The sequence below is a fragment of the Rhizobium aethiopicum genome (assembly GCF_900094625.1).
Classification (GTDB): domain Bacteria; phylum Pseudomonadota; class Alphaproteobacteria; order Rhizobiales; family Rhizobiaceae; genus Rhizobium; species Rhizobium aethiopicum.
Genome location: NZ_FMAJ01000002.1, coordinates 168,640 through 223,330 on the forward strand (window position 1 = coordinate 168,640; position 54,691 = coordinate 223,330).

Here is a 54,691-nt window from a genome sequence, read left to right on the forward strand (position 1 = left end):
CGGGGGCAGTCAACGGCGATGCCGCCGATGTTATCGTATATTACCAAAATATAAGGTTGCGTCCGCTTTTCATTCCCTTTGCCGCTCCCCTCAATCCGCCTATATCGCTTCCATGTTCCTGCGCCCCATCCTCCGCCTGTTCGAGACGTGGATCGATCCCTTCCGCCCGCGCGCCAATCTCCAGCCGCCGCGCGCGTCACTCGGTTTCATCTGGTTCTATATCCGCCAGGCGAAGATGCCGTTCATCGCCATGCTTATTCTCGGCGGCATATCGGCGGCAATCGAGGCCGCGCTCTTCTGGTTCGTCGGACGACTGGTCGACATCCTCGCCAGCACCACACCCGGTGCCGGCTGGAGCGGCCTTCTGGCGGCCCATGGCGGCGAGCTGTTCGGCATGCTCGCTCTCATCGGGCTCGTGCGCTTCGTCGTCGCCTTCCTGATTGCCCTCGTCGATCAGCAGGTAATCACGCCGGGCTTCTACAATCTAGCACGTTGGCAATCCTATCTCCATGTCTCAAGGCAATCATTGTCGTTCTTCCAGAGCGATTTCTCCGGGCGCATCGTCACCAAGGTGTGGTCAGCCGGCCAGGCAACCGGCGATCTCGTCACGTCGCTGATGGAAAGCGTCTGGTTCGTCGGAATTTATGCTGTAACGACTCTGGTGCTCGTCGCCCGGCTGGACCTTTCACTCGCAGCCGTCGTGCTGTTCTGGCTTGGCGCCTTCAGCCTGCTTGCCCGCCACTTCGTCCCGCGGATCCGCTATCATTCCCGCGAAACGGCGGAGGCCGGATCGATGCTGAATGGTCGGATGGTGGATTCCTACAGCAATATGCAGACGCTGAAGCTCTTCGCACGCGACGAAGAGAGCGACCGCTACATGCGCCAGGGTTTCGATATCTATCAGGACACGGTGCTGCGCTTCACGCGGTTCATCACCGGTGTGAGGGCCTCGATGGCGCTGCTCTCCGGCCTGATGATCGTGACGATGGCGGGCTTGAGCGTCGATCTCTGGCTGCGCGGGTTAGTCAGCTCCGGCGCGGTAGCATTTTCGCTGGCGCTGGTGCTGCGGCTCAATTTCCTGCTCGGACGACTGATGACGCAGTTCAACGGCATCATGCGCAATCTCGGCACCATCCAGAATGCCGCCGAGCTGATCTCGCAGCCGCTCGGTCTCGTCGATCGGGCCGATGCGAAAAGCCTGGTGATCCGCCATCCCGGCATCCGCTTCGACAATGTTTCCTTCCATTACGGCAGGGGCCACCAGCCGGTCGTCGAGAATTTCTCGCTGACCATCCGCCCGGGGGAGAAGGTCGGCATCGTCGGCCGTTCGGGCGCCGGCAAATCGACGCTCATGAACCTATTGCTGCGCCTCTACGATATTCAGGACGGCCGCATCCTCGTCGATGGCCAGGATATATCAGCCGTCACACAGGAATCGCTCCGGATGCAGATCGGCGTCGTCAGCCAGGATACTTCGCTGCTGCACCGTTCGGTCCGCGACAATATCCTGTTCGGCCGGCCGGATGCCGGCGAGGAGCGGCTGATCGAGGCGGCCCGCCGCGCCGAGGCGATCGATTTCATCTCCCGCCTCCAGGATCAGCAGGGGCGCCGAGGTTTCGATGCGCATGTCGGTGAACGCGGTGTCAAGTTGTCGGGCGGGCAGCGCCAGCGGATCGCCATTGCCCGCGTCATGCTGAAGGACGCGCCGATCCTGGTTCTTGACGAAGCGACGTCGGCGCTCGATTCGGAAGTGGAAGAAGCGATCCAGTCCAATCTTCATCGGATCATGGAAGGCAAGACGGTGCTTGCGATCGCCCACCGGCTGTCCACCATCGCCGCACTCGACCGGCTGATCGTCGTCGATCTCGGCCGGATCATCGAGGAGGGCAGCCACGACGAGCTGCTTCGCCGCGGCGGGCTCTATGCCGAACTCTGGGCACGCCAGTCCGGCGGCTTCCTCGCGTCCGACGAAGGCCAGATCTCAAGGATCGATGGCGAATTCCGCCATGAGGCCAAAATGGTTTGATCCGAAGCTGTTCGCGATGCGGCGGACCGATTTCAGCCGCAGGGGCGCTTTGCTGAAGACGTGATCGATCGGTATGCCCAAGGGGCCGGCGACGATCGGCCACGTCGCCGGTTCCGGCGACACCGTGCCCAAGCCTTGGCTGCGCATGAGATACTGCATGTCGGGTGCGAGAATCGAGGTGTTGAAATCACCGGCAAGCACCAGCGGCCCCGGCAGCGAAGGGATAAGCTCCGCGAGATCTTCGATTTCCAGGCCGTGAAATTCGTCGTAGTAGGGCTTGGTAAGGTGCGCCGCGAGGAAATTGACTTTCCGGCCATCGAAATCGACCGTCGAGATCGTCAGCCGGTTGCGCCAGAGGAGCCCGAGGTTGCGGATCCGGGGCTCGATGAGGGGACGCTTCGACAGGACGAGCGTATCGCATTGTTCCATGCCGATACCGCAGCCGACGTAATAGGGATAGGTCTTCAGGAGGCGCGGCAGTTCGGACATTATCGGTTCGGCCTCAAGAATGTTGACGACGTCGGCGCCCGAGGCGACGACCATGTCGGCGATAGCAGGGCCGTTTGCGAAATTGTCGTTCTCGATGTTGAAGGACATGAGCCGGAAGAGAGCAGGGCGGTTCTCGTCGATCGCGGGCTCGGCGAATTCGCGCGCCATCACGACGCCATGCGCGGCAAGGATGACTGATAAGCCGAGCGTCAGCATCGCGTACCAATGCCGCTTGACGAAAAGAGCCGCGACGGAAGCGCCCGCTCCGGCCGCGGCCAGATGAAGCTGAAAGCTGTAAAAGAACGAAAGCAGATAGAAGTCTTTGACGTAGCGCAGCGAGATAATGGCGAGGACCAGCGTCGTGAGGACGCTGAATACGCAAAAAATCGTGTCTCTCATCCGCTTCGGTCCGGCTCGCTGGCTTGGTCGTGACTGCGCCTACCATGCCGGCTTTTTTGTTGCAATGCAGCATAACGGCAAGCGGGTGTTTGCCGGAAATAATTCATCGGAAATTTCCCGCGACATTGTGCCCTCATCCCCTTGTCAAGGCTGGACATAATTTGCGATCAAGCTTAGAACGCGCCGGATTGCCGGGGAATCTATGGCCGAACTGTGTCCAGAGAGATTCGTTGGTAGAGGGGGCGGGGCGGAATTCCGCGATAATTGCGCAGAGGATGGTTAAGCCGTGAGCGAACACGAAACGACAAGCGAGGCTTCGACAGAGCCCACTCGCCGTGATTTCCTTTATCTCACCACTGGTATGGCCGGTGCCGTTGGCGCCGCCGCGGTTGCGTGGCCGTTTATCGACCAGATGCGCCCGGACGCTTCGACGCTGGCGCTTGCTTCGATCGAAGTCGATGTCGCAAGCCTCGAGCCCGGCATGTCTTTGACGGTAAAGTGGCGCGGCAAGCCGATCTTCATCCGCAATCGCACGCCTGAGGAAGTGAAGGCGGCAGCCGATGTTCCGCTGGGGGATCTCAAGGACCCAGTCGCCCGCAATGCAAACCTTCCTGCCGACGCTCAGGCAACGGGCGTCGACCGCTCGGGCGGCGAAGGCAAGGAAAACTGGATTGTCATGATCGGTACCTGCACCCATCTCGGCTGCGTTCCGCTCGGCCAGGCCGGCGAATACAATGGTTGGTTCTGTCCCTGCCATGGCTCGGTCTACGACACGGCCGGCCGCATCCGGAAGGGTCCCGCGCCCGAGAACCTGGCGATTCCGACCTTTTCATTTGTGTCCGATACCAAAATCAAGATCGGTTGAGGGGAGACTGATTCATGAGTGGCCATTCCAGCTACGAACCATCAACCGGCTTCGAGAAATGGGTCGATGCGCGCCTGCCGCTGCCGCGCATGGTCTATGACAGCTTCGTGGCATATCCGGTTCCGAGAAACCTGAACTATGCCTATACTTTTGGCGCCATGCTCTCCGTCATGCTGATCGTGCAGATCCTGACGGGCATCGTGCTCGCCATGCATTACGCCGCAGACACGACGATCGCCTTCAACTCCGTTGAAAAGATCATGCGCGACGTTAATCACGGCTGGCTGCTGCGCTACATGCATGCCAACGGCGCATCCTTCTTCTTCGTCGCCGTCTACCTGCACATCGCTCGCGGCCTCTATTACGGTTCCTACAAGGCGCCGCGCGAAATCCTCTGGATCCTCGGCGTCGTCATCTACCTGCTGATGATGGCGACCGGCTTCATGGGCTACGTGCTGCCCTGGGGCCAGATGTCCTTCTGGGGCGCGACCGTCATCACTGGCTTCTTCTCGGCCTTCCCGATGATCGGCGAATCGCTCCAGCAGTTCCTGCTCGGCGGCTTTGCCGTCGAACAGCCGACGCTGAACCGCTTCTTCTCGCTGCACTACCTGCTGCCCTTCATGATCGCCGGCGTCGTCGTCCTGCATATCTGGGCGCTGCACGTCACCGGGCAGACGAACCCGACGGGCGTCGAGGTCAAGACGAAGACGGACACCGTGAGGTTCACGCCCTATGCGACGATGAAGGATGCGCTCGGCGTTTCGGTCTTCCTGCTCGTCTATGCCTATTTCGTCTTCTACATGCCGAACTTCCTCGGCCATGCCGACAACTATATCCCGGCCGACCCGTTGAAGACGCCGGCCCACATCGTTCCGGAATGGTACTTCCTGCCCTTCTACGCAATGCTGCGTTCGATCACCTTCAATATCGGGCCGATCGACTCCAAGCTCGGCGGCGTGCTCGTGATGTTCGGCGCGATCATCGTGCTGTTCTTCCTGCCCTGGCTCGATACCTCGAAGGTTCGCTCCGCGGTCTACCGTCCCTGGTACAAGCTGTTCTTCTGGCTGTTCGTGATCAATGCGATCATCCTCGGCTGGCTCGGCTCGCAGCCGGCGGAAGGGAGCTTCGTCATCATCTCGCAGATCTGCACGCTCCTCTACTTCGCTTTCTTCCTGGTTGCCATGCCGGTGCTCGGCCTCGTCGAGACGCCGCGCCGCATCCCGAACTCGATCACCGAAGCGGTGCTCGAGAAGCGCAACAAGACAGCTGCCACCAGTGCAGCGGCCAATGCGTAAGCGCGCGACGGAAGGGAACAGAAACATGAAAACGCTTGTTGCAAGCATACTCTCGCTCGCTGTGATTGCCGGTCTGAGCGGCGCGGCTCTGGCCGAAGAGCCGGGTCCTGCCGGTGCGGCTCCGGCCCATCACGCGGAAGGCGAGACGCCGCATTATCCGCTGAAGCATCCGAAGCAGCAGGATTGGAGTTTTGCCGGTCCCTTCGGCCATTACGACAAAGGCCAGCTCCAGCGCGGCCTCAAGGTTTACACCGAAGTCTGTGCAGCCTGCCATTCGATGAAGCTCGTGCCTTTCCGCACGCTCGGCGAACTCGGCTATTCCGAGGCGCAGGTGAAGGCCTTTGCGGCGAATTACGAGGTTCAGGACGGTCCCGACGCGAGTGGCGAGATGTTTACCCGCAAGGCGGTTCCTTCGGATTACTTCCCGTCGCCTTTCCCCAATGCCGAAGCCGCTGCTGCTTCCAACAATGGCGCCGCTCCGCCCGATTTTTCGCTAATCGCCAAGGCCCGTGCAGTCGAGCGCGGCTTTCCGCAATTCGTTTTCGACATGTTCACGCAGTATCAGGAAAGCGGCCCCGACTACATCTATTCGCTGCTGACCGGCTATGAAGAGCCACCGGCCGGCGCCAAGATAGCGCAGGGCGCGCATTACAACCCGTATTTCAACGCCGCTGACGTGCTCGCTATGCCGAAGCCGCTCTCCGACGGCCAGGTGACCTATGACGACGGCGCGCCGGCGACCGTCGACCAGTATTCCAAGGACGTCACAGCTTTCCTGATGTGGGCCGCCGAGCCGCATCTGGAGGAGCGCAAGCGCACCGGCTTCATGGTCATGGTCTTCCTGGCGATCTTCACCGTGCTGATCTATCTGACGAAGCGCTCGGTCTACGCCAGCAAGGAGCATTAAGCGTTCCTTGCCTGAATTGGAAAGGCGGCTTGCGAGCCGCCTTTTTTGTTGCCTGCCGCTTTGCACTATCCTGGCCGCCAATCCCTTCGGAAAACCGCTTACACTTTAAGGCTTCATGATCTAGGGTGCGGGCCGTTTCATGCCCTCGCAGAAAATGGACTTTCCATGAACAACACGCTTTCGGAGCTCGCAGCCAGCATCCGTTCCATTCCCGACTATCCCAAGCCCGGCATCATTTTCCGCGACATCACCACGCTGCTCGGCAATCCCCGCGCTTTCCGTCGGGCGGTCGACGAACTCGTGCAGCCCTATGCGGGCCTGAAGATCGACAAGATCGCCGGCATGGAGGCACGCGGCTTCATTCTCGGCGGTGCGGTGGCGCACCAGCTTTCCTCCGGCTTCGTGCCGATCCGCAAGAAGGGCAAGCTACCGCATGACACCGTGCGCATCGCCTACAGCCTCGAATATGGGGTCGATGAGATGGAGATGCATCGTGATGCGGTCGAGCCCGGCGAGAAGGTGATCCTGGTAGATGATCTCATCGCCACCGGCGGCACAGCCGTCGGGGCTACGAAGCTTTTGCGCCAGATGGGCGCAGAAGTGGTCGGCGCCTGCTTCGTCATCGACCTGCCCGACCTTGGCGGCCGCAGAAAGCTGGAAGAGCTCGGCGTCGCAGTGCACACGCTGGTCGAGTTCTCCGGGCACTGAGCCACTGCGGCCGGCGTCAGTCGAACTCGAGGACGCTGCTTTCGAAGCGCATGACGGGATGGCCGTTCTGATTGACGCCTTCGCAGAGGATGGTGTTGAGGTGCCAGCCCGGCCGCGATGCGAGCGGCCGGCTGGAGAGGAAGGCGACGGAATAGGCGACGACGTCGCCAGCAAAGACCGGCCGCAGCCATTGCAGCTTCTGGAAACCGGGCGAGGGGCCGAGATTCGGCGCCGTTAGTCCTTTTTCGGCGAGAACGATGCTTTGCCTTTGCCAAAAGGCGAGGAAGGTCCGCATCCAGGCGGCCGTGGTGTGCCATCCCGAGGCGCAGAGGCCGCCGAAGAGGGTTTCTTTCGCCGCTTGCTTGTCGACATGAAAAGGCTGGGGATCGTAGCGTCTGGCAAAGCGGATGATGTTTTCCTCGGTGAAGGTGTAGCTGCCGATCTCGGCTTTCTCGCCGACTGCGTAAAGTTCGGACATTCTCATGCTGACAGCTCCGAGCTGATATTGGCTTTCTCCGGAGGGAGGCGCATTCGGATCATCACGGAATTCTCCGACAGGCAAACGAGTTCGCCGCGCTGGTTTTCCACTGCGTGACGGAATTTGACAATGCCCATGCCGGGGCGCGAGCGCATCGGTCGGGCTTCGAGCACGGTCGAGTGGCCGCCCAATGTGTCGCCCGCCAATACCGGCTTTCGCCATTCCATGAGATCGATTCCCGGCGCGCCCTCGCATAGCGCGTTCAGGATGTAGCTGTCGGCCATCATGCGCATGAGCATCGAAGAGGTGTGCCAGCCGGAAGCGGCGAGCCCGCCGAGGATGCTGTCGCGGCCGGCAGCCTCGTCGAGATGCATCGGCTGGGGGTCGAATTCGGTGGCAAATTCGATGATTTCCTGGGTGCGCACCAGCTTCGGACCGAGGGTAAAGCGGCGACCGGGCTGGAAATCCTCGAAAGACAGCTTCTCTGCCGGCATTCTCTCCTCCGCCATATGCAGCGCACTATGGTTACAATAGCATCCGCCCGTGCTCAATGAGTGCGGGGATACAAAAGGGTTGCCCGGTATGTGTCGATAGCTGGGGCAGCGGCCGGCGGTGAAGGCAAGTAAATCAGCTCTATGCGCTTTGTTCAGACATCTCACTAAACAGCAGCGGGAGATAAACCGATATGACGGAACTGAGGTCCATACTTGACGAGGCGGCGCGCCAGGGGCTGATTTCGTCGGAAGCGGGCGGGCGGCTTTTGCCGTTTCTGATCGAGCGCGGCGTGTCAGTTGTTGAGACGCAAAAGGCAGCCGCTGTCGAGGAGCAAGCATGGTCGGATAGGGAGACGCCGCGCTTCGTGCGCGGGTTCCACGATGTGCTGATCACCATCGGCGTCATCGTAGCGCTCGGCGGGCTCTGGGGGCTGTCGGCGCTCTATGCCGTGCCCGTTGCCATCATCGTACTTTCGGAGGTACTGGTGCGCCGCCAGCGGCTCGCTTTGCCGGCGGTCAGCCTGACGATCGCGCTGTTCTGCTGGACATTTTTGCTGATGTCCCATTTCTTTCCGCCGTGGGCGCCGACCTCTCGATCCTTCGGAGCGGAGGTGACGCAATTCGTCGCCGGCTTCCCGATCATTCTTGGGACCTACTATGCCCGCTACCGCGTGCCGCTGTCGCTGGCGCTCTGCATCATGTCGGCCCTCGCTTTCGTCCTCACCCTGTTTTTGCGCCTGGTGCAGTGGGCAAGCGGCAATCCGACATTTTTCCTCGATCACCCAGTTGTGCTCGCGCTGGTCTCCCTCATCTGCGCGCTAGGGGTATTTGCAATGGCGCTCTATTTCGATCTCGGCGACCGGCTGCGGCGGACAACGCGTTCGGACATTGCGTTCTGGCTGCATCTCGGGGCGGCGCCGGCGCTGCTCTACAGCACCGTTTCCCTGCTATCGTTCGGTGGAGACGTCCGGATCTTTGATGTAGGAAACATGTCGTCGCAGACACCCGCAGTTGTGGCGACAGTCGCGGCCCTGATGCTGATCGGCCTCGTCATCGACCGCCGCGCTTTCGTCACCTCGGGGTTGCTGTCGCTGGGCGCTGCAATCTTCAGCGTCGTGCGGGCGGGAGATGCGACTGTCGATACATACATCTTCACGACGCTGATCATTGTCGGTGCTATTGTATTGATCATCGGAACGGGCTGGATGCCGCTTCGGCGGCTGGTGCTCAAGGCACTGCCTCCGGGGATCGCAAACAGGCTGCCGCCCGGTTAAGGCGGCAGCGCTCTATTTAGGTGTTGAAGCGGAAGTGGATGACGTCGCCGTCCTGGACGACATATTCCTTGCCTTCGTCGCGGGCCTTGCCGGCATCCTTGGCGCCGACTTCGCCGTTGTACTTGATGTAATCGTCATAGGCGATGGTGTTGGCGCGGATGAAGCCGCGTTCGAAATCGGAGTGGATGACGCCGGCGGCCTGTGGCGCCTTGGTGCCGCGCTCGATCGTCCAGGCGCGCGTTTCCTTCGGGCCGACAGTGAAATAGGTGATGAGGTGGAGCAGCTTGTAGCCGGCGCGGATCAGCCGGTCGAGGCCCGCCTCGTCGAGGTCGAGGGCGGAGAGAAATTCCTTAGCTTCCTCTTCGGCGAGCTGAGCGACCTCAGCTTCGATTGCCGCCGAAATGATGACGGTTTCGGCGCCTTGTTCCTTCGCCATGGCGGCAACCGCGGCGGTGAATTCGTTGCCTGTGGAGGCGTCGCCTTCGGCGACGTTGCAGACATAGAGCACCGGATGCGAGGTGAGGAGGTTGAGCCCCTTAAGGATGATAATCTCGTCGGGGGCGAGCTTAGACAGCAGCGTGCGAACCGGCTTGCCCTCGTTGAGGAGCTTCAGCGAGGCTTCCATGATCGGCAGCATTGCCATGGAATCCTTATCCTTGCCGGTGGCGCGCTTGCGCGTCTGCTCGGTGCGGCGCTCAAGGCTCTCGAGATCGGCGAGCATCAGCTCGGTCTCGATCGTCTCGGCATCGGCGACCGGATTGATGCGGCCCTCGACATGGGTGATGTCGCTGTCTTCGAAGCAACGCAGCACATGTACGATCGCATCGACTTCGCGGATATTGGCGAGAAACTGGTTGCCGAGGCCTTCGCCCTTCGAGGCGCCGCGGACGAGGCCGGCGATGTCGACGAAGGAGATGCGGGTCGGGATCAGTTCCTTGGACTTGGCGATGTCGGCCAGCTTGCGCATGCGCGGATCGGGCACGGCGACTTCGCCGGTATTTGGCTCGATAGTGCAGAACGGGTAATTGGCCGCCTGTGCGGCCGCCGTCTTCGTGAGCGCGTTGAAGAGGGTCGATTTGCCGACGTTCGGCAGACCGACGATGCCGCATTTGAAGCCCATGGCTTTATCCATATCTATTGGTAACTTTGCCCTGCCTATGCGGGAATGGCCGGCTCGGGTCAAGGGTTTGCGGCACGAATCGAAAAAGCATCGAGGCGCGAACGGCGATCCAGGCCGTAAGTTGGCCTCGTCATATTTGCCGCGTTCGATGGGAATCGGGTGCAGTGATTTAAGAGAAGCGATGGTACCTTCTGCTGTCCATTGCGACATTTACGTCATTGAACTGCCGTGCTGACGGTGCAATATATTCTCTGCGGATGTTTCTTCCGCCTTTTCATGTCATCAACGGGTGGATTTTCCGATGAGTGACAATGACGTTGCCCTGAAACCGAAGACCAAGGTGAAGCCGAAGCTGGATAAGCCGAAGCTCTACAAGGTCATCCTTGTCAATGACGATTATACGCCGCGCGAATTCGTCATCGTGATCCTGAAGGCCGTGTTCCGAATGAGCGAGGAGACGGGCTATCGGGTGATGATGACGGCGCACAAGCTCGGCTCCTGCGTGGTCGTGGTCTGCGCCAAGGATATCGCCGAGACCAAGGCCAAGGAGGGCATCGACCTCGCAAAGGAGATGGGCTTTCCGCTGATGTTCACCACCGAGCCCGAGGAATAGGTCCTCTGATCTCAGGCTCGGCGGATCTGATAACCGGTCTTGTCCTGCAGGAAGCCGCAATTTTCGTAGAAGCGCAGCGTCGCCGGGTTTTTCGAGCCGGTCAGCAGCATCACCTTGTAGCAACCGGCTTTCCAGGCCTCAGTCACGGCACGGTTGATGACAGCGCCGGCGTAGCCATGCCGGCGATAATCGGCATGGGTGACGACGTTTTCGATGAGCGCATAGGAGGCGCCGTTCCGCGTCAGATTTGGGATGACGACCAGCGTGGCGGTCGCGGCAGCGAAATCGCCGGTAAAGCCGATGAATAGGGTCATGCCGGGCTGAGCGAGCATGGCGGAGAAGCGCTCCTCGGCTGTGGTCCGGTCTAGTATCGGATCGGCAGGATTCAAATGTTCGTAAAGAGTGGTCAATCCCGGAAGATCGCCGGCGGCGGCCGGACGGATGGTAAAGTCCTGGCCCCGCATCCGTCTTATTCCCCCTTGTTGCCGAACATCTTCTTCAGCATGTCCGCCATCGGGCCGCTGGTCGGCAGCTTCGGCTGATTGTTGTTGCGGGCCTGGCGGATATGCGACTGGCCGGCCGGCTTCTTCTCGCTGTCCTTGCTTTCCTTCCTCGGCTTCTCCTCTTCGGCCTTGCCGCCGAGCGCGAGCGCGATCTTGTTCATCAGCTGCGAATCCTCGTTCCGCACCAGCATATCGGCATTGTCGGCCAGCGTATCGAGAAGCGGCTCCAGCCAGGCTTTATCGGCCTTGGCGAAATCGCCGAGCACATGGTTCTGCACCATTTCCTTGACGCCGGGATGGCCGATGCCGAGCCGCAGCCGCCGGTATTCCTTGCCGCAGTGGGCGTCCAGCGACCTGATGCCGTTGTGGCCACCATGGCCGCCGCCGGTTTTCAGCCGCGCCTTGCCCGGCAGCAGGTCGAGTTCGTCATAAATCGCGACGAGGTCGGTGGGCTGGAGTTTGTAGAACCGCATCGCCTCGCCGACCGCCTCGCCGGAGAGGTTCATGAAGGTCTGCGGTTTGATCAACAGCACCTTGCCGCCGCCAAGTTCGCCTTCGGCGATCTCGGCCTTGAATTTCTTCGACCAGGGCGAAAAGCTGTGGCGCCGATGAATGGCGTCGACGGCCATAAAGCCGATATTGTGGCGATTGCCGGCGTATTTGCCGCCGGGATTGCCGAGACCCGCGATGATCAGCACGGCTTGTCGTCCTCGCTTGAGCGTTTCCGACTTCACCACCCAAAAACGAAGGCAAAGTCAAGCTTAATTGGCGAGCCGCGACGACCGCATCATTCCGACAGGCTCATGCCGTATTTCAGAAAGATCTGTTTCTGGTCGCCATCGGCGATCAGCTTGTCGAGGGCATCCTGCATCTTGACGCGCAGATCCTCCGGAAAGCTCTTCTCGCAGGCGATGCCCATCGGTTGCGAGGAAAGCACGGTTACGATCTCCACCGGCTGATCGGCCTTCAATTTTTCGAAATAGAGTTCGGAGATCGGCATCATGTCGATGCGCCCGCCGAGCAGCTTGCGCAGCGTCGCGTTGAAGTCACTGGCGACATCGAGCTTGGTGAAACCGTTCTCCTTCAGTATCGTCTCTGTGTAATCTTCACGCTGGGTGCCGATCGTGTATTTCTTCGCCTCTTCGAGATTGCCGGCTGTGACGCCCGAGCCCTTGCGGGTGATCAGGATATTGCGGTCGATGAGCAGCGGCTCCACCCATTTGAACAGAGGATCGCGCGCTCCATTATGGGCGGTCGCGAAGACGCAGGTCATCGGTGCTGTGCGGGCAAGGCTGAAAGCGCGCGCCCAAGGCATGATCTCGATCGTATAGTCGACGCCGATCGCGGCCATCACCTTTTCGACCTGCTCGACGGTCGCGCCCTTTATCTCCTTGCCATCGCGATAGTTGAAGGGGGCATAGTCCTCGGTTGTGAAGGTCACCGTTTGCGCGTGGGCGGCGCAGGGCAGCGCCAGCCATGCGAGAAGCAGGAGCTTTTTCATCGTGTCGTCTCCTTCGTTCTTCGTTACGAGGCGCGTGCGACGGCAGATTGAGGGGCCATCAATTCCTCGATGAGCGCGGCTGCGTGCTGCGGACGATGGAAGAGATAGCCCTGGCCGTAGTCCAGGCCCATCTGGTGAAGCGTGCGGCATTCCTCTTCCGTCTCGATGCCCTCGGCAATGACGGTGCAGTTCATCTTGTGGGACAGGGTAGTGATACTTTCGATCAGCATGCGGCTCTTCTGGCGTACGTCGTCGTCGCCGTCGTTGATCGCGCGGGTGAAGGACTGGTCGATCTTGATGATGTCAACAGGGAAACGGTTGAGGTAGCTCAGTGACGAATAGCCGGTGCCGAAATCGTCGAGCGCGATGCGGCAGCCGAAGCGACGAAGCTCTGTGACGATCATGCGAATCTGGGGGTTGTCGTGCATCAGCACGGCTTCGGTGATTTCGACGACGATGCGCTCGGGGCGGATGCCGTTGCGACCGACGATCGCGGCAAGACGGGCCGGCAGCGCCGGGTCGAACTGCAGCGGCGAGAAGTTGATGGCGAGGTAGGTATCTTGCATTCCCGATATGCGAGAGATTTTCGCAAGATTGGAGATTGCCTTTTCCATGATGACGTTGCCGACGCGAACGATCTTGCCCGTCTCCTCGGCGACGTTGATAATCTCGGCCGGCGGCATCAGACCCTTCTGCGGATGGCTGAGGCGCATCAGCGCTTCGAAACCGGCGATGCCGCGGCCGTTCAGGTTGACGATCGGCTGCAGGAAAGCTTCGAACCAATTGTCGACGAGACCGGATTCGATATTGGCCTCGATTTCGGCGCGGCTTCGGGCGCGGTCGAGCATCGCGCTGTCGAAGAGCTGCGCGCCATTCTTACCGTCACGTTTCTTGGCATACATGGCCATATCGGACTTCTGCAGCAGCTCGGCCGCGGTCGCGGCGTGATGAGGGTAGATGGCGATGCCGATCGAAGCGCTCAGATGCATGTCCGGGGCGAATGGTGTTTCGAAGATTGAGGCGATCTGTTCACACATCGCCGCGGCACGCCTTTCGGCGTCCTTCGCCGGCAGCAGGATGGCGAATTCGTCGCCACCGAGACGGGCGGCTTCATCGGAAGGGGCAAGATGGCTCTTGAGGCGCCCGACGAGCTCGATCAGCGCCGTGTCGCCGGCGGCATGCCCCATATTGTCATTGATCCACTTGAAGCGGTCGAGATCGACGAAGAGGCAGGCGAGTTCCTGGCCGGCGGCGTCGGCGGCAGCGATCTTGTTATCGAGCACCGCTTCGAAACCCTGGCGGTTGAGGAGACCGGTCAGATGGTCGGTAATTGCCTGGCGATGGTTGCGGTCCTCCGAAGCCTTCAGCTCGGTCACATCGGTCATGACGGACAGCGAGAGGCGATCGTGAGCGCCGGCGCCGGCCTCCGATTCCATGATGAGGACGTCCATGGTGCGGCCATCCAGGCAGACGAATTTGACGGTGACCGTCATGCCGTGTTCGGCCTGGCGGCGCTTGACGAATTTGTCGCGGCTGTTTGACGTGACCAAATCTGCGAAATTACGGCCGATCACGTCGGCGCGACTATAACCGGTGGCAAGCAGCCAATAGTCGCTGACGGCGGTGATGCGGTCCTCCTCATCGAGCGAGAAGAGCATGGCGGGCGTCAGATTGTAGATATCGGTGGCGCGGCGATGGGCGAGCTTCAGCTCCTTCTCCTCGCTTTCGAGCTTGGTTTGCATCTCGTTGAAGCTGCGTGCAAGCCGCCCCATCTCGTCGTTCGACTGCCAGTCGACATGATGGCGGGAGCCGAGCTGCCGGGTGGCTTCGATTGCTGCCGTCAGACGCATCAGCGGCTGGATGACGAAAAATCGGTTGCCGATCAACGCAGTGCCGAAAACGGTGAGAACCGCGAAGATGAAGATCGAAATGAAGACGACCTCTTCCTGCTTCAGGCCGGAAAACAATCCGAGAGCGGGATAGTAGACGCTGATGCTGCCGAGGTTCTTCGGACCGTCGACTGTGTTGTAGATGATGGCGCGCGAGACCTGCACGAGGTCGCCGTCAAAGGAACGCGGAATGGTGGATTGGCTGACGTCGAGCTGCCCCGACTGATCACGCACCTCCACCTTGACGATGGCCCCTTGAGAGACAACCGTCGCGCTGATCTGAGTGACGCTTTCCTCATCGAGATCCCAGAGCGGTTTTGCCAGGGCTTGAGCGTTGGCGACAAGAAGAACAGAGATATGATCGCGTATTTCCTTGTCGGCTCGTTCCGAGGAAAGAAAAAGGAAGAGAACAAAAAGCGGAGCGACAAAAACAAGCAGCGCTCCGCAAACAATCCCAAAAAACCTGTTCTCAACGGAATTGTTCATGGTTCCGTCTACTCCCCCAGGCCGGCCATATTTGCTGTCACGCGTTCAGGCCGGCTTCTTCGCAGCTGACGGCACATGCTTTCACGAATATGTTAAATGTTGCTGAAACGGAGGCTTGGCGTTCAACGAAAAGCCCGCCTTCCCCAGTGAACTGCCCCGAAAGTTGGACGACAACCTTCGGGGGCCAGTTCAGGGGAAGACGGGCCATATGCTTTACAATTGGTCGAAGCGATCAGGCTTCGGCTTCGCCTTCAGCCTCGGCGGCGCTCTCGTCGACACCGGCAGCAGGAGCGACGATGGTCGCGATCGTGAAGTCGCGGTCGATGACCGGGGTCACGCCCTTCGGCAGGGTGACTTCCGAAATATGGATGCTGTCGCCGATCTTCTTGCCGCTAAGGTCAATGTCGAAGAATTCCGGGATCGCGTCGGCCGGGCAGTGAACTTCAACTTGATGGCGGACGATGTTCAAAACGCCGCCGACCTTGAGGCCCGGGGACTTCGCTTCATTGGTGAAGTGAACCGGGATTTCGACGCTCACCTGGGTGTTAGCGGAGACGCGCAGGAAATCGACATGCATCGTGAAATCACGAACCGGGTCGAGCTGGTAGTCCTTCGGCAGAACCTTGTACTTCCTGCCGTCGACTTCGATCGTTGCCACGGTGGTCATGAAGCCACCGGCGTGAATGCGCTTCGTCACCTCATTGGTGTTGAGAGCGATGGCAATGGGGGCCTGCTTGTCACCATAGATGACAGCGGGAATCAAACCGTTGCGGCGAAGTTCACGGGCGGACCCCTTACCAACCCGTTCGCGCGCCTCGGCCTTGAGCTCGTAAGTTTCCTGGCTCATGGCTATTCCTTTCGAGGTTATTTGGAGAGTTCGGCGGCGGCCAGAAGCCTTGTGCCAGCGAACTGGAGGCGGGTTTCCCCATCCTCATCCGCGTTGCCTCCAAGGGTGTCTACGCGGACCGGTGGCCTATATTATAAGTCGCTCGGAAACGCAAGTTGCCGATTGCTGCGGTTTTTAGGTGATATACAGGGCTTTCGCCCCGGCGCTCAATTGTCGAGTCCTGGCAACCTTCCGAGATCGCATCCGCCCTCCGGTCTCAATGCGAATCCCCTTAAATCAGTCGCGATCTGCGCCTGTTCGAAAGCAAATTTGTCAGTGCCTGCCGCCACTTGGCTTGACATCGGCGCGCTTCGCATCTTTGGATGGCCGCAATCAAAAAGCGGCTGAGGAGAAACCAGACTATGCGTCTTAAACTTGTCACGGCAACGAGCATGCTTGCCCTTTGCCTTTTTACTGCGGCCGAAAGCGCGGAGATCAACCAGGACGGCGCCAATGCGGTCAAGGAGACTCTGACCAAGCTGCTTCCCGATGATCTAGCGAAGAGCGGCTTTATCACCGTCAATCCGGCCGGCACACGCTACGAGATCATCTACGATCTGGCGAAGCTGCTCACGAAAGTCGATCCGGCGACCTTCACGATCAACGGGCTGACCCCGTTCTCGACTTTCGCCACGCCGCTCGACAACGGGCTTTGGAACATCGAAGGCAACGACAGTTTCAACGTCTCCGGCCATTTCAAAGATCCGGATCAGAAAAAGACGGATTTCACCTATTCCATCGCTTCGATGGTGTATAGCGGTGTTTTCGACCCCGCAATCAGCTATCTGCGCTCCGGCACCTTCGCGGTCAAGGATGTCAAGATCGCCAGCAAGTCCGAAACCGAGGAAGTTCATGCCAGCATCGCCGGCATGGACCAGAAGCTGAGTTCGACGGACAGCGCAGGCGGCAATGGACGTATCGATTTTGTCGGCAGCGCCTCGATGTCCGGCTTCGTCGAGCAGGTTTCCGGCTTGCAGATGCCACCCATCGAAATTCGTGCCGGCTCGATCAACGTCGATGCCAAGGTGAATGGCCTTCCGGCCAAGCAGATTCGGGAGATGGTTTTCTTCGTGCTCGACCATCTCGACGAGAAGGAATTGAGTCCTGAAAACAGCGACAAGATAAAGGCAATAGCAAAGGACGCCTTCCCGCTGCTGACTTTGTTCAGCGAGACGATTGCGGTCAACGATCTCACGATCGGCAGCGAGATGGGTAAGGGCGGCGCCAAGGCATTCGGCTATAACCTCGCGATCGACGGGCCGAGCGACGCCATGCGTTTCGGCTTCGGCATGAACGCGCAGGAGATCAGCCTCGACACGCCGCTAATGCCGGCAAACTACGCGAGCTTCATGCCGACCAACTTCGATTTTCAGCTCGCAGTTCCGAACCTGGATTTCGCAAGCTTCGGTGACGCCGTCATGGCGGTGGATTTCAACGCTGAAGCGCCAGAAAAGACCGGCGAGGAGATGGCGAAGAAGCTCTTCCGCGACGGCCGGCTTGCCGTCGAGTTCCCCAGGATCAGCGCCAAATCCGCGGTCTATGACTTCGATATGACGGGCAAGATCGAAGGCCGGGTCGACACCGAAAAGGACTATTCGATGGAGGCGACGATCCTTGCCCGCGATCTCGACAAGACGATCGCGGCGGTTCAGGAGCTTGCCAAGACTGATCCCGATCTCAACCAGGTCTCCTTCGGCATCATGATGGTGAAGGGCTTCGCCAAGACCGATCCCGACGGCCGTTCGCGCTGGGATATCAGCGTCAGCCGCGATGGTTCCGTGGCGGTCAATGGCCAGCAGATCAAGGGACCGGACGGTCCGGAGGATCAGGGGCTGGAGCCGGACCAGGAATCGGATCAAGGTCAGGAGGCGGAGCCTGCGCCGCCGCAGCAGCCCTGAGTGGTTTCAATTGGAATCAGAAATGAAAGAGGCCGGCCTTGTGCCGGCCTCTTTGCGTCTGACGTCACGCTGCGTCAGCGAGACCAATGTTCGGCACGACGGCTTATTCCGGCTCCAGGAGCGCGGGTTAGCGACCAATTGAGGGCCAACCATGATGCGCCTCGCCGGTATGCCCGATGGTACTGGTTCATCTAATGCGGAAATTGAAAGAGCCGGTCGAATGCCGGCTCATTTTAATCGAAGAGGCTGGAGACGGACTCTTCCTGGCTCGTCCGGCTGATCGCTTCGCCGATCAGCGGGGCCGTGGTGACGATGCGGATATTGTGCGCAGAAAGGACCGCTGTGGTCGGCTGGATCGAATCCGTGATCACGAGTTCGCGCAGTTTAGAGGAGGTGACGCGGGTGACCGCGCCGCCGGAGAGAACACCGTGAGTAATATAGGCGGTGACGCTCGATGCGCCCTTGGCCAGCATCGCATCGGCGGCGTTGCAGAGCGTGCCGCCGGAATCGACGATGTCGTCGATCAGCAGACAGTCCTTGCCGGTAACGTCGCCGATGATGTTCATGACTTCGGAATCACCAGGTCGATCGCGACGCTTGTCGACGATGGCAAGCAGACAGTCCAGGCGCTTGGCTAGCGCGCGGGCACGCACGACGCCACCGACATCAGGCGAGACGACCATGACGTTGCTGAGGTCATAGTGGCTCTTGATGTCGCGCGTCAGCACGGGCAGGGCGAAAAGGTTGTCTGTGGGTATGTCGAAGAAGCCCTGGATCTGACCCGCGTGGAGGTCGAGCGTCATGACGCGGTCGGCCCCAGCTTCGGTGATGAGATTTGCCACCAGCTTGGCGGAGATCGGCGTGCGGCCGGAAGCGCGCCGGTCCTGGCGGGCATAACCGAAATAAGGAAGCACGGCAGTGATGCGGCGGGCCGATGAACGACGCATCGCGTCGATCATGATCAGCAGTTCCATCAGATGGTCATTGGCAGGAAAGGATGTAGGCTGGACGAGGAAAACGTCCTCACCGCGCACATTTTCCTGGATTTCGACGAAGATTTCCTGATCGGCAAACCTTCGGACACTGGCTCTCCCCAAGGGAACGTTGAGATAGTTGCAGATCGCTTCGGCGAGTTGCCGGTTCGAATTGCCTGCGAAAACCTTCATGTTGGTCCGCCTGTTATGCGCTGATAGCCGCGCTTTTTAGTCAGCTTCCCCGTGAATGCAAGGGCAAAGGCGCCACAGAGTTTCATATTTGCAAAAAGTTTGTGACTAACCGCCCCGAGTTTGGCGCCAGGAGGTGAATTCCCCGATGGTTTTTGATGCGATCTGCTGCATCACTGAAGCCGGAACCCCCGTCCAGGGATCGGCTGCGGCCGTCGGTACGCTTTCCTGCCCCTGGATGCGGTGCATGCGGGCGCCGCCGCTGTCGAGAACATCCCAGACATAGACCACGGTTACCTTGCCGTCGTCGCTGAAGGCAGAGAGATAACCCTTGAGGATGTAATCGCTGCTCGTGTCGTTCGAGCTCTTGATGGAAAGGCCGTGTGCGCGCGCCTCGGCGCCGAGCTGGCGCGAGAGCGGAGTCACGGCCTGCACCGGCGCCCCGATGATCGGCAGGAAGCGCACCGTGTTACCGCGTGCAGAAGAGGCGCCGGGGGTGAGGGCGGCGGTCTGCTGCGGCTGCTGCGTGTCGGGCCGCTGGCCGGATTGTGTCGGAGACCCAGCGCCGGCGGTAGCCGGCGGCAGCGCCTGTCCCTCGATCGGGGCGGAGGCGGCGGGCGAGGAGGCGTTCCTCGACAGGGCGTCTGCCTGCTCCTGCATGGTGGTCGGCGGGGCACCGCTGCCGGGCCGATAGGTTCTCTGCGATTGATCATAGGCCGGATGATAGCCACTCGGCTGCGCGCTTCCGGCGAAAACCGGCTGGCGGGCGCCCGCCAGACGTTCTGCCTCGCCTTGCGTCACTGGGCTTGACGGCGGGGCCCCGGAGGAATCGCCGATGCCGACTTGCGGCGTCAGCGCGTCGGTGGTGTTGCAGGCGGTCAGCAGAGCCATGACGAACAGCAGCGTGGGCACAGTCGCAGCTCGCGTCATCCCGTGATCCGTCCTTCCCACAATCGTATCAGCCCACCCGGATTTATGGGGGCGGGGGCGGCCCTCTGTCAATTCCGGATTCTCACCGGTCAATCCCGGTCTTCAAAGACCGATGAAATCGAGCGAATGACGGGAAAGTGCATGCGGCGCGTCCGCTGTCGTCAGATAGGTCTGTCCGAGCGTCATCGCCGTGCCCGTGTCGGAATCGGCAATGATCATGTGCACGAAGAGCGACATGTTCGGCTCGATCGGCTGCGGATTGCCGACATGGAACATCTGGTGCTCCATCCAGGAGGGCGAGAAGCGGGCGCCGAGCGAATAACCGCAGGCATTCAGCCGGTGGCGGGCAAGGCCGCGCTCGTCCATGATCCTGGCATGCATGTCGAACACGTCGCCGAAGGTGTGACCGGGCTTCAGCACGGTCTCTATCGCCTCGATGGTTTCGCGGCAGGCATTGTAGAGCTCACGGTGGCGTTGCATCGGCTCGCCGATGACGATCGTGCGCATCATGGCGGCGTGATAATGCGCGTAAGTGCCGGCCCATTCCAGCGTCAGCTGGTCGTTGGCGTCAAGCTTGCGGCGGCCGGCCTTGTAGCGGCAGAGCAGGGCATCGGCGCCGGAGCCGATGATGAACTCGTTGGCGGGATAGTCGCCGCCGCCGGAAAAGACCGCACCCTGCATGGCGGCGAGGATCTCGGCCTCGTCGGCGCCCGGTTTCGTCAGCCGGATTGCGGCGTCGAGGGCGTCGTCGGCGAGATCGGCGGCACGTTCGACATAGGCAACCTCTGTCGGGCTCTTGACGAGGCGCAGGCGGCTGACGAGGTAGGAGGCGTCGACGATCTGGCCGAAGGTGGTCAATTGCGCGTCGAGCAGGCGAGCGACGCGGCCGGTCATGCCGTGCGTATCATACTCGACGCCGATGCGTGCGCCGAGCAGGTCCATCTCGACCATGAGGTTCTTCAGGTCGAGCGTCGGATCGGCATTGACCCTGTCGACCCAGATATGGACGTCGTCGAGAATCGAGGTGTGCTTGGCCTGGCGAAGATCGGCCGAGCGGGTGATCAGCGCCATGGTGCCGTCGCTCTTGACGATCAGCGTCTGGAAGAAGCAGTAGCCGAAAGTGTCGTAGCCGGTCAGCCAGTACATGCTTTCCTGAGCGAAGAGCAGCAGGGCGTCGAGCTTTTCTTCCTTCATCTTCTCGGTGAGACGCGCAAGCCGGCTAGCGAACTCGGCCTTTTCGAAGTGCAATGCCATTCTGCTCAAGTCTCCCTGATTGATATCGCTGAAATCTGGCGGCCGTAATCCGGCTCTTTACGATGTGTCGTCCGCCGATAGGAAAAGAAGCGTTCGCTATCGGGATAGGTGCAGAGGCCGAGGCTTTCGGCGCGCACGCCGGTCCGGATCAGTCTGTCGAGCGTCAGCGCCGGCAGATCGAACATCGCGTGGCCGGGCGTTGCGGAGGGCCTGAAAAAGCGTTCGTAGCGGGGATTTTCGCTGACGAAGCGATCGACGAATTCCGGTCCGACCTCGTAACTTGCTTGACTGATCGAGGGGCCGAGGCAGGCGACGATGCTGTCGCGGCTGGCGCCCAGCGCTTCCATGGCGGCGATGGTGTTTTCGAGCACGCCGGTCAGCGCCCCCTTCCAGCCGGCATGGGCGGCGCCGATGACGCGACTTTCGGGGTCGGCAAAGAGGATCGGGCCGCAATCGGCGGCCAGCACGCCAAGCGCAATGCCAGGAACCGCAGTCACCATCGCATCCGCATCGGGGCGGGCGCCGTCGTAATCGGCGCCGATCGCTACCACGTCGGGCGAATGCACCTGATGAACGGTTGCCAGCCGCTCGAGCGGCAGATCGAACCAGGCGGCGACACGGCGGCGGTTTTCGATGACATTGCCGCGCTCGTCGCCGGAGCCGAGGCCAACATTCAGGCCGCGATAAATCCCTTCGGAAACGCCGCCGGCCCGGGTGAAATAACCGTGGCGGATGGTGCCGCCCGTCGCTTCGTTCAGCAGCGCGCTTTCGATCGGTGCGGGAGAGGCCGCGTCCTGCATCTGTGATTCCGGGGTTTTCAAAGGGGTTGTATCATCCCGCGCGCATCGCACCGGCGGCGCGCGTCAAGTTTTTGCTTCGCGGGGAATGTTGGCCCAGCCGCGTGCGCCCTGTCAATCCACCGGACGAAAGGGCATGAGATCGACGGCGGGGTGGGAGACCGCGATGACCTTGAAGAGTTCGCCCATCCGGCCTTCACCAGCGCCGGCAAGCCTGTCGACCGCCGTCTGTATGACCTGCTGTGTCTGCGGCTCGCGGTCTTTTCCGAGGGCGGCGGCGCGCTCGAGGATGCCGAGGCCGGTCAGGAAATCGCCCTGGTGCAGGGCACCGTTCAGATGAAGTCCGGCTGCGAGCGCCGTTTCGGCGAGCTGCTGGAAATCGACATGGCTCGTCAAGTCGGCTTCGCCGGGATGCGCGAGCGGCGGGTCGAATTCATGCATGCGCACGGCCTGCAGCGTGTCGCCAAAACCGGTGACGAGGTGGCCGTAGTCGATCGCGAGCGCCGTGCCGCCGAAGGCAAGCAGCCGCTCGCAGATCGCCATCATCACGGCTTGGCGGGCGGGCGAGATCTCGAAGAGCGTGCCGAGCGGCAGGTTCTGCACCAGTTCGGGCAGCAGCGCCGGATCAAGGCCAGCGACGCCGGCGGCGAAGGTCAGCTCGCCGTTGGCATCGAGCCCGACCATTCGCTCGCGAAAACCGGTCTGGGTGCGGATGAACTGGCGGATCGGAATCGCGTCGAACAACTCATTGGCGGCAATGAGGGTAAAGCCCGACGGCACCTCGTCGAAGCCGTCGTGCCAGGCGGTCTTTTCGCCAAAGGACTCGAGTGTCTGACTCTGGACGTCGCGCAGGCGCTCGCTGGTTTCGACGAGATGCACGCTCATCGTATCGAAAAGCGGCGGTGCGATGCGTGCGATGACACGCAGCATGTCCGCCATCATCGTGCCGCGGCCCGGACCGATCTCGACCAGGCGGACGCTGGCTGGGGTGCCGTGGCGCTGCCAGGCATGGACGATGAAGACGCCGATCATCTCGCCGAATATCTGGCTGACTTCGGGCGCGGTGACGAAATCGCCTGCGCGGCCGAAGGGCTCGCGGGTGCGGTAATAGCCGTGCTCGGGGTCGGCGAGGCAGAGCGAGAAATAGTCGGTGACGCTGATAGGGCCGTTGGCCTGGATGATTGCCTTGATCTTTTCGCCTAAAGCGGTGGTCATGTCGCGCCTCCTGCCTTTGTCAGAGCTGCGGCGCAGCCTGGCGGCGGGCTCTGAGGATCGCCCAGAGGCCGAGCAGGATCATCGGAGAGGAGAGGACCATCCCCATGGTAAGCCAGTTGGTGCCGAGGAGATAGCCGAGCTGGGCGTCCGGCTCGCGGAAGAACTCGACGAAGATGCGCGACAGCGCATAACCGCAGACGAAAACGCCGGTGATGAAGCCGGGGCTTTTCAATGCGCGCATGCCGTAGACGAGGGCGGCCAGCACCAGCAGCAGGACGATGCCTTCGAGGCCGGCCTCGTAGAGTTGGCTCGGATGGCGGGCGAAGGGACCGCCGGTCGGGAAGACCACGGCCCAGGGCACGTCGGTCAACCGGCCCCAGAGCTCGCCATTGATGAAATTGGCGATGCGGCCGAAGAACAGGCCGAAGGGAACGACGGCGGCGACGATGTCGAACAGGCTCCAGATCGGGATGGCATGGCGGCGGGCAAAGATGATCATGGCGATCGTCGTGCCGGTCAGGCCGCCGTGGAAGGACATGCCGCCGTTCCAGATCTGGACCGCGCGGATGGGATCGCGCAGGACGGCAGAGAGGTCATAGAAGAAGATATAACCGAGACGGCCACCGAGGACGACGCCGAGGGCTGCCCAGACGATGAAATCGTCGACCTGCGTCTTCGTTATCGGCGATGTATTGCCCGGCCAGAGACTGTCATTGGCGGCGAGGCGGCGCGCATAGGCCCAGCCGAGCAGGATGCCGGCGACGTAAGCCAGACCGTACCAGTGAATCGCCAACGGACCGAGCGAAAAAGCGATCGGATCGATGTCAGGGAAAGGCATGATGGCAAGGAGATTGGCTGCTGTCGGCAAGGTTTTCCCATCCGTTGAGGTCGGCGGAACATGCCGCCGCGATCCCGGACGGTCAAGTGCATTGTTCGTGATCGCTCGTCCGTTACCTGCGTCCGGACAAGGCTATCCCGCGCAAAGCGCTTGCATCGGGGGTGGCGAAGCCCTACCTCAATCTGCGAGGCCCTGAAGGGCTGAATTCACCTACGTGAAGGGAGAAAAACGCCATGACGACCGGAACGAACCGCATCATGGACGAGTTCGCCAAGCTAATGACCGATGCGGCCGGCGCCGCCCAAGGCGTCCGCAAGGAGATCGAGACCGCTTTCAACGCCCAGGCCGAGCGTTGGCTGAACAGCATGGACGTCGTCAAGCGCGAGGAATTCGAGGCCGTGCGCGAGATGGCGATCAAGGCGCGTGACGAGAACGAGGCGCTTGCGGCCCGCATCGCCGTGCTCGAAGCAAAGCTCACCGGCGAAGGCCACTAAAGTCCGATATGACGCGAGACGCGGCATGGTCTCATTGCCCATGCCGCGTCGTCACAAAAAATTCAGGTGAGTTTTCCACCTGTGGACACTGCCAAAAAAGCCAATGTGCAGAGTCGTTTAATCTCCCTTCTGAATTGAGTTTCGAAGTGCTTTCCACAGCAGGTCTGCCCTATTTTCCCTTCTGGGGGCTGGCAGGTGGCAAGGGTCATTATACACTGATTTTAAATGATGATTCGAAGCGACTTGGTAAGCTCCGGGCAGGTTATCTGCGTTAAGTCTGGCAGCGGTTCAACGATCATCCGAGTGGTGGTTCCGGTATTTGCGTGTGTCTTTCTTGTGTCTGAGTACCAAGTTAGGTCGCATTCGTTCCGGTCAAGAAGGTGCTGCATGAACCTGATGGAATTGGAAGTCGAGCGTCAGTCGAACCCGGTCGATATGATCGAGTACGTGGCCTCCAACAATGACTGGTCGTTCGAACGGTCCGGCGAGGACGAGATCGCGATGACGGTCGAAGGCCGCTGGGCGGACTACCATATCTCCTTCTCCTGGATGGAGGAATTCGAGGCGTTGCATCTCGGCTGCGCCTTCGACATCAAGGTGCCCGACATCAGGGTCAATGAGGTGGTCAAGCTACTCTCGGCGATCAATGGGCAAGTGTTGATGGGGCATTTCGACCTCTGGCGCCAGGAAGATGTCGTCATCTTCCGCCAGTCGCTGCTGCTTGCCGGCGGCGCGGAGCCGACCAACCGTCAGGTAGAGGTGCTGCTTTCCAGCGCGCTCGATACCTGCGAGGCCTATTTCCAGGCATTCCAGTTCGTCGTCTGGTCCGGCATGGACGCGACGAAAGCGATGGAAGCGGTGCTGTTCGAAACGGTCGGCGAGGCATAAAAATGCCGGCAAGCGCCTTCTCCTCTAAAAATCCCGTGGTGTTGATCGGCGCCGGAAACATGGGCGGAGCGATGCTCTCCGGCTGGCTGAAAAGCGGCGTTCCGGGCTCTGCCGTCGTCGTCGTCGATCCCGGCCCGACGCAGGCAATGCTGGCGACGATCGGCGATGCGGGAGCGACGCATCTCACTGCTCTGCCGGCAAAGTTGAAGGCGGGAGTGCTGTTCCTTGCGGTCAAGCCGCAGGTGATGGAGACGGTGCTGCCAGCGTTGAAGAGCGCTGTCGGACCGGAAACGGTCGTCGTCTCGGTCGCCGCCGGCAAGACACTCGGTTTTCTCGAAAAACATCTGGGCCAAGCCGCCATGGTGCGCGCCATGCCGAATACGCCAGCCATGGTCGGACGCGGCGTCACCGGCGCCTTCGCCAATGCGGCGGTCAGCGATCGGCAGCGCGAGCGCGTCCATGCGCTTTTGAAGGTTTCGGGGCCGGTCGAATGGGTGCCTGAGGAGGCCGATATCGATGCCGTGACCGCGCTTTCGGGCAGCGGTCCGGCCTATGTCTTTTATCTCGTGGAATGTATGGCAGAAGCAGGCCGTAAACTCGGCCTGCAGGCGGACCTCGCCATGCGTCTTGCGCGGGAAACTGTCGCGGGGGCTGGTGAGCTTTTGCACCAGTCCCCCGACGAAGCTTCGCGGTTGCGGCAGAACGTGACTTCTCCCGGCGGCACGACGGCGGCAGCGCTTGCCGTTCTCATGGCTGACGACGGCATGCAGCCTCTGTTCGACGCTGCCCTGGCGGCGGCGCGCAAGCGGGCCGAGGAACTGGCCGGCTGAGGGAGATCCGCATGGCCGAAGAGATCACCTACGCCGATTTCGAGCGTGTCGACATCCGCGTCGGCACGGTCATCGAGGCCAGTCCCTTTCCGGAAGCGCGCAAGCCGGCATACAAGCTGGTCATCGATTTCGGCCCCGAGATCGGCGTCAAGAAATCCTCGGCGCAGATCACCGTGCACTATACGCCGGAAAGCTTGATCGGCCGGCAGGTGCTCGGCGTCGTCAATTTCCCGCCACGGCAGATCGGGCCGGTTCGCTCGGAGGTGCTGACGCTGGGATTCGAGGACGAGAATGGCGCTATCGTTCTTGCAGCGGTCGAGCAGCCGGTGCCGAACGGCAGGAAGATGATGTGAGCGCAGGCTCTATTGGTTGGTCGACAAACTCTCCTCCGTCATGCCCGGCCTTGTGCCGAGCACCTGACCGCTGACAGAAAAGCGTTTATTTTCAGCGGCTTAATTTGACATGCGTAGACCCTCGGCACAAGGACCAGGATGACGTCGCGGTTTGCGTCAGCAGCCTGATGTGAGCGTCCGTTCACACCATTCTCGAGTGCCTGATATGTCTGCATCGGGTGCTCAACGCGGCTTGATTTCCTGCAGAAACGGATTGCTTCGCCGCTCGTCGCCGATGCGGCTGCCGGGGCCGTGGCCGCAGATGAAACCGACGTCGTCGCCGAGCGGCAGGACCTTGTCGCGGATCGAATCCAACAACTGCTGATGATTGCCGCCGGGCAGGTCGGTGCGGCCGATCGAGCCGTTGAAGAGCACGTCGCCGAGATGGGCGAAGTTCTGCGCCCGGTTGAAATAGATGACGTGGCCAGGTGCATGCCCGGGGGCGTGATAGACCTCGAATTCGTGGGCGCCGAAGGAGATCTTGTCACCGTCGTTCAGCCAGCGGTCGGGCAGGACGTTGCGCAGTCCCGTTATGCCGTAGTTCGCCGCCTGGGTCTCGATGCGCTGCAAGAGCGGCAGGTCGTCCTGATGCGGGCCGACAATGTCGACGCCTAGGGCCTCCTTCAATTCACTGGCGCCGCCGGCGTGATCGAGATGTCCATGCGTCAGCCAGATTTCCTTAATGGTCAGGCCGCTCTTCTCGATCGCCTGAAGAATGAGCGGCACATCGCCGCCCGGATCGACGACCACGCCTTCCTGGGTATCGGGGTCGAAGAAGACCGTGCAGTTCTGCTGGAAGGGTGTCACCGGAATGATGCCGGCCTGGAGCATGCCCATATGTGCCTCGCGTGGTGTCTCTGATGCTCAGGATATAGTCCGAAACCGCTGCGAGGGCAGCCGGAATTTTCCACCTTCTCAGCTGTGTTTCACGCCAAAAAGACGGACTGCAACAAGATTTTATAGATCTTTCCATCGCTGCAATCAGCTGAAGAATTAGCTTTTATGCAGCTTTTTCATTCGTTTGCACGAGCCGCCTCATGAGTGCCGTTTCCCTGCGGACGGCGCGACGGAACATCGTCGAACGCCGCGCGTTGACAGGCCATCGAAACCAAGGAGACGCTCACATGACCCTTAAAAGAAACATTCTATTGGCTGGAGCCGTGCTCCTGGCGAGCGGTGGCCTTGCGCAGGCGGAGATGATCGCGACAACGGTCAATGATCTCAACGTCCGTTCCGGCCCCGGCCCGCAATATCCGGCGGTCGGTCTTGCCACGCGCGGCTCGACTGCGGTGCTGGACGGGTGCATCGAAGGCAGCCGCTGGTGCCGCGTCGACGTCAACGGCATACGCGGCTGGGTCTATGCCGATTATCTGCAGGTCGATCGCGGCGGCACCCCCGTCATCGTCGAACAGCATCGCGCTGAGATCGGTGTTCCCGTCGTGACCTATGAATCGACCGCCAGTGTCGTGCCCGCTGATCCGCAGCCGGCGCCTGGCGACGAGTTGCTCGGCCCGGTCGGGGCTGTCGAGACAATCACGCCGCCGGAGACGGTGCGGACCTATATCGAGACCAACCCGGCTGAGACGGTGCGGCTCGGCGGCGATGTCGTCGTCGGCGCGGAAGTGCCTGCAGATGTCACTTTCCAGACAATCCCAGATTACGAGTATCGCTATACGAGGATCAACGACCGGCCCGTTCTGGTCGATCCGGGTACCCGCAGGATCGTCTACGTCTATCAATGACGTCATCGGCAAAGTGAGAAATGAGGCGGCGTCGCGCCGCCTCGTTCCGGCAATGTCTGTCCGCCTCAACCCGCATCGGTTGATCTTCTCACGCTTTTCTCTCCTTGGTATGAAAAAATCCTAATATAACGAAGGTTCGGTATGGATCAGCGTTTGGAGATCGTCGAGGTCGTTAAGCGATAGGGCCAATTTTCGAAACCGGGTCACTTCCTGGCCGCGATGATCGAGCATCATTGCGCCCGCGTAGCCCTCGCTTCGGCGGCGTGCTTGCAGATCTTGCAGATAATGTAGAGATCGGCGGCCTTCGAGGCGGGGCGCGGATCGGGACGGGGTGTCGAGCCGAATGCCCTTCACCATCATAAACCTCCTCCGACGCTTCATGCGCCATGTCTGTTGATTATTGCCCCCATTACGTTTTATCCACAGACGCAAGGGGAATTGCTTATTGAGGGAGAGGTTTCGGGCGGACCTTGTTTCCAAGAAATGCCAGGTAAATCGACAGACGGGGCGGGGCTCCCGCGCAGTTCGGCAAAGCTAGCAGCCATTTGAAATTATGCCAACAATACTGGCATATCTTGCGAAGGTTCCCGCAGCGTGCGGAACGAGAAAGGAAATGCCGAGTGTCACGACAGACCGGTTCGAAAGCAGGCAAGCCGGAGCCGTTGGCCACGCCGATGGAAGATACAGGGGGTATCGATTTCGAGATCATCGAACTGTTCTTCTTCGCCTATCGCGACTTCGTTTCCGATCCCGACGCCATCCTCGAAAAGAGCGGCTTCGGCCGGGCGCACCACCGCGTCGTGCACTTCGTCAACCGCAACCCCGGCATGACGGTAGCTGATCTTCTCGACACGCTGAAGATCACCAAGCAGAGTCTTGCAAGGGTGCTGAAACAGCTGATCGAATCCGGCTATATTCGCCAGGTCGCCGGTCCCGAGGATCGGCGGCAACGCAAGCTTTATCCGACGAAATCGGGGCGGGAGCTGGCGCTTGCCCTTGCAGAGCCGCAATCGCGCCGCATTGAACGGGCATTCGAGGGAGCTTCGCCGCAGGTTCGGGAGGGCGTGAAGGCCTTCCTCAGTGGCATGCGGGACAGAAAGAAGGCGGATTGAATGGCGGTCAAGACAGGTATTTCCGACGATGCGGCGCATCTGCTCGTGGTCGATGATGATTCCCGCATCCGCGCGCTGCTTAATCGTTATCTTGCGGAGAACGGTTTTCGCGTCACTGTCGCGGCCGACGGCGCCGAGGCGCAGCGGAAGCTGGCGGGTCTCGATTTCGATCTCATCATCATGGATGTGATGATGCCGGGCGAATCCGGCATTGATGTCACCCGCGGCCTTCGTGCCATCAAAAACGTGCCGATCATCATGCTGACGGCGCTGGCCGAATCCGGCAACCGCATCGAAGGCCTCGAGGCCGGCGCCGATGACTATCTTTCCAAACCCTTCGATCCGCGCGAGCTCGTGCTGCGCATCAACAATATCCTGCGCCGCAACGCCAGCGGTGAGGGGCTGAAGATCGAACAGGTGATGTTCGGACCCTACACATTCTCCTTGACCCGCAAGGAGCTTAAGAAAGCCAGCGAGGTGATCCGGCTCACCGACCGCGAGCAGGAAATCATGCTGCTCTTTGCGCGCCGCGCCGGTGACACCATCCCCCGTCACGAACTGATCGGCAACGACACCGAGGTCGGCGAGCGGACGATCGACGTGCAGATCAACCGGCTCAGGCGCAAAATCGAGGAGGATCCGGCCAACCCGGTCTGGCTGCAGACGGTGCGCGGAATCGGTTACAGGCTGAGTATCGACTAGATATGAGAAGTGGAGCATGATGCCGATAACGGTTCGCATTTTCCGGCAATATGCTCCGAACGGCCGGGACCGACGCTGATGGTGACCATGGACAGCTTGCAGCGGGAAGACCGCACTCCTGCGGCGGGCTGGCGATGGATTGTTCGCTGGCTGCGGCGCCGGCTGCCCACGGGACTTTACGCCCGCTCACTGCTGATCATCATCATCCCGATGGTACTGCTGCAATCCGTCGTCGCCGCCGTCTTCATGGAGCGTCACTGGCAGATGGTGACCGAGCGGCTGTCGCTCGCAGTCACCCGGGACATTGCCGCAATCATCGAGATCGTCGAGACCTATCCGCAGAATTCAGACTACAGCGAGATCATCCGCATCGCGCGCGATCAGCTCAACTTGCAGATTTCCATCGAGCCGGACGGCGACCTGCCGCCGCCGCGCGTCAAGCCCTTCTTCTCGATCCTTGACGGCATCCTCAGCGACGAAATCACCAACGAGATCCACCGGCCTTTCTGGATCGACACGGTAGGCAACTCGAATCTCGTCGAGATCCGGATCAAGCTCGAGAACAAGATCCTCAGGGTGCTGGCCAAGCGCAGTCAGACGTATGCCTCCAACACCCACATCTTCATCGTCTGGATGGTCGGCACCTCGCTCGTGCTAATCGGCATTTCGATCCTCTTTCTGCGCGGGCAGATACGGCCGATCCTCATGCTGGCGCGGGCGGCCGAAAGCTTCGGCAAGGGACAGAAGCCCGATAATTTTTATCCGCGCGGCGCCGACGAAGTTCGGCGCGCCGGCCTTGCCTTCATCCTGATGCGCGAACGCATCGAACGGCAGATCGAACAACGCACGGCGATGCTCTCCGGCGTCAGCCACGATCTGCGCACCATCCTCACCCGCTTCAAACTGCAGCTGGCGCTCGCCGGCGACAATCCCGACCTGCATGGCTTGAACGACGACGTCAATGACATGCAGACGATGCTGGAGGCCTACATGGCTTTCGCGCGCGGCGAGGTCGAAGAGGATGTCGGCGAGCTGAAGCTCAGCGAAATATTCGCCAAGCTGGAATCTGATTTCGTTCTACACGGCAAAAACTTTACCTATTCGATCGAGGGCGACGACAATATTTCCGTCAGGCCGAATGCCTTCATGCGTCTCGTCACCAACCTTGCCTCGAACGCGCGCCGTTATGCCGACAGGCTCGACATTGAGGCCAAGCACAATGCCAAATGGTTGACCGTTATCTTCGACGATGACGGGCCGGGCATTCCGGAAAAGAATCGCGAGGACGTGTTCAAACCGTTCTTCCGGCTGGATACGGCGCGCAATCTGGATGCATCGGGCACTGGCCTCGGTCTTGCGATCGCCCGCGATATTGCCCGCAGCCATGGCGGCAACGTCACGCTCGGCGACAGCCCGCTCGGGGGCTTGAGGGCAACGATCCGCATTCCGGCTTAAATGTCGGTTGCCGCCAGCTTCACGGCTTTGCGCGCATCGAAATCATCCAGGCGCTCGACGATCCAGCGCCAGAGGGTGACGACCTGCATGAGGAGGTCGCGGCCGAGCGGCGTCAATTCATATTCGACGCGTGGTGGAATCTCCGGGTAGAGCGTGCGGATGACGAGGCCGTCGCTTTCGAGAGTGCGCAGCGTTTGCGTCAGCACTTTCTGGCTTATGCCCTCGACCCGTTCCAGCACGCGTGAGAAGCGTAATGGCGCGCCGGCATCGGCAAGCACGTGCAGGATGCGCAGCGGCCATTTCGCCGCCGCCCGCTCGATCAGGCCGCGCGCCCGTGCATCCTGTTCATCCGTCATGTTGCAGCAGAAATCGAATATGTCGCCGGCCACTTTAGTTACCTCGAGGTGTGTATCGATCGTGCTGGTACCTTCTTTCGATCGGAAACAATAGAACATACATGCTCCGGGAACCAATCAAAGAGAGGTTTCCGATGTCGAAGGTGTGGTTGATTACAGGGAGCTCGCGCGGTCTCGGCCGGGCGCTGGCGGAGGCGGTTCTGGCGTCCGGCGACAATCTGGTGGCGACGGCGCGCGTTCCCGCCCAGCTTGCCGATCTTTTCGAACAGTATGGCACTCAGGTGTTGATGCTGACGCTCGACGTGACCGACGAAGCCGCGGCAGCTGCCGTGGTGGAGGCCGGCGTGAAGCGGTTCGGGCGCATAGACGTGCTTGTCAACAATGCCGGTTACGGCAATGTCGGCCCGATCGAGGATACCAGCCTTGCCGATTTCCGAGCCCAGGTTGAGACCAACCTGTTCGGTACCGTTATCATGACCAAGGCGGTGCTCGCCCTTATGCGCGACCAGCAATCAGGCCATATCATCCAGTTCTCATCCGTCGGCGGCCGCATCGGACCAGCCGGACGCGGCGCCTATTCGGCAGCCAAATTCGCCGTCGAGGGCTTCTCGGAGGTGTTGTCGAAAGAGATCGCGCCATTCGGCATCAAAGTAACGGTGATCGAACCCGGCGGCTTCAGAACGGATTTCGCCGGCGCCTCGACGGTGCTGGCCGAGGGGCGTGCGGACTATGCGGAAACGGTTGGCGCCACCGTGCGTTTCCAGCGTGAATATGACGGCCGTCAGCCCGGCGATCCCGCCAAAGCTGCCGCGGTCATCATTCACATTGCTGGTCTCGACGCACCGCCGTTCCGGCTGTTGCTGGGCAGCGATGCCGTGCGCAATGTCGAGAAGGCGGATGCGGTGCGCATCGAGGCCGATCGGGAATGGCGCGCCGTCAGCGTCTCGACTGATTTCGAGCCCGATGCCGAGGTGCAGGCGATGCCTTGGGAGAAGAGGGCCGGCTGAATAAGCCAAAAATAAAAGCGCCGCTGAAGAGCGGCGCTTTGCGATGAATTGTCGGAAGATCAGCCGGCGGTGCAGAAGTGACTGCGACCGTCATAGCCGATGTAGGTGCCGCTGCGCGGATCGAAGGAACGGTAGCGGTAGGAGCAATAACGCTCCCATTGCGGCGTCCAGGGCTCAACCGTTGCACGGGCCGGGGCATAGTATCGCGGCCGCTCGACATAGCGCGGCTCCTCGACGTAGACGCGGCGCGGGGCCCGGTAAACCGGAGCAGGCTCGTAGTAATCTGGCTCGTAGGGCGGGTCGATGTAGCGAGGCTCGTCGTAAACAGGGCCATTATTGGCATTAGCGATCGCCGAGCCGACGATCAGGCCGGTTGCAAGGCCGACCGCGCCGCCGACAAGCGCGTCGTTACGGCGCCAATGACGATCGCGGGCCGATGCTTCACCGATGGCTGAGATGGTAACCGCGGCGAGCGTTGCCGTCAGCAGAAGAGTTTTTGCGAGCCTGTTCATAAGCATAAGTCCCAATCCCGGGAGCCGAACGTCGGCTCCTTTCTCGATGATGCAGTAGTACAGATCGCTAGCTGAACGAAGGCTGAACGACAAAACCCGGCATTGCTGCCGGGCTTCAACTCGAATTCGACAGCCTTGTTAAGGGTTCAGCCCGCAATCTGCAGATTGACGGCCTTGGGGCCCTTACCGCGGCGATCCGGCTCCGTGTCGAAGCTTACCTTCTGGTTTTCCGTCAAACCGGCCAGCCCAGAGGCCTGAACGGCAGAAATGTGAACGAAGATATCGGCGCCGCCCCGGTCCGGCTTGATGAAGCCGAAGCCTTTGTCGGTATTGAAGAATTTTACAGTGCCAGTCTCGGCCATGCGTCAGGTCCTTTTCTCTCTGCCCGCCATCCACACGGGCAGCATCATAGCATTGCCTCCTTGCGGGAGGTGTTAGCAGGCAAGTCTTGAAATGTGAGAAAAAGGTCCCCTCTACCTCGGCCTGCTCCATGTGGGACTTTTGCCCCCATTTTCGGAACCGGCTGACCGGAATATTAGCGTTCCCGGCGCGCAATTACTTAAGGACTTCCCATGCTCGCAAAATGCCCGAACGCGCCGAGAGTGCTGCGTTTCAAGGATTTTGGCAAGCAAAAGTTTTTTAACGTGTTCTTCCGGGCACACTGCCGTCGATACTCAATTTGCGCAAAAGCGCAAAATTTCCGTCGCGAATGGGAAATGATTAACGATTTATATCGTCCGCAATGTAATTTTCGAGCAGATTTTGCCAAAAATGCAACGTGAACGCGCTGTCCCGGTTCGTTGAAAATTTTTTCGAATCCGCTATCCGCCCATATTTGGACGCGTGTTCACCCGGCTGGCAAACGGCGTCGCGTGAACCCGGGCACGAGCTCGACTACAAGCATAGCGATAAATATTAGCGCGCAGCCTGTATAGCCGGTCGGCGGCATCGACTCACCGAGCAGGAGAGCTGCAAGTGTTGCGCCGAAGAGCGCTTCCGATGAGAGAAAGATCGCAGCTTGGGAGGGCGTCGTGTAACGCTGGGCCATCACCTGCAGCACGAACGCAACTCCGGAGGAGAAGATGCCGACGTAGAGGATCTCAGGCGCGGCTTCCCATATCGCCGACAGCCCGATCGGTTCCAAGACCGCGGCAACGGCCAGAGCACAAACGGCGGTGACGGCGAATTCCGTCGCGGAAAGTGCGAGCGGCCTGCCGGTTTCAGAAACGGTGGTGCCTGCCAGAGTGATCTGGATCGCCCAGAAGACGGCGCAGACGACAGTCAGGAGATCGCCTCGCGTGAGCGCCGAAAGATGGCCACCGGATAGGAGATAGATGCCGGCAAGCGCCATCAGCGCGCCCGGCCAGATGATCCAATGCGGTGCGCGGCGCAGAAAGAACACGGCGATCAGCGGCACGAAGACGACATAGAGGCCGGTGATGAAGCTGGAATTCGTCACCGTCGTCGTTTGCAGCCCCACTTGTTGCGTGGCTGCACCGCCGAAAAGGGCAAGGCCGATGAGAATATAAAGCTTCGCATGGCGGGCGCTGGTCTTCGTCTTTGCCCTGCGCGCTTCGACAAGGACGAAAGGCAGCACGGCTATCGTGGCTACGGCAAAACGCAAGGCGATGAACCAAAAGGGGCCGATCGCCTTCATCGCCGTCGACTGCGCGACGAAGCCGCCGCCCCAGATGGCGGCCGCAAGCAACAGGAGGAGGTTCGCCTGAATGCGCGTCATGTCGTCCTCGAGGGGAAGGGAGATTTGTCCAAGCGGTTAGCAGTTGCGTTTCCTCCAGGCAAGGGCGAAGACTTGGCGCTGATGGCGGAGGTGAAGGCATGCAACACGAAAAACAGCAGCCGGTCAGCAACACGGCGGCACCCCGCACCGCAGGCTATTCCGGTACACCGCTCGCCAGGAAGCTCGGGCTTGCGCAGGAACAGGCTGCCGCTCTTCTCGGTATTCCCGAAACGATCGAAGGCATCAATGCTTTCGACGGTTTTGCTTCAGTTGCCCGCTCTGCGGACCTTCGACTATGTGCATCTATTTGTGACTGAGCGCAGGGTACTGGAAGCGGTCGCGCCTACGCTTTTTTTCGTGCTCTGAAGCCCAGCGGCATGATCTGGATCTCCTGGCCGAAGAAGACCTCGCGCGTGCCGACCGATATCACCGAGGACGTGCTGCGGGAGATCCTGCTGCCGGCCGGCCTGGTCGACATCAAGGTCTGCGCTGTCGACGAGATCTGGTCCGGGCTGAAATTCGTGATCCGCAAGGAATTGCGCGACACGTTGTGACCGCTCAACCGTTGCTCGCTTGCCCCCGCGAGACCCTGAGCAGCGCACCGTCATCCTCGTCCGTCACCATCAGCAGGGCGCCGTCGGGCGCAACGACGACGTCGCGGATGCGGCCGTAGTCGCCCTCGAACAAGCGCTCTTCGGCGACGAAGGCGCCGCTCTCGTTGCGCTGCATGCGCGAGAGCAGCTGGAATTTCAGCGCTGCGACGAGGAAGTCGCCGTCCCATTCCGGAAACATGGCGCCGCGATAGACAGCGAGCGCGCCGGGTGCGATCGAAGGGTCCCAATATTGCAGCGGCTGTTCCAGCCCTTCCTTGGCGGTGCCTTCGCCGATCTCGGCGCCGGAATAATCGCGGCCGTAGGTGATGATCGGCCAGCCGTAATTCTTGCCGGCTTCGGGCTGATTGATCTCGTCGCCGCCGCGCGCGCCGTGTTCGACGGTGTAGAGCTTGCCGTCTTTGGTGTCGAAGGTAATGCCCTGAGGATTGCGGTGGCCCTTCGACCATATCTCCGGCAGCGCCTTGCCGCCGTCCTTGAACGGATTGTCGGCGGGAATGCTGCCGTCGGCGTTGATGTGGATGATCGCGCCGGCATTGTCCCGCCAGTCCTGCGAACGTTCGCGGTCACCGCGGTCGCCGACGCTGATGAACAATGTGCCATCACGGGCAATGGCGATGCGCGAGCCATAATGCATGTTGGTCGACGTGAAGCGCCGCATGGTGAAGACAGGCGTCACGGCCTCGAGTTTCTTCTCGTCGGCGGAAAGCCTCGCGCTGAAGGCTGCGGTGCCGGAGCCCTGACTATTGGCCATGGAGGCGGTGAAATAGAGCTTTCTGCTCTTGGCGAAATCCGGGGCGAGCGCCAGGTCCAACAGGCCGCCCTGGCCGCGAGCACTGACCTTGGGTACGTTGCCGATGGGATCGGACAGTTTGCCGTCGCGGATGATGCGCATGCGGCCCGGGCGCTCGGTGACGAGATAGGCGCCGTCGGGCAAGACCTCGACCGCCCAGGGATGTTCGAGGCCATCGGCCAGTTTTTCGACACGAAGCGTGGGACCCTGCGTGTTGACGGTATCGGCCGCGTCGGCCGATATCGCGCCGAACAGAACCAGTGCCGCAGCGAAATGGAAGGCGGATATTCTCTTCATCTTGCTCCCCGTCATCTCTTCAAGCGGAACGTGGAGCGGGCAGGGGAAGGCTTCAAGCCTCAGTTGGACTTCGATGACGGCTTTGTGTTTGCCGGTTGAACGGAGCCGGTCGCCTGATCGTCGACCAGTTCGGCTTCCAGGATGTAGCGCAGCGGACCGCGTTCGGTCGCATCGAAGGGCCAGCAGGTGGCCAGCACCAGGCGGTGACCGTCGGAGGAGGGGTCGATGCCGCTCGCGTCCCACGGGGCGATGCGTCCTTCGCCGGCTTTGAAGGTCAACAGCTTGCCGTCGCGGCGGGTGATTTCGATCGCGTCACCCGGCTTTATATATTGCAGCCAGCGGAAATGCGTGTCGCGATGGGCGGCGATCACGGAGGTGCCTTCTTCGCCCGGCTGTGGTGTGTTGGCGAGCCAGGCCGGACCGAAGGCGAGCGCCTCGCCCGAGGCGCCGGAAAGCACGATCGCTTCCTTGCCAAGGCGCGGCGCGCGCACCTTGGCCTCGGTGGTAAAATCGGCCCATGGCCACGGTTTCGTCTCCTTGCCGCTTAGTTCGGCGGCAAAAGCACGCTTCAGCAGGACCTGCGAGATTTCTGCCTTCGCCTTCAGCAGGAAGCCGTCGCCGATCAGCGCCAGCCCGTAGAAGGCAAGACCTGCGATGGCGAACGCGATCGCCCTTTCGATCGGCGAAAGACGCCAGAGGAAGAAACCTTTTCTCCTTCGTGCTTTCGGCAAGTCATGGGCCGTGGCGGCGGCCATGGCGAGTTCCAGGTAGGTCGGAAGCGGCTCGAATTCGGCCGCTTCCTCATTGTTGCTAGAACCCATCGCGTTTGGCTCCGACCGTGATGAACCCCTTGAGGCGGCGGCGCCAGATGGCGAGCCCGCTCGCCGCCGCCAAGGCGAGCAGCAGCATGCTGAGACCGCGCATAATCTGCTCATCGGCGCGTGTCGCCGTCTGCGGAAGGTTCACGGTCGAGTTCTTCTGCGCGATCAGCGTGGCGGCTTTCGCCGTTGGCGCCGCGGCCATCATGATTGCGACCTCAGGCGATGCGGCGAGATCCTGCGCTGCGGCGGCAACCTGTTTCTGTTCTGCGTTTCCGGCCGGTTCAACCGAAGCCCGGCGTGCTGCGCCGTCCGCTTCGCCGGAGACCTTTCCGAAGTCCCAGCCCTCGGGCAGGTTAAGGGGCAGCTTCGCCGAGCCGAGCGGCTCGTTCGCCGGCCGGGACGGCGTGACGTCGACGGCGACGAGACTGGTGACGCGCGAGACGAGATGGTGAGCAAGCGCCACCGTCTCGATGTCCTTGTCGCGCGCCGCGGGATCCTGGCGCTCATAGGTACGGGCTTCGAGATCGTCGATCTTGCGCCGCGCCCAGAGTTTGGAAATGCCGCGGCCATCGGCGGCATTGGCGATATCCATCTCGACCCGCCAAGGCTGATCGCCGGTCTTGCCGATGATCTGCAGCCTGCCGGCGGGCTTGTCCTGCGGCAGTTCCGCCGTCAGCACGACAGGCTCGCCGCTATAGAGGTCGGGCATCGGGTTCGGCGTGATGTCTTCGGCTGCGATGCCCTCGAAATTTGCGGCGATATCGGTCATGGCGGGGTTCTGCAGCTTGGCGAAGAGCTCGCTCATGCGGCTCGCGACCTGATCGGTCGAGCCGATCTGGGTGAATGTGCCGCGGCCGATCTCCGCGGCTTTGGTCATGAAATGGGTATTCGGCGCCGAGCCGATACCGACGGTGAAGACGCGGGCATCACCGCGGTTCGCGGTGATTTCCCGGAAGAGCTGCTGTTCATTGCCGATCGCGCCATCCGTCAGGAATACGACCTGGCGCAGGGCGCCGCTTGCGACCGGGCCTTGGTTGCGCAGTGCGTCCTCAAGAGCAGGCAGCATTTCAGTGCCGCCATCGGCGGTCAGGCCTCTCACATAAGCGACGGCCTTTTCGCGATTATCGGGTGTCGCGGCGACGAGACCGTTGAAATAGTCGGTCATCGTATCGTCGAAACGGATGACGTTAAAGCGGTCGCCGGGGTTCAGCCTGGAGATGGCAAGCGCCAGGCTCTGCCGTGCCTGCTCGATCGACTGGCCGGACATGGAACCGGAATTGTCGATGACGAAGACCACCTCGCGTTTTGCCGGCGTCGCTGCAGCATCCGGTGCTGTGGGCGGGGTGACGAAGGCGAGCAGATAGGTCTTGCCATCAATTACCTCACGGAAGAGGCCGGCGCTCGGCATCTTGCCCGGCGCGGCCTTCCAGGTGAGCTCGAAATCCTTGTCGGCGGGAACGGCGTTACCCTTCAGGCTGATCGTCCTCGCCTGGTCGCCATCCTGCCGGATATCGATCTCGTGGAAGGAAGACTTGACGTCACCGAGCGGGAAGCCGGCCTTGAGATTGACGCTCAGCGAGACCGGGTTGATCCTGGCATTCTCGCGTGGATCCAGCACCGGGGCTTCGATCTTCTCACGATTTTCCACCGGGTCGCTCGGTGTCGCGAAACCAGCGCCGTTGTTGAACTCGACGGTCTGGACGATCGGTGCCGGATTGTAGCGCGGCGCGACGACCATCGGGAAACGCAGCGAGAATTCGCCGCCCGATTGGTGGACGGTTTGCTGATATTCGATCTGCACGACGACTTCTTCGCCGGGGCCGATATTGGCGACCTGGTTGGTGAAGATGTTCGGCCGCTGCTGTTCGAGCAGCGCCGTCTTCTTGCCTTCGGCCTTGGCCTGCTCGTAGATCTCGCGGGCTTCCTGGCGCGGCTTGATTTGGCCCTCGATGAAGCGTTCGCCGATCTGCATTTTCAGCGCGTCGACGGCGGAATTGTCCGGCAATGGGAAGACGTAGGTGCCCTCGACCCAGCCCTTGCTCGGGTTCCGGAAGCGCTGGGTCACCTTCACCCTGGCAATCGGGCCGGAGACATCGATCGCGACGTCGGTCTTCAGCCGCGGCGCTTCGACATAGAAGCCCGGCTCCTTCGACGGGAAGAGCAGCGAGCCGCTGTTGACGTCATTCGGCCGGACAATGGCCGCGAGCTGGCCGGTTGCCTGCCTCGTCTCGGCGCGTGCGGCGGCGGCAAGCCCCAGCATCGCGGCGATACAGGCGACAAGGGCGGTGATAGCAATAAGGAATGAAATGGAAATCCGGCGCATGCGCATGCGCCCGATGGCGAACTCATCTTCCAGAAACATTGGCCTACCCTCAATAACCAATTTTGGATGAGGGAATGATGCGGCTTCGATCTCGGCGCGCTCGCGACCGAATTGAGGCGGCGTGCGGCATTTGTTGCGGCTTATTCGTGGCGATGACGAAATCCGGCGATCTCTCTGATTTCAAAAGGCGAAAACCTGATCGTCGCCGCCGCGAAAGTGTCGGGCGTGATCCTGCTGGCTCTCATGGACGGGTGATCCGATAGACCAGCAAGTCATTCGAATCCACAAGCTTGGTTGCGGTCTTGTCCAGGTAATCGATGACGCCATCATGATGTTCGACGAACAGCAGGTCCTGCTTGTCGGTAGCGTTCTTGGTGACGCCGAACAGATCCGCGCCTTGGGCGCGCAGTTCCTCGAGCTGCGCGATCGCGGTAGCGTCATCCGCGACGAATTTCGACCATTCGGAATCGCCTCCGCCGGGCGGGAACACCCAGCCCCGCGCCCTGCTGTAATAGACCGCGACGGGATCGCCGACCTCGGGTGCGATGGCGACGACGAGGTCGCCCGGCTGCGCTAATCGCGCCAGTTCCTCGCCAAGCAGCTTGCCGTTCATAGCGATTGGCTTCTTCATCGTCCTGACGAGGGGAAGGGTCGACCAGCCCACCGCGACAATCACGATGCAAATCGAGCGGAGCACGACCGCCGGGGTTAGAACGGTTTTCGATGAAAGCTTTGCCAGAAGAAGCGCGCCGTGGCCGCAGAACATCGCAGCCGGCACATGAAAGATGTGCAAGTTCCACACATTGCTGGTGATCTCGCCCGCCGCGGCGAGATAGAGGATCACGGCCGCGGCCAGCCATACATAGGGAATGGCCGAAAGGAAGCGTTGCTTCGGATCTTCGGCGCGGCTGAGCGGCATCCACAAACCGATCGCGAACAGCACCATGAACGGATAGCCATAGAACCACAAAACGGAGGTGTTCCATACGGATTTGAAGTAGAACCTGTCCTTGACGTATGACCAGACGCCGTAATCCCAGATATAGCCGCCGCTGCCGGCGATATGAAACGGCGGATAGCTGCGGCCGAGATAAATCGCCCAGCTGAAATAAGCGCCGATGATAGCCAGGCTGAAAAGGCCCCACAAGAAGACCCTGGTCGCCTGCTTTCGCTTCTTCTTCAGAATCCAGCAGACCATCAGATAGAATATGACGGCCCCGGCCGCGAGGCCTGGCGGCTTTGACAGCGCGCCGAGCGTGAAGCTGGCCGTGGCGAGCGGCAAGAGCCAGCCGCTGCCGCCGACCCAGTATTTGACGAACAGCCAGACGCCAAGGGTCACCAAGGCCAGCATTGCGGGATCGGGAAGAAACGAGCTGTCGATCATGATCGCTGCCGGCATCAACGCATAGGCAAGTGCCGCCGCGTGGGCGTGCATCTTCCCCCAGCACAGCGCCGTCAGCCTGTGCAGCGAAAAAACTGTGACCAGACCGAAGAAGGCCGCAACCACGCGGCCGAACCAGTCGTGCCAGCCGAAAAGTTGGTAGAGCAGGGCGGTGAGATAGCTGACAATCTGGAACTCGCGGCCCTGATAACTCGGCCCCGGCCCGGTCCAGCTAACCTCCGGAAAGAAGATGTTCCAGCTCCGCTGCTGGAAATTGTCGGCCATCATTGCAGTGCTTATCTCGCGCCAGCTGAAGCCGTCGACCAGAGGTAAGGTGATCTTGTGGAACCTGAAGACGATCGCGATCAACAGAATCCCCAGCAGGATTGCCGTGTCGAGGCTCAGGTAGTTGCGGCGGGCCATGTCGCGGTTGGTCGTCCGCTGCTGATATTGCCGACCTTTGGCCTGATTCAATCCCGGGACGTCCGTCATCTGCGCCCGTGTCCGCCATGACGCCCGGCGCGGCGCGACACATGCCGGCATTGGGTCGAGAGGAGGGGCAGGCTGCGCGGGCTATGGCCGCCGGCGCGATCGGCTGCAGGGGGCGGCTCGTCGGTATGGCGGAGCAGCTTGAAAGGCTTGCAAGGCGGCTTTGTCATGATGGCAGTTCATCAGCAATGACTTGAAAAGCAATTCGCCCAAATTGACTAGCGACCTCACCCTTCCTTCGAACACAAGCAGAACGGCGTCGGGGCAGCCGCCTATCTGAAAACTGCGGTGTGGCCTGTGGAGAGACTGCGGCCGGTCGGCGCGCCGCAAGCCTTGAGGAAAAGGGCCGCGGGCCGGCTCGCCGGTGCGACGAAACGATCAATAAGAATCATTGCCCTCATCACGCCTTTGCGCTTGAAATGCCGTCATACATTGGACATAGAGCTAACCGCAGAACTCCGGTCCCGGCTTTCTGCCCGTTTCAACCAATAGGACCGATATCATGGCCTTCCTTGCCGATGCTCTTTCCCGTGTGAAGCCTTCAGCCACCATCGCCGTTTCCCAGAAAGCGCGCGAGCTGAAAGCAAAAGGACGCGACGTCATTGGCCTCGGCGCAGGCGAGCCGGATTTCGATACGCCCGACAATATCAAGAAGGCCGCCATCGACGCGATCAACCGCGGCGAGACGAAATACACGCCAGTTTCCGGTATCCCCGAGCTGCGCAAGGCAATCGCCGCCAAGTTCAAGCGCGAGAACGGTCTCGAATATTCCTGGGAGCAGACGATCGTCGGCACCGGTGGCAAGCAGATCCTGTTCAACGCCTTCATGGCGACGCTGAACCCTGGCGACGAAGTCGTCGTCCCGGCGCCCTACTGGGTTTCCTATCCGGAGATGGTGGCGCTGTGCGGCGGCACGCCGGTTTTCGTTTCGGCCACCCAGGAGCATAACTTCAAGCTTCAGGCCGCCGATCTCGAAAAGGCGATCACGCCGAAGACCAAGTGGTTCATCTTCAACTCGCCGTCCAACCCGACGGGTGCCGCCTATACGCATGCCGAACTGAAGGCGCTCACCGATGTGCTGATGAAGCATCCGCATGTCTGGGTGCTGACCGACGATATGTACGAGCACCTGACCTATGGCGACTTCAAATTCGTCACGCCAGTCGAAGTCGAGCCTAAGCTCTACGACCGCACGCTGACGATGAACGGCGTCTCCAAGGCTTATGCGATGACCGGCTGGCGTATCGGCTATGCCGCCGGACCGATCCAGCTGATCAAGGCGATGGACATGATCCAGGGCCAGCAGACCTCGGGTGCGACGTCGATCGCCCAGTGGGCGGCCGTCGAAGCGCTGAACGGAACGCAGGACTTCATCCCGGCGAACAAGAAGATCTTCGAAGGCCGCCGAGACCTGGTCGTCTCCATGCTGAACCAGGCCAAGGGCATCGTCTGCCCGGTTCCGGAAGGCGCCTTCTACGTCTATCCGTCCTGCGCCGGCCTGATCGGCCAGACGGCGCCGTCGGGCAAGGTCATCGAGACGGACGAGGATTTCGTTTCCGAGCTTCTGGAATCGGAAGGCGTCGCCGTCGTCCACGGTTCGGCTTTCGGCCTCGGCCCCAACTTCCGCATCTCCTATGCGACGTCGGAAGCGCTTCTGGAAGAAGCCTGCCGCCGCATCCAGCGCTTCTGCGGCGCCTGCAAGTAAGCTGATTGCCGCAATATCTATCCAAGGCCTGCCGGTGACGGCGGGCCTTTTGTTTTTATCCGGCGTTGACGATGTAGCTGCATGTGGCTACATTTGAGACTATGAAGACCGTTTCGATCCGTGATGCGAAGAACCGCCTGACCGAGCTTGCCCGCGAGGTCGAGGAAGGCGAAACCATTGTCGTGACGCGCAACGGCCGGCCGGTATTCGACCTGGTTCCGCATCAGAAACGCGGCGGTTTGAATCTGGAGGCCGGCGAGGACTATCTTCGCTCAAAGGGCATCACGCGGACGGCGGTGTACATCGCCGACGACTTCGACGATCCTTTGCCGGAAGATTTCCTTCTTAAGCCGCTGCCATGACCGTGCGTGTGCTGCTTGACACGCACATGGTGATTGCTATTGCCCAGAAGAAACTGACCGAACGCTTTCCGCGTGTCGAGCAGTTGCTTTTAGACGGCGCCGCCAGCGGCTTCGTCAGCGTCGCCAGCCTCTGGGAAATTGCCATCAAGACAAGGCTTGGCAAACTGCAGCCGGGATTGCCCGTCGAGATCATTCCCATTTATCTCAGGGAGGCCGGGTTGACGATCCTGCCCATCGATATCCCGCATGTCATCGCCGCCGCCGATCCCGAGCCGGAGACGCGTGATCCGTTTGATCGGCTGCTGCTGGCGCAGTGTAAGGTCGAAGGCTTGCAGTTCGCCACGGTCGACCGGCTGCTCGTCGATCATCCTCTGGCATTGCGACTATAGCTCACATCCCGATTCAACGTGTTGCCGCACAGATTCCGCTTCGCCTCGCAAGTCGTTGAAATGAGATTCAAAAGTGGGGCGAGTGCCGGTGGGAAGGGTGGTCTGCGGTTGCGGGCGGACGCCAAACCAACTAGATATCCGGCATCAAGTTCAATTGCCGCTTCGGGGGGCCGGATTTTGCAGCAGAGTGCCGTCATCGTATGTTCTGACGTTAACATGCTGCCGGCCGCCTGCTGCACCCTGCTTTCCGTCAAGTGCAATCTTACGAATCCCGGCATCGAGTTCCTGCTTCTCGGCATCGACCTCAAGCCGAACGAGGTCGCCGAGGTCGATAATTTTGGGCGGCTTCACGGTATGGCGATCAGAGTGCTGCCCTATAAGACGCCCGATACCGGCCTCCAGGCGCGGGGCCGCTGGTCCGCCGCCACGCTGGCGCGGCTCTACATGGATCGGGATATACCCGACAATATCGAGCGCCTGCTTTACCTCGATGCCGACGTGCTGGCGGTCGCGCCGGTCGATGAACTCTTTGGCCTTGATTTACACGGCAAGGCGCTCGCTGCCGTCGACGACTATGTCATGGCCTTTCCCGAGAAGGCGGGCGCGCGGCAGCGCAAGATTGGCATGGGCGAGGGCGGACGCTATTTCAATGCCGGGGTCTTGCTGTTCGACTGGTCGGCCTGCCGGGCAAAGGGGCTTTTCGCCAGGACCCGGGAAATCTTCGAGGAGCGGTCGCACCTGTTCGAGAACAACGACCAGGATGCGTTGAACGTCACTTTCGACGGCGACTGGCTGGTGCTCGATCCGCGCTGGAATACGCAGACGGGGCTGCTGCCTTTCGTCGACCGGCCGGCCATCTTTCATTTTACCGGCCGCAGGAAGCCGTGGCAGGCGACCGTTCCCTGGGTGCACCGGCGGATGGCCAAGCGTTATGCCGAGGATCTCCGCGACACGCGCTGGGCCTCCTTCTGCAGGCAGCCGTCGATAACGGGCCGGGTGGCCGGCTTCCTCTTGCATGTAGGAAGGCAGATCGGCGGGCTGGCGCGGCTTTCCCGAATGCGCGCCTATTTCAGCAACAGCTAGTGAGGCGGGCCGAGCGCATCGTCCTTGGAAAGTGCATGTGAGCCGATATGGAATCGATCCCCAGCGAGATGCAAACCACGGCCACCGCAGATGGCGGTTTCAATGTGTTGACGGCGGACGCCTGGAAGGCGCTGCTGTCCCGCTATTCCCATGTCGTTCTGGTGGCAAACAGCGAAGCGGTCGACTTCGAGCGGCTCAGAAGCGAATTGCCCGAGACGGCTCTCTACGTCTTCTTCAACAATGTCTATAAGGTGCTCGACGAACCCTTCACCGGCCATGCGGTGCTGGTGGCCCGCAGCGGCGTGATGGGCGCCAATATCGTTCACCGGCGCGAGGTGGGGGATGTACTGCGCTTCTTTGCCGGCGATGATTTTCTGGGCGTCGTCAACATTCGCGTCTCCCCGGAGGAAAACTTCAGCGAAGAGAGCAGCTTCAAAGGCGCCGGAGCCCGCCACCTCGACCTGACGCGAATGCTCGCCGATCTCTACCCGGCAGGCAAGATCGCGACGAGCGGCTTCGCGATGGCGCTCTGGCTCGCCGACCTGCAACTGCCGGGCAAGATCCTGCTTGCTGGCTTTTCGGCAAAGAGAAGCGAGAAATGGAAGGTCTTCGACGTGCATGATTGGACGTTCGAGCAGATCTTTTTGCGTCTCTTTGCCCGGATGGGTTCGATCTCGATGATGGGCGGCGTCGACGCCAGCCCCTATGCGGCGCTTGCCAAACGGTTTCCGCAGGTGCCGCCGATCGAGATTGCGATGACGGCGGCAGAGGTCTTGTCCGAGCGGCTCCATAATGCCAACAGCCAGATCGACAGGCTGATGTCCGTGACCAAATCCATCCGTGCGATCGAGAATTTCTTCCGGCGCTTCAAGCCGAAAACCCGCAAAGAGCGCTTCCTCGAAAAGTCGAAGGAATGACCGTCGCGGAGGGCTGCCGGCAGCGCACGGCCTTCAAAGCCCGAGCGCCGTCAGCATGACGAAGGTAGCAAACAGGATGAAATGCGTCATCCCCTCGATGGCATTGGTCTCGCCGTCATTGAGATTGATCGCCGCGGCAATCAGCGTGATCGCCACCATCACCGTCTGCACTGGCGTCATCGCCATGATGAAGGGCTGGCCGGTATAGAGCGCGATCGCCTCCATCACGGGCACCGTCAGGATGACCGTCGAGAGCGAGGCGCCCATGGCGATGTTGACCGTCGCCTGCATCCGGTTCTTCAGCGCCGCCCGCAAGGCGGTCAGGATCTCCGGCGCGGCCGAGATCGCCGCGACGACGACGGCCGTCACCGCGATCGGCGCGCCGCTGTCGCGCAGGCCTTCGGTCATGAAGGCCGACATGAACTCCGCCAGCAGACCGATGATGACGACGCCGGCGAGGATGGTGGCGATCGAGACGGCGGCCGGTCCGTCGGCGCCTTGTTCATCGTGACCTTCCTTCGTCCGCTCGGAGCGCGGATAGCTGTAGCTGAAGAAATAGCTGTGCTGGCCGACCTGCATGCGCAGGAAGAGGCCGTATAGCGTGATCATCGCGACGATGGTGAAGGCGGAATAATAGTGCCATTTATCGCTCGGCACGAATTCCGGCACGACCATCGAAATGCCCATGGCGGTGAGGATCATCACGCCGTATGTCTTGCCCGAATTGTCGTTATATGGCTGCTCCCCGTGCTTGAGGCCGCCTAGAAGGGCGGCGAGGCCGAGAATGCCGTTGATATCGAACATCAGGGCCGAGTAGATCGTGTCGCGCACCAGCGTCGGAGAGTTCTCGCCGGTCATCATGATGGCAAGGATGATGACTTCGACGGCGAGGGCTGAAAGCGTCAGGATCATCGTGCCATAGGGATCGCCGACCTTGATGGCGAGCAGCTCGGCATGATGAGCAACGCGGATCGATGCAAGCACGATGGTGGCGACCAGGGCGGCGGCGGCAAGCAACGCGACACCGCGCCCGAGCTCGACTACGGCGTGTTCCAAGAGATAGGCGCTCATCGCAACGACAAGTGCGGCGATCAGAAACTTTTCCTCTTTAAAGCGCGACGCGATGCTCAAGCCCTGGCTCCTGTCCCGGTTCGTACGGCCTATATAAGTCATTGATTTCGCTGCTGCAGCAAGCCCCGATACTCGTCCTATTTGCAGTCTTTAGCGTTTAATGGAATACTGAACGTAATCGGGGCCGGAAAGCAGATCGCGGCGTCCTCGTATTCTCGTCAAGCGGCCGCGATGATCCGGATCCTGTCCGGAAGCGTGCGTATGCGCAACAAGAAGATGAGGAGACGGATGCATGATCAAGGTGGTCTACGAAGTCGTGCCGCATGATGGCGGTTGGGCCTACAGGCTGGGAGGCGTCTATTCCGAGGCATTCCCGACCCATGCCGATGCGCTCGAAGCTGCTCGTATTGTTGCGGCCGAACAGCAGGTCGGCGGCGATTCCGCCGAGATCAGCTGGCAGGACGAGAATGGCAAATGGCATGAGGAATATGCCGAGGGCGGCGACCGGCCGGAAACCGAGGTCGTGGACGCCTTGTGGAAGGACCGTGCGGCCGGGGCCTCGCAAGATATCCGAAGCTAATCATCGCCTGCCAATGCCTGCGCGACAACGGTGTCGACAAATTCGCGCTTTAGGGCGGTATAGCGATCGCCGTCCATCCTGAATTCGGCTGCCAGCCTGCGTTTGAGCACGGCATAATCGCTCGCCGACTGCGGATGCGCGATGAGATAATCCCGGAAAGCCAGCCTGTTTCGATGCGTGCGGTTACCGGCCGGGCAAAGATAGACCCGTTCCGCCGGTATCGAACCTTTCCACAGAAACGCCCACACCTCCTCGTCATAGCGATTGCCGCGCGGTTCATAGCCTTCTGCCAGAAGCACTCGCGTCGCATCCCTAATATGGTCGAGGCTGGGGAGGACGATATCGATATCGACGAGCGGCTTGGCGATCATGCCCGGTATGGACGTGCTGCCGATATGATCGATGGAGAGCGCCTGCGGCAGCAAGGTGAGCAATCTGGCGCGGATGCGTCGGAAATTTGCCGGCCACTGCGGGTCGTAAGGCACGAGTTCGACCGGATTATGAGCTGTCATCTTTACCTCCCCGGCCAATTCGGCAAAGTGTGAAGCGGCTCTGCGTCGAGAATTACGCAAACAGCGGCTTGGAAGACGGTGTCCGGCAGGACACGCTCCGGATGCTGTAATGCTATGAGTTTGCGCATGCTCGGGAAATCGATCCCGATTCTGGCGCTGTGTGCCCGTTCGTTTATCGGTCGTGGTCACGAAGACCTTTGACTAAGGGCATTTGCTGCCCAAGGCGCGCTAAGCTGCGAGTTCGGCGAGCGCGATCCGGGCGACCGTCAAGGCCTTCTCGGCCTGCTCGACGTTTGGGTCACCGAGGAACCAGGCGGCGGACAGGCCGGAATAGGCGGCGATCCATTGCAGTAGCCGCTTCGGCTCCAGCCGGGCTTCCGCCGAGACGACGGCGAGCTGGCGGCGGAAACGGGCCGGGTCGGTGATGGTTGGCAGCTCCTCATTGGCAAAAATGTTGGCGAAATCGAAGCCGCGCTCGCCATGGAGCCGTTTCGGATCGATCGCGAGCCAGCCGCGCGCCTCGAAATCGAGAATATTGCCGTGGTGGATGTCGCCGTGAAGGACGGAGAGATCGCGCGGATCGGCGAGGAGGGCGTTGGCGATCGCCGAGCAATCGGCAAGTGTACCGCCATGTTTGCCGGCGGCCGGCTCGAGATCGCGGAACCAGCGAGTGAGCGGAATAGGATCGGGGAGCGGTCTTTCACGCGGCGCATGCAGCCGCGCCGCGGTTCGGCAGAGAATGCGGCTTGCCTCGTCGTCTTCTCCGTCCATCGCCATGGTAAGCAGCGAGCGTTTCCCGGTTGCCCTTTCCAGCAATACGGCGTCGCCTTCGTGGGCATAGACATGAGCCGCGCCATCGCCGTCCCACCACTGCATCAACAGCGCGCCGTATCGTTCGTCGATATCGATCGCGACTTTCAGCATGGCCGGCCTCTGCTGCCAGAGGACCGGCAGCAGGTGGCTCGAATGGGTGATGATGGGCTCGCCGTCGGATGTGAGCGACCAGCGATCGAGATGAGGAGCGAACATGGCGTCCTATATAGGCATGCTGAACGTAGAAATCCCGCCATTCGGCGGGATTTTGCACTACGAATCCTCAAAGGCTCAGGCAACCTTTTCAAGCGTGGGATAATCAACATAGCCCTTGGCGGTGCCGCCGTAGAAGGTCGATTGGTCGGGCGTGTTGAGCGGCAGGTTCTTTGCCAGCCGTTCGACGAGATCGGGATTGGCGATGAAGGGCTTGCCGAAGGCGACGAGGTCGGCGCGGCCGCTTTCGGCGGCGTCGATCGCGAGATCGCGGTCATAGCCGTTATTGACCATCCAGCTGGCCTTGCCGCCGGCCTTTTCATAGGCCTGGCGCAGCGCATTGTAATCGAAGGAGGGGTTGTCGCCGTGCTTGTAGTCGCGCTCGCCGCCGGTCTGGCCTTCGATGACGTGGATATAGGCGAGATCGTATCTGGCCAGTCCCTCGACGACATGGGTGAAGGTCGCCTGCGGATTGGAATCATAGCTTTCGCCTGACGGCGTCACCGGCGAGATGCGGATCGCGGTGCGGCCTGCGCCGATCTCCTTCACCACGGCATCGACGACTTCGAAGGTCAGACGGGTGCGGTTTTCGACCGAGCCGCCATATTGATCGGTGCGGTCGTTGACGCCGTCGCGGATGAACTGATCGAGCAGGTAGCCATTGGCGCCGTGGATCTCGACACCGTCGAAGCCGGCATCGATGGCGGCGCGGGCTGCCTTGCGGTAGTCGCCGATGATGCCCGGGATTTCGGCGGTTTCGAGCGCACGGGGCTCGGAGGTATCGGCAAAGCTGCCGCTGCCGTCGGCATTGACCAGATAGGTCTTGGCCTTGGCGGCGCGATTGGTCGAGGAGACCGGTTTGCCGCCGTCCGGCTGCAGCGTCGTATGCGAGATGCGGCCGACATGCCACATCTGGACGACGATCCTGCCGCCGGCTGCGTGGACGGCGTCGGTCACACGCTTCCAGCCGTCGAGCGCTTCCTTGCTGTAGAGGCCGGGCACGTCGGCATAACCCTGGCCTTGATGGGAGATCGCGGTCGCTTCGGTGATGATCAGGCCCGCAGTGGCGCGCTGGCGATAATATTCGACATTGAGGTCGTTGGGGATCGCACCCGGCGAACGGTTGCGGGTGAGCGGCGCCATGACGATGCGGTTCTTGATAGAGATGTCGCCAACCTTGGCAGGTTCGAAAAGCTTGGCCATGATGGTCCTTTCTTTTGCGGGAGGATCACTTGGCAGGGGCAAGCGCGGCCCGGCCCCTGGCGGAGAGATAGGTGAGCGCCGTCGCACCGAAGCCGATCAGGGCCATGAGGGCGGCGGCGAGCGGAACGCGGGTGAGATCGAAGCCGGCATCGATGACCACGCCGCCCGCCCAGGCGCCGAGCGCATTGCCGGTGTTGAAGGCGCCGATATTAATCGTCGAGACAAGGTTCGGTGCATCCTTGCCGAAGCCGACGACCTCCGGCAGCAGGCCCGTGATGACGAATTCCGTTGTGCCTATCGCAAAGGAGCTCAAGGCGAGGACGAGAAGGGCGAGGGGCATTCTAAAGATCCTGTGCCAGCTGCTTGAGGAAAGCGGCGATCGTTTCTTCATTGCGCTTGTAGAAGATCCACTGGCCGACGCGTTTGGTAGTGACGAGGCCGGCGCGATTCAGCGTTCCGAGATGAGCCGAGACGGTGGATTGCGATAGGCCGCAGCGCTCGAACTGGCTGGCGCAGACGCCCATCTCGAAGGGATGCTCCTGCGTGGGGAAATGTTCCTCTGGATTTTTCAGCCAGCTCAGAATGTCCATCCGGGTGGGATGGGCGAGCGCCTTCATGATCTCATCTTTGTCCATCGTCGTCTGCCGAACTATAAATCGTGTTTGATCGATATGTTGATCGTTGAAAGTCGATATGCAAATCACGGAGGCGTGAGGCGGCAGCTTTTCCCGCATGCGTAAATTTTGGGCAAAAAAAAGAGGGCCACCGGAAACCAGGGCCCTTTGAATTGTGAAGGTCAATAACCTCCAGAGGGGAACAGCTAATGCGGTGGTACTGGGAGAGAAACCACAAGATGCATCAGCCGAGTTGGATATGGTGCTTCCTTAGGCAGGTTTCAATGCTTTTTTGTGCATGCCTGCTATGCGCCGCACAATTTTTTTGCGGTGCGGCATTTCCCGTTGAAGCAAGGCAAAAAAAGAGGGCCACTGGAAAACCAGGGCCCTTATAAGTGTGAAGGTTAAAAAACCTCCAGAGGGGAACAGCTAATGCGGTGGAACTGGGAGGAAAAGCCACCATGTGCATCAGCTATGTGCGATATGGTGGTTTAATGGGCAAACGGCAACCCACATTTGTGCATGCCAGTCATGCGCTCACCGCATAGTATGGAAAACATTCCATAAAACTGGCTTAAAAGTTCCAGTTCCTCGCTTTGCTGACGATGAAATCACGGAAAGCTTTCAGCTTGGCAGCATTCTTGATCTCGTCCGGATAGCAGAAATAGGTGTCGAAGGACGGGACATCGGCGTTGATCGCCAGCTGAATCAGGCCGGGATCGCGGCCGACGATATAATCCGGCAAGCAGGCGACACCGATTCCGAGCAGGCACGCGCGCTTGATCGAAGTCTGGCTGTTGATCTGCAAATGCGGGATGCGTTTATTGTCCGAGGAGCGGCCGGCGACCTCAAGCCAGTTGACGTCGAGCAGATAGCTCGGCGCCGGTTCGCCGAAGGTGATGATGCGGTGATTGTCGAGATCCTCGATCTTTTGCGGTTCGCCATGGCGATTGATGTAGGAGGGAGCGGCATAGACGTGCATGTGCACGGTGAAGAGCTTGCGCTGGATGAGATCGGACTGCTGCGGCTGGCGCAGACGGATCGCGCAGTCGGCATGGCGCATGTTCACATCCACTTCCTCGTTGTCGAGGATCAGCTGGATCTGCACGTCGGGATAAAGCTGCAGAAATTCCTGAATCTTGTCGGTGAGCCAGCCCTGGCCGAGGCCGACCGTCGTGGTGACACGCAGCTTGCCGGACGGCGTCTCGGTCGTCTCGGTGAGCTGCATCTTCACGGTTTCGAGCTTCAGCAGCACGTCATGAGCGGTGCGGTAGAGCAGCTCGCCCTGTTCCGTCAGGATCAGACCGCGCGCGTGGCGGTGAAACAGCTTGGTGCCGACATCCTGCTCCAGCGCGCTGACCTGGCGGCTGATGGCGGATTGGGACAGATGCAGTTTATCCGCCGCATGCGTGAACGAACCCGCCTCGGCAGCTGCGTGAAAAATACGCAGCTTATCCCAATCCAATGGCATTCCCCCGCCTCTCATGCCGGTCTTACTCCGCAGCCACGGCGATAGGCATGTGGCCCGTCAGATATCGCTCAGCTTCAAGCGCTGCCATGCACCCCAAGCCGGCGGCGGTGATTGCCTGGCGGAACGTATCGTCGGTCACGTCGCCGGCTGCATAGACCCCCTCCAGGCTGGTCGCGGTCGAATCCGGCGCGGTCCAGAGATAGCCATTGTCCTTCAGCTTCAGCTTGCCCTTGAAAAGCTCGGTTGCTGGCGCGTGGCCGATGGCGACGAAGACGCCGTCGATCGACATTTCGGTGACCGCACCGGTTCTGACGTCGCGCAGGCGCGCACCAGTCACCGATTGCGGCATCGGCGGCTTGGCCGGGGTGCCGGTGATTTCGGCGACCTCGGTGTTCCACAGCACCTTGACGTTTTCCTTGGCGAACAGGCGTTCCTGCAGGATCTTTTCCGCGCGGAAGGAGTCGCGGCGGTGCACCAATGTTACCGACTTGGCGATGTTGGAGAGATAGAGCGCTTCTTCAACGGCGCTGTTGCCGCCGCCGACCACGATCACGTCCTTGTTGCGATAGAAGAAACCATCGCAGGTGGCGCAGGCCGAAACGCCGAAGCCCTGGAAATGCTGCTCGCTCTCGATGCCGAGCCACTTGGCCTTAGCACCGGTGGCGATGATCAACGTATCTGCCGTCCAGACCTGGCCGCTGTCGGTGCGGGCGACGAAGGGCCGCTGGTTCAAGTCGACTTCGGTCACGAGGTCATTGACGATCTCGGCGCCGACATGTTTCGCCTGCTGCAGCATCTGCTCCATCAACCAGGGGCCCTGGATTGGATCGGCAAAGCCCGGATAATTCTCGACATCCGTGGTGATCATCAGCTGGCCGCCCTGTTCGAGACCGGCGATCAGGACCGGCTTCAGCATGGCGCGCGCGGCGTAGACCGCGGCAGTATAGCCGGCGGGTCCGGAACCGATGATGAGCACCTTCGTGTGGCGGGCGGGCATGTCATTTCCTTTCGACTGGCAGGAGGGCGGCGGCTAAAGAGCGATTGAGGCCGTTTCGCGGTCCATGCGCCATTAATGAACGACCAATGTTATTATTCAAGGGCAGCCTTGCATTACCAACAAGGCAAATCGCCTCGATGTGCAAGAATCCGTCATCGGCTTGAAACTTTCTTGCGTATTCCGCCGCTTTATATAGAAGCTCGCCGCGAAGAATTAAAGAAAGGCCACGCTGTGGGTCGCACGGAACTCGACGTCATCGACATAAAGATACTCCGGGAGCTGCAGGCCGATGGCCGCATGACCAATGTGGAACTCGCCGACCGCGTCGGCATCTCGGCGCCGCCCTGCCTGCGCCGGGTCCGCAAACTCGAGGAAGCGGGGATCATCGAAGGCTATCACGCCATGCTGAACAGCCCGAAGCTCGGCTTCGACCTGGTCGCTTTCTGCATGGTCGGCCTCAAACATCAATCGGAAGGCAACCTGAAGGCATTTGCCGCCGCCACCACCGAATGGCCGCTGGTGCGCCAGGCCTGGATGGTCTCGGGCGACAGCGATTTCCTGTTGCATTGCGTGGCGGAAAATCTCACCCACTTCCAGGATTTCGTCATCGAGATTCTGACGGCGAACGAACATGTCGATACCGTGCGCACCATGCTGACGATCCGGCAGGTGAAGAAGCTGGGTCTGGTCGAAGTCTGAAACAGTCTAAAGGACGTCGCGATCTTTCGGATTCGCTCGTTGCGCTTTCGGTTTTTGTTTTTACGTACGTCGTTGCGGCAAAAGCGCTTCG

Annotated in this window: 56 protein-coding genes and 2 pseudogenes; 25 read left to right on the top strand and 33 right to left on the bottom strand. The window is 60.8% G+C overall.

The features are described from left to right. The first annotated feature begins 112 nt into the window (after positions 1-112). Positions 113-2,026: an ABC transporter ATP-binding protein gene (locus GA0061105_RS05115; RefSeq protein ID WP_092748521.1), complete on the top strand. Its 1,914-nt coding sequence runs from the start codon at positions 113-115 to the stop codon at positions 2,024-2,026. Here the strand turns inward: GA0061105_RS05115 and GA0061105_RS05120 are convergent. Then, positions 1,982-2,914 carry an endonuclease/exonuclease/phosphatase family protein gene (locus GA0061105_RS05120; RefSeq protein WP_092748523.1) on the bottom strand — a complete coding sequence of 311 codons (933 nt, stop codon included), beginning with the start codon at positions 2,912-2,914 and terminating at the stop codon, positions 1,982-1,984. The genes GA0061105_RS05115 and GA0061105_RS05120 overlap by 45 nt on opposite strands. A gap of 286 nt (positions 2,915-3,200) precedes the next feature. Between GA0061105_RS05120 and petA the strand changes: the two genes are divergently transcribed. The 4 genes from petA (at position 3,201) to GA0061105_RS05140 (ending at position 6,689) form a co-directional block, all read left to right on the top strand. Further along, positions 3,201-3,779, top strand: coding sequence for a ubiquinol-cytochrome c reductase iron-sulfur subunit (petA, locus tag GA0061105_RS05125; protein ID WP_064695849.1), 579 nt, complete (start codon positions 3,201-3,203; stop codon positions 3,777-3,779). A 14-nt stretch (positions 3,780-3,793) separates the two neighbouring features. Continuing rightward, positions 3,794-5,074 (top strand): cytochrome b, encoded by a 1,281-nt coding sequence (locus tag GA0061105_RS05130; RefSeq protein ID WP_064695850.1) that lies wholly within the window; start codon positions 3,794-3,796, stop codon positions 5,072-5,074. A 25-nt stretch (positions 5,075-5,099) separates the two neighbouring features. Continuing rightward, positions 5,100-5,981, top strand: coding sequence for a cytochrome c1 (locus tag GA0061105_RS05135; protein ID WP_064695851.1), 882 nt, complete (start codon positions 5,100-5,102; stop codon positions 5,979-5,981). A 165-nt stretch (positions 5,982-6,146) separates the two neighbouring features. Further along, a complete protein-coding gene (locus tag GA0061105_RS05140; protein WP_064695852.1) occupies positions 6,147-6,689 on the top strand; it encodes an adenine phosphoribosyltransferase in 543 nt (180 codons plus the stop codon). Between the two features lie 16 nt (positions 6,690-6,705). Here the strand turns inward: GA0061105_RS05140 and GA0061105_RS05145 are convergent, their stop codons facing one another. Beyond that, positions 6,706-7,173, bottom strand: a complete 468-nt coding sequence (locus GA0061105_RS05145) for a MaoC family dehydratase (RefSeq protein ID WP_064695853.1) — start codon at positions 7,171-7,173, stop codon at positions 6,706-6,708. Beyond that, positions 7,170-7,661 (bottom strand): MaoC family dehydratase, encoded by a 492-nt coding sequence (locus GA0061105_RS05150; protein ID WP_092748525.1) that lies wholly within the window; start codon positions 7,659-7,661, stop codon positions 7,170-7,172. Before GA0061105_RS05150 ends, GA0061105_RS05145 begins: the two co-directional genes overlap by 4 nt. Before the next feature lie 191 nt (positions 7,662-7,852). Here GA0061105_RS05150 and GA0061105_RS05155 point away from each other — a divergent pair, with 191 nt between their 5' ends. Further along, positions 7,853-8,935: a hypothetical protein gene (locus GA0061105_RS05155; protein WP_092748527.1), complete on the top strand. Its 1,083-nt coding sequence runs from the start codon at positions 7,853-7,855 to the stop codon at positions 8,933-8,935. A gap of 16 nt (positions 8,936-8,951) precedes the next feature. Here the strand turns inward: GA0061105_RS05155 and ychF are convergent, their stop codons facing one another. Beyond that, complete coding sequence (gene ychF / locus GA0061105_RS05160; RefSeq protein WP_064695856.1) at positions 8,952-10,055, bottom strand: redox-regulated ATPase YchF; 1,104 nt, start codon at positions 10,053-10,055, stop codon at positions 8,952-8,954. A 301-nt stretch (positions 10,056-10,356) separates the two neighbouring features. On the opposite strand from ychF, the gene clpS reads away from it, so the two are divergent. After that, positions 10,357-10,668 (top strand): ATP-dependent Clp protease adapter ClpS, encoded by a 312-nt coding sequence (clpS, locus tag GA0061105_RS05165; protein WP_064695951.1) that lies wholly within the window; start codon positions 10,357-10,359, stop codon positions 10,666-10,668. An 11-nt stretch (positions 10,669-10,679) separates the two neighbouring features. Here the strand turns inward: clpS and GA0061105_RS05170 are convergent, their stop codons facing one another. From GA0061105_RS05170 to GA0061105_RS05190, 5 genes are all read right to left on the bottom strand, one after another. Next, positions 10,680-11,132 (bottom strand): GNAT family N-acetyltransferase, encoded by a 453-nt coding sequence (locus tag GA0061105_RS05170; RefSeq protein ID WP_425348751.1) that lies wholly within the window; start codon positions 11,130-11,132, stop codon positions 10,680-10,682. Positions 11,133-11,137: 5 nt separating this feature from the next. Further along, positions 11,138-11,869 (bottom strand): aminoacyl-tRNA hydrolase, encoded by a 732-nt coding sequence (gene pth / locus GA0061105_RS05175; protein WP_064695858.1) that lies wholly within the window; start codon positions 11,867-11,869, stop codon positions 11,138-11,140. An 89-nt stretch (positions 11,870-11,958) separates the two neighbouring features. Then, positions 11,959-12,672 carry a substrate-binding periplasmic protein gene (locus GA0061105_RS05180; RefSeq protein ID WP_092748529.1) on the bottom strand — a complete coding sequence of 238 codons (714 nt, stop codon included), beginning with the start codon at positions 12,670-12,672 and terminating at the stop codon, positions 11,959-11,961. Positions 12,673-12,695: 23 nt separating this feature from the next. Next, entirely contained in the window at positions 12,696-15,047 is a 2,352-nt protein-coding gene (locus GA0061105_RS05185) for an EAL domain-containing protein (RefSeq protein WP_092748531.1), read from the bottom strand. A gap of 232 nt (positions 15,048-15,279) precedes the next feature. Further along, the gene (locus GA0061105_RS05190) at positions 15,280-15,894 is read right to left on the bottom strand and encodes a 50S ribosomal protein L25/general stress protein Ctc (protein WP_092748533.1); all 615 of its coding nucleotides are present in this window, start codon (positions 15,892-15,894) and stop codon (positions 15,280-15,282) included. Positions 15,895-16,295: 401 nt separating this feature from the next. On the opposite strand from GA0061105_RS05190, the gene GA0061105_RS05195 reads away from it, so the two are divergent. Next, complete coding sequence (locus GA0061105_RS05195; protein WP_092748535.1) at positions 16,296-17,831, top strand: hypothetical protein; 1,536 nt, start codon at positions 16,296-16,298, stop codon at positions 17,829-17,831. A gap of 233 nt (positions 17,832-18,064) precedes the next feature. Here GA0061105_RS05195 and GA0061105_RS05200 read toward each other — a convergent pair whose 3' ends face one another. From GA0061105_RS05200 to lgt, 6 genes are all read right to left on the bottom strand, one after another. Further along, positions 18,065-18,997 carry a ribose-phosphate pyrophosphokinase gene (locus tag GA0061105_RS05200; protein ID WP_064695863.1) on the bottom strand — a complete coding sequence of 311 codons (933 nt, stop codon included), beginning with the start codon at positions 18,995-18,997 and terminating at the stop codon, positions 18,065-18,067. 105 nt (positions 18,998-19,102) lie between these two features. Next, positions 19,103-19,924 (bottom strand): hypothetical protein, encoded by an 822-nt coding sequence (locus tag GA0061105_RS05205; protein WP_092748537.1) that lies wholly within the window; start codon positions 19,922-19,924, stop codon positions 19,103-19,105. Between the two features lie 102 nt (positions 19,925-20,026). Beyond that, on the bottom strand, positions 20,027-21,178 hold the full coding sequence (locus tag GA0061105_RS05210) for a M24 family metallopeptidase (RefSeq protein WP_092748539.1): 1,152 nt from the start codon (positions 21,176-21,178) through the stop codon (positions 20,027-20,029). 5 nt (positions 21,179-21,183) lie between these two features. Next, positions 21,184-21,978: a peptidoglycan editing factor PgeF gene (pgeF, locus tag GA0061105_RS05215; protein WP_092748541.1), complete on the bottom strand. Its 795-nt coding sequence runs from the start codon at positions 21,976-21,978 to the stop codon at positions 21,184-21,186. 111 nt (positions 21,979-22,089) lie between these two features. Then, positions 22,090-23,190 carry a class I SAM-dependent methyltransferase gene (locus GA0061105_RS05220; RefSeq protein ID WP_092748543.1) on the bottom strand — a complete coding sequence of 367 codons (1,101 nt, stop codon included), beginning with the start codon at positions 23,188-23,190 and terminating at the stop codon, positions 22,090-22,092. Positions 23,191-23,209: 19 nt separating this feature from the next. Then, positions 23,210-24,058: a prolipoprotein diacylglyceryl transferase gene (lgt, locus tag GA0061105_RS05225; protein WP_092748545.1), complete on the bottom strand. Its 849-nt coding sequence runs from the start codon at positions 24,056-24,058 to the stop codon at positions 23,210-23,212. A gap of 203 nt (positions 24,059-24,261) precedes the next feature. Between lgt and GA0061105_RS05230 the strand changes: the two genes are divergently transcribed. From GA0061105_RS05230 to GA0061105_RS05245, 4 genes are all read left to right on the top strand, one after another. Next, a complete protein-coding gene (locus tag GA0061105_RS05230) occupies positions 24,262-24,522 on the top strand; it encodes an accessory factor UbiK family protein (protein WP_064695869.1) in 261 nt (86 codons plus the stop codon). Between the two features lie 387 nt (positions 24,523-24,909). Then, positions 24,910-25,410 (top strand): type III secretion system chaperone family protein, encoded by a 501-nt coding sequence (locus GA0061105_RS05235; RefSeq protein ID WP_064695870.1) that lies wholly within the window; start codon positions 24,910-24,912, stop codon positions 25,408-25,410. Between the two features lie 2 nt (positions 25,411-25,412). Next, the gene (proC, locus tag GA0061105_RS05240) at positions 25,413-26,240 is read left to right on the top strand and encodes a pyrroline-5-carboxylate reductase (RefSeq protein ID WP_064695871.1); all 828 of its coding nucleotides are present in this window, start codon (positions 25,413-25,415) and stop codon (positions 26,238-26,240) included. An 11-nt stretch (positions 26,241-26,251) separates the two neighbouring features. Beyond that, positions 26,252-26,593 carry a tRNA-binding protein gene (locus GA0061105_RS05245; RefSeq protein WP_064695872.1) on the top strand — a complete coding sequence of 114 codons (342 nt, stop codon included), beginning with the start codon at positions 26,252-26,254 and terminating at the stop codon, positions 26,591-26,593. A 222-nt stretch (positions 26,594-26,815) separates the two neighbouring features. Here the strand turns inward: GA0061105_RS05245 and GA0061105_RS05250 are convergent, their stop codons facing one another. After that, positions 26,816-27,469 (bottom strand): MBL fold metallo-hydrolase, encoded by a 654-nt coding sequence (locus GA0061105_RS05250; protein ID WP_092748547.1) that lies wholly within the window; start codon positions 27,467-27,469, stop codon positions 26,816-26,818. 287 nt (positions 27,470-27,756) lie between these two features. On the opposite strand from GA0061105_RS05250, the gene GA0061105_RS05255 reads away from it, so the two are divergent. Next, positions 27,757-28,374 (top strand): DUF1236 domain-containing protein, encoded by a 618-nt coding sequence (locus GA0061105_RS05255; protein ID WP_092748549.1) that lies wholly within the window; start codon positions 27,757-27,759, stop codon positions 28,372-28,374. A 120-nt stretch (positions 28,375-28,494) separates the two neighbouring features. Here the strand turns inward: GA0061105_RS05255 and GA0061105_RS33255 are convergent, their stop codons facing one another. After that, positions 28,495-28,731 carry a hypothetical protein gene (locus GA0061105_RS33255; RefSeq protein ID WP_245304218.1) on the bottom strand — a complete coding sequence of 79 codons (237 nt, stop codon included), beginning with the start codon at positions 28,729-28,731 and terminating at the stop codon, positions 28,495-28,497. A 263-nt stretch (positions 28,732-28,994) separates the two neighbouring features. Between GA0061105_RS33255 and GA0061105_RS05265 the strand changes: the two genes are divergently transcribed. The 3 genes from GA0061105_RS05265 to GA0061105_RS05275 all read left to right on the top strand — a co-directional run bounded on the left by GA0061105_RS05265 (position 28,995) and on the right by GA0061105_RS05275 (position 31,643). Then, on the top strand, positions 28,995-29,486 hold the full coding sequence (locus GA0061105_RS05265; RefSeq protein ID WP_092748553.1) for a MarR family winged helix-turn-helix transcriptional regulator: 492 nt from the start codon (positions 28,995-28,997) through the stop codon (positions 29,484-29,486). Next, on the top strand, positions 29,487-30,188 hold the full coding sequence (locus tag GA0061105_RS05270; protein WP_064695876.1) for a response regulator: 702 nt from the start codon (positions 29,487-29,489) through the stop codon (positions 30,186-30,188). It abuts the gene before it with no gap. A 78-nt stretch (positions 30,189-30,266) separates the two neighbouring features. After that, positions 30,267-31,643 (top strand): ATP-binding protein, encoded by a 1,377-nt coding sequence (locus GA0061105_RS05275; protein WP_064695952.1) that lies wholly within the window; start codon positions 30,267-30,269, stop codon positions 31,641-31,643. On the opposite strand, the gene GA0061105_RS05280 is transcribed toward GA0061105_RS05275, so the two are convergent. Further along, the gene (locus GA0061105_RS05280; protein WP_064695877.1) at positions 31,640-32,098 is read right to left on the bottom strand and encodes a winged helix-turn-helix transcriptional regulator; all 459 of its coding nucleotides are present in this window, start codon (positions 32,096-32,098) and stop codon (positions 31,640-31,642) included. The two genes, GA0061105_RS05275 and GA0061105_RS05280, sit on opposite strands and share 4 nt — an antisense overlap. Before the next feature lie 35 nt (positions 32,099-32,133). On the opposite strand from GA0061105_RS05280, the gene GA0061105_RS05285 reads away from it, so the two are divergent. Beyond that, entirely contained in the window at positions 32,134-33,006 is an 873-nt protein-coding gene (locus GA0061105_RS05285) for an oxidoreductase (RefSeq protein ID WP_092749031.1), read from the top strand. A 59-nt stretch (positions 33,007-33,065) separates the two neighbouring features. Here the strand turns inward: GA0061105_RS05285 and GA0061105_RS05290 are convergent, their stop codons facing one another. The 3 genes from GA0061105_RS05290 to GA0061105_RS05300 all read right to left on the bottom strand — a co-directional run bounded on the left by GA0061105_RS05290 (position 33,066) and on the right by GA0061105_RS05300 (position 35,256). After that, positions 33,066-33,518 carry a BA14K family protein gene (locus tag GA0061105_RS05290; RefSeq protein ID WP_064695954.1) on the bottom strand — a complete coding sequence of 151 codons (453 nt, stop codon included), beginning with the start codon at positions 33,516-33,518 and terminating at the stop codon, positions 33,066-33,068. Between the two features lie 146 nt (positions 33,519-33,664). Next, the gene (locus tag GA0061105_RS05295) at positions 33,665-33,880 is read right to left on the bottom strand and encodes a cold-shock protein (protein ID WP_003561293.1); all 216 of its coding nucleotides are present in this window, start codon (positions 33,878-33,880) and stop codon (positions 33,665-33,667) included. Between the two features lie 485 nt (positions 33,881-34,365). Then, the gene (locus GA0061105_RS05300) at positions 34,366-35,256 is read right to left on the bottom strand and encodes a DMT family transporter (protein ID WP_092748555.1); all 891 of its coding nucleotides are present in this window, start codon (positions 35,254-35,256) and stop codon (positions 34,366-34,368) included. Positions 35,257-35,337: 81 nt separating this feature from the next. On the opposite strand from GA0061105_RS05300, the pseudogene GA0061105_RS05305 reads away from it, so the two are divergent. After that, positions 35,338-35,810: pseudogene (locus tag GA0061105_RS05305) on the top strand (DUF3052 domain-containing protein). A gap of 4 nt (positions 35,811-35,814) precedes the next feature. On the opposite strand, the gene GA0061105_RS05310 reads toward GA0061105_RS05305, so the two are convergent. The 4 genes from GA0061105_RS05310 to GA0061105_RS05325 all read right to left on the bottom strand — a co-directional run bounded on the left by GA0061105_RS05310 (position 35,815) and on the right by GA0061105_RS05325 (position 41,974). Further along, a complete protein-coding gene (locus tag GA0061105_RS05310) occupies positions 35,815-36,957 on the bottom strand; it encodes a PQQ-dependent sugar dehydrogenase (protein ID WP_092749033.1) in 1,143 nt (380 codons plus the stop codon). A 59-nt stretch (positions 36,958-37,016) separates the two neighbouring features. Then, a complete protein-coding gene (locus GA0061105_RS05315; RefSeq protein WP_092748557.1) occupies positions 37,017-37,778 on the bottom strand; it encodes a class GN sortase in 762 nt (253 codons plus the stop codon). Continuing rightward, positions 37,768-40,140, bottom strand: a complete 2,373-nt coding sequence (locus GA0061105_RS05320; protein ID WP_092748559.1) for a marine proteobacterial sortase target protein — start codon at positions 40,138-40,140, stop codon at positions 37,768-37,770. The genes GA0061105_RS05315 and GA0061105_RS05320 overlap by 11 nt, the downstream gene beginning before the upstream one ends. A gap of 202 nt (positions 40,141-40,342) precedes the next feature. Continuing rightward, positions 40,343-41,974 (bottom strand): ArnT family glycosyltransferase, encoded by a 1,632-nt coding sequence (locus GA0061105_RS05325; RefSeq protein WP_064695883.1) that lies wholly within the window; start codon positions 41,972-41,974, stop codon positions 40,343-40,345. A 499-nt stretch (positions 41,975-42,473) separates the two neighbouring features. On the opposite strand from GA0061105_RS05325, the gene GA0061105_RS05330 reads away from it, so the two are divergent. From GA0061105_RS05330 to GA0061105_RS05350, 5 genes are all read left to right on the top strand, one after another. Beyond that, complete coding sequence (locus tag GA0061105_RS05330) at positions 42,474-43,676, top strand: pyridoxal phosphate-dependent aminotransferase (RefSeq protein ID WP_092748561.1); 1,203 nt, start codon at positions 42,474-42,476, stop codon at positions 43,674-43,676. 101 nt (positions 43,677-43,777) lie between these two features. After that, on the top strand, positions 43,778-44,038 hold the full coding sequence (locus GA0061105_RS05335) for a type II toxin-antitoxin system Phd/YefM family antitoxin (RefSeq protein WP_092748563.1): 261 nt from the start codon (positions 43,778-43,780) through the stop codon (positions 44,036-44,038). After that, entirely contained in the window at positions 44,035-44,427 is a 393-nt protein-coding gene (locus GA0061105_RS05340) for a type II toxin-antitoxin system VapC family toxin (RefSeq protein ID WP_092748565.1), read from the top strand. The genes GA0061105_RS05335 and GA0061105_RS05340 overlap by 4 nt, the downstream gene beginning before the upstream one ends. A 177-nt stretch (positions 44,428-44,604) precedes the next feature. Then, on the top strand, positions 44,605-45,510 hold the full coding sequence (locus tag GA0061105_RS05345) for a glycosyltransferase (protein WP_092748567.1): 906 nt from the start codon (positions 44,605-44,607) through the stop codon (positions 45,508-45,510). A 47-nt stretch (positions 45,511-45,557) separates the two neighbouring features. Then, positions 45,558-46,427, top strand: coding sequence for a 3-deoxy-manno-octulosonate cytidylyltransferase (locus GA0061105_RS05350; protein ID WP_092748569.1), 870 nt, complete (start codon positions 45,558-45,560; stop codon positions 46,425-46,427). A 33-nt stretch (positions 46,428-46,460) separates the two neighbouring features. Here the strand turns inward: GA0061105_RS05350 and GA0061105_RS05355 are convergent, their stop codons facing one another. Next, on the bottom strand, positions 46,461-47,558 hold the full coding sequence (locus tag GA0061105_RS05355) for a calcium:cation antiporter (RefSeq protein ID WP_092748571.1): 1,098 nt from the start codon (positions 47,556-47,558) through the stop codon (positions 46,461-46,463). A 232-nt stretch (positions 47,559-47,790) separates the two neighbouring features. On the opposite strand from GA0061105_RS05355, the gene GA0061105_RS05360 reads away from it, so the two are divergent. Then, entirely contained in the window at positions 47,791-48,078 is a 288-nt protein-coding gene (locus tag GA0061105_RS05360; protein WP_064695889.1) for a DUF2188 domain-containing protein, read from the top strand. Here the strand turns inward: GA0061105_RS05360 and GA0061105_RS05365 are convergent. From GA0061105_RS05365 to trxB, 7 genes and pseudogenes are all read right to left on the bottom strand, one after another. After that, positions 48,075-48,590: a GrpB family protein gene (locus tag GA0061105_RS05365; protein WP_092748573.1), complete on the bottom strand. Its 516-nt coding sequence runs from the start codon at positions 48,588-48,590 to the stop codon at positions 48,075-48,077. The two genes, GA0061105_RS05360 and GA0061105_RS05365, sit on opposite strands and share 4 nt — an antisense overlap. 228 nt (positions 48,591-48,818) lie before the next feature. Beyond that, positions 48,819-49,619: an aminoglycoside phosphotransferase family protein gene (locus GA0061105_RS05370; protein WP_092748575.1), complete on the bottom strand. Its 801-nt coding sequence runs from the start codon at positions 49,617-49,619 to the stop codon at positions 48,819-48,821. Between the two features lie 75 nt (positions 49,620-49,694). Further along, on the bottom strand, positions 49,695-50,819 hold the full coding sequence (locus GA0061105_RS05375; protein ID WP_092748577.1) for an alkene reductase: 1,125 nt from the start codon (positions 50,817-50,819) through the stop codon (positions 49,695-49,697). Positions 50,820-50,844: 25 nt separating this feature from the next. Further along, a pseudogene (locus tag GA0061105_RS05380) lies at positions 50,845-51,141 on the bottom strand (MFS transporter); the annotation flags it as partial. 19 nt (positions 51,142-51,160) lie between these two features. Continuing rightward, complete coding sequence (locus GA0061105_RS05385; RefSeq protein WP_092748579.1) at positions 51,161-51,454, bottom strand: ArsR/SmtB family transcription factor; 294 nt, start codon at positions 51,452-51,454, stop codon at positions 51,161-51,163. 553 nt (positions 51,455-52,007) lie between these two features. Further along, complete coding sequence (locus GA0061105_RS05390; RefSeq protein ID WP_004671024.1) at positions 52,008-52,904, bottom strand: LysR family transcriptional regulator VtlR; 897 nt, start codon at positions 52,902-52,904, stop codon at positions 52,008-52,010. 22 nt (positions 52,905-52,926) lie between these two features. Further along, entirely contained in the window at positions 52,927-53,901 is a 975-nt protein-coding gene (gene trxB, locus GA0061105_RS05395) for a thioredoxin-disulfide reductase (protein WP_064695895.1), read from the bottom strand. 231 nt (positions 53,902-54,132) lie between these two features. Between trxB and GA0061105_RS05400 the strand changes: the two genes are divergently transcribed. Next, on the top strand, positions 54,133-54,600 hold the full coding sequence (locus GA0061105_RS05400; protein WP_064695956.1) for an Lrp/AsnC family transcriptional regulator: 468 nt from the start codon (positions 54,133-54,135) through the stop codon (positions 54,598-54,600). Positions 54,601-54,691: the final 91 nt, after the last annotated feature.

What these genes read in the sequence shown, in the direction of transcription:
- GA0061105_RS05115 (WP_092748521.1), top strand. Translation starts at nt 113, where the DNA reads ATGTTCCTGCGCCCCATCCTCCGCCTGTTCGAGACGTGGATCGATCCC.
- GA0061105_RS05120 (WP_092748523.1), bottom strand. Translation starts at nt 2,914, where the DNA reads ATGAGAGACACGATTTTTTGCGTATTCAGCGTCCTCACGACGCTGGTC.
- GA0061105_RS05130 (WP_064695850.1), top strand. Translation starts at nt 3,794, where the DNA reads ATGAGTGGCCATTCCAGCTACGAACCATCAACCGGCTTCGAGAAATGG.
- GA0061105_RS05135 (WP_064695851.1), top strand. Translation starts at nt 5,100, where the DNA reads ATGAAAACGCTTGTTGCAAGCATACTCTCGCTCGCTGTGATTGCCGGT.
- GA0061105_RS05140 (WP_064695852.1), top strand. Translation starts at nt 6,147, where the DNA reads ATGAACAACACGCTTTCGGAGCTCGCAGCCAGCATCCGTTCCATTCCC.
- GA0061105_RS05145 (WP_064695853.1), bottom strand. Translation starts at nt 7,173, where the DNA reads ATGAGAATGTCCGAACTTTACGCAGTCGGCGAGAAAGCCGAGATCGGC.
- GA0061105_RS05150 (WP_092748525.1), bottom strand. Translation starts at nt 7,661, where the DNA reads ATGCCGGCAGAGAAGCTGTCTTTCGAGGATTTCCAGCCCGGTCGCCGC.
- GA0061105_RS05155 (WP_092748527.1), top strand. Translation starts at nt 7,853, where the DNA reads ATGACGGAACTGAGGTCCATACTTGACGAGGCGGCGCGCCAGGGGCTG.
- ychF (WP_064695856.1), bottom strand. Translation starts at nt 10,055, where the DNA reads ATGGGCTTCAAATGCGGCATCGTCGGTCTGCCGAACGTCGGCAAATCG.
- clpS (WP_064695951.1), top strand. Translation starts at nt 10,357, where the DNA reads ATGAGTGACAATGACGTTGCCCTGAAACCGAAGACCAAGGTGAAGCCG.
- GA0061105_RS05170 (WP_425348751.1), bottom strand. Translation starts at nt 11,132, where the DNA reads ATGCGGGGCCAGGACTTTACCATCCGTCCGGCCGCCGCCGGCGATCTT.
- GA0061105_RS05180 (WP_092748529.1), bottom strand. Translation starts at nt 12,672, where the DNA reads ATGAAAAAGCTCCTGCTTCTCGCATGGCTGGCGCTGCCCTGCGCCGCC.
- GA0061105_RS05185 (WP_092748531.1), bottom strand. Translation starts at nt 15,047, where the DNA reads ATGAACAATTCCGTTGAGAACAGGTTTTTTGGGATTGTTTGCGGAGCG.
- GA0061105_RS05190 (WP_092748533.1), bottom strand. Translation starts at nt 15,894, where the DNA reads ATGAGCCAGGAAACTTACGAGCTCAAGGCCGAGGCGCGCGAACGGGTT.
- GA0061105_RS05195 (WP_092748535.1), top strand. Translation starts at nt 16,296, where the DNA reads ATGCGTCTTAAACTTGTCACGGCAACGAGCATGCTTGCCCTTTGCCTT.
- GA0061105_RS05200 (WP_064695863.1), bottom strand. Translation starts at nt 18,997, where the DNA reads ATGAAGGTTTTCGCAGGCAATTCGAACCGGCAACTCGCCGAAGCGATC.
- GA0061105_RS05205 (WP_092748537.1), bottom strand. Translation starts at nt 19,924, where the DNA reads ATGACGCGAGCTGCGACTGTGCCCACGCTGCTGTTCGTCATGGCTCTG.
- GA0061105_RS05210 (WP_092748539.1), bottom strand. Translation starts at nt 21,178, where the DNA reads ATGGCATTGCACTTCGAAAAGGCCGAGTTCGCTAGCCGGCTTGCGCGT.
- pgeF (WP_092748541.1), bottom strand. Translation starts at nt 21,978, where the DNA reads ATGCAGGACGCGGCCTCTCCCGCACCGATCGAAAGCGCGCTGCTGAAC.
- GA0061105_RS05220 (WP_092748543.1), bottom strand. Translation starts at nt 23,190, where the DNA reads ATGACCACCGCTTTAGGCGAAAAGATCAAGGCAATCATCCAGGCCAAC.
- GA0061105_RS05230 (WP_064695869.1), top strand. Translation starts at nt 24,262, where the DNA reads ATGACGACCGGAACGAACCGCATCATGGACGAGTTCGCCAAGCTAATG.
- GA0061105_RS05235 (WP_064695870.1), top strand. Translation starts at nt 24,910, where the DNA reads ATGAACCTGATGGAATTGGAAGTCGAGCGTCAGTCGAACCCGGTCGAT.
- proC (WP_064695871.1), top strand. Translation starts at nt 25,413, where the DNA reads ATGCCGGCAAGCGCCTTCTCCTCTAAAAATCCCGTGGTGTTGATCGGC.
- GA0061105_RS05245 (WP_064695872.1), top strand. Translation starts at nt 26,252, where the DNA reads ATGGCCGAAGAGATCACCTACGCCGATTTCGAGCGTGTCGACATCCGC.
- GA0061105_RS05250 (WP_092748547.1), bottom strand. Translation starts at nt 27,469, where the DNA reads ATGGGCATGCTCCAGGCCGGCATCATTCCGGTGACACCCTTCCAGCAG.
- GA0061105_RS05255 (WP_092748549.1), top strand. Translation starts at nt 27,757, where the DNA reads ATGACCCTTAAAAGAAACATTCTATTGGCTGGAGCCGTGCTCCTGGCG.
- GA0061105_RS33255 (WP_245304218.1), bottom strand. Translation starts at nt 28,731, where the DNA reads ATGGTGAAGGGCATTCGGCTCGACACCCCGTCCCGATCCGCGCCCCGC.
- GA0061105_RS05270 (WP_064695876.1), top strand. Translation starts at nt 29,487, where the DNA reads ATGGCGGTCAAGACAGGTATTTCCGACGATGCGGCGCATCTGCTCGTG.
- GA0061105_RS05275 (WP_064695952.1), top strand. Translation starts at nt 30,267, where the DNA reads ATGGTGACCATGGACAGCTTGCAGCGGGAAGACCGCACTCCTGCGGCG.
- GA0061105_RS05280 (WP_064695877.1), bottom strand. Translation starts at nt 32,098, where the DNA reads ATGTTCTATTGTTTCCGATCGAAAGAAGGTACCAGCACGATCGATACA.
- GA0061105_RS05285 (WP_092749031.1), top strand. Translation starts at nt 32,134, where the DNA reads ATGTCGAAGGTGTGGTTGATTACAGGGAGCTCGCGCGGTCTCGGCCGG.
- GA0061105_RS05290 (WP_064695954.1), bottom strand. Translation starts at nt 33,518, where the DNA reads ATGAACAGGCTCGCAAAAACTCTTCTGCTGACGGCAACGCTCGCCGCG.
- GA0061105_RS05295 (WP_003561293.1), bottom strand. Translation starts at nt 33,880, where the DNA reads ATGGCCGAGACTGGCACTGTAAAATTCTTCAATACCGACAAAGGCTTC.
- GA0061105_RS05300 (WP_092748555.1), bottom strand. Translation starts at nt 35,256, where the DNA reads ATGACGCGCATTCAGGCGAACCTCCTCCTGTTGCTTGCGGCCGCCATC.
- GA0061105_RS05310 (WP_092749033.1), bottom strand. Translation starts at nt 36,957, where the DNA reads ATGAAGAGAATATCCGCCTTCCATTTCGCTGCGGCACTGGTTCTGTTC.
- GA0061105_RS05315 (WP_092748557.1), bottom strand. Translation starts at nt 37,778, where the DNA reads ATGGGTTCTAGCAACAATGAGGAAGCGGCCGAATTCGAGCCGCTTCCG.
- GA0061105_RS05320 (WP_092748559.1), bottom strand. Translation starts at nt 40,140, where the DNA reads ATGTTTCTGGAAGATGAGTTCGCCATCGGGCGCATGCGCATGCGCCGG.
- GA0061105_RS05325 (WP_064695883.1), bottom strand. Translation starts at nt 41,974, where the DNA reads ATGACGGACGTCCCGGGATTGAATCAGGCCAAAGGTCGGCAATATCAG.
- GA0061105_RS05330 (WP_092748561.1), top strand. Translation starts at nt 42,474, where the DNA reads ATGGCCTTCCTTGCCGATGCTCTTTCCCGTGTGAAGCCTTCAGCCACC.
- GA0061105_RS05335 (WP_092748563.1), top strand. Translation starts at nt 43,778, where the DNA reads ATGAAGACCGTTTCGATCCGTGATGCGAAGAACCGCCTGACCGAGCTT.
- GA0061105_RS05340 (WP_092748565.1), top strand. Translation starts at nt 44,035, where the DNA reads ATGACCGTGCGTGTGCTGCTTGACACGCACATGGTGATTGCTATTGCC.
- GA0061105_RS05350 (WP_092748569.1), top strand. Translation starts at nt 45,558, where the DNA reads ATGGAATCGATCCCCAGCGAGATGCAAACCACGGCCACCGCAGATGGC.
- GA0061105_RS05360 (WP_064695889.1), top strand. Translation starts at nt 47,791, where the DNA reads ATGATCAAGGTGGTCTACGAAGTCGTGCCGCATGATGGCGGTTGGGCC.
- GA0061105_RS05365 (WP_092748573.1), bottom strand. Translation starts at nt 48,590, where the DNA reads ATGACAGCTCATAATCCGGTCGAACTCGTGCCTTACGACCCGCAGTGG.
- GA0061105_RS05370 (WP_092748575.1), bottom strand. Translation starts at nt 49,619, where the DNA reads ATGTTCGCTCCTCATCTCGATCGCTGGTCGCTCACATCCGACGGCGAG.
- GA0061105_RS05375 (WP_092748577.1), bottom strand. Translation starts at nt 50,819, where the DNA reads ATGGCCAAGCTTTTCGAACCTGCCAAGGTTGGCGACATCTCTATCAAG.
- GA0061105_RS05385 (WP_092748579.1), bottom strand. Translation starts at nt 51,454, where the DNA reads ATGGACAAAGATGAGATCATGAAGGCGCTCGCCCATCCCACCCGGATG.
- GA0061105_RS05390 (WP_004671024.1), bottom strand. Translation starts at nt 52,904, where the DNA reads ATGCCATTGGATTGGGATAAGCTGCGTATTTTTCACGCAGCTGCCGAG.
- trxB (WP_064695895.1), bottom strand. Translation starts at nt 53,901, where the DNA reads ATGCCCGCCCGCCACACGAAGGTGCTCATCATCGGTTCCGGACCCGCC.